The organism is Rhizobium sp. UBA1881 (genome assembly GCF_002338015.1).
Taxonomy (GTDB): Bacteria; Pseudomonadota; Alphaproteobacteria; order Rhizobiales; family Rhizobiaceae; genus Rhizobium.
On sequence record NZ_DDHH01000190.1, the window covers coordinates 53,307 to 108,209 of the forward strand.

The 54,903-nt window shown below is 61.4% G+C and carries 52 protein-coding genes and 3 tRNA genes (1 of these 55 cut by a window edge); 37 read left to right on the forward strand and 18 right to left on the reverse strand.

What is annotated here, in order from left to right:
- From B3605_RS23105 to B3605_RS23115, 3 genes are all read right to left on the reverse strand, one after another.
- Nucleotides 1-34: the 5' end (the start) of an aldo/keto reductase gene (locus B3605_RS23105; RefSeq protein ID WP_296436355.1), read on the reverse strand. 953 nt of this gene lie to the left of the window's left edge; 34 of the gene's 987 nt are visible here — the first part of the coding sequence; its start codon is at nucleotides 32-34; the stop codon falls past the left edge of the window.
- 129 nt (nucleotides 35-163) lie between these two features.
- Entirely contained in the window at nucleotides 164-769 is a 606-nt protein-coding gene (locus tag B3605_RS23110) for a class I SAM-dependent methyltransferase (RefSeq protein WP_018900215.1), read from the reverse strand.
- 130 nt (nucleotides 770-899) lie between these two features.
- Nucleotides 900-975: transfer RNA gene (locus B3605_RS23115), tRNA-Val, on the reverse strand.
- A gap of 414 nt (nucleotides 976-1,389) precedes the next feature.
- Between B3605_RS23115 and B3605_RS23120 the strand changes: the two genes are divergently transcribed.
- The 25 genes from B3605_RS23120 to B3605_RS23240 all read left to right on the forward strand — a co-directional run bounded on the left by B3605_RS23120 (nucleotide 1,390) and on the right by B3605_RS23240 (nucleotide 26,267).
- Nucleotides 1,390-1,466 (forward strand) — tRNA-Asp (locus tag B3605_RS23120).
- Between the two features lie 52 nt (nucleotides 1,467-1,518).
- Nucleotides 1,519-1,595 (forward strand) — tRNA-Asp (locus B3605_RS23125).
- Between the two features lie 1,092 nt (nucleotides 1,596-2,687).
- Complete coding sequence (locus B3605_RS23130; protein ID WP_026283310.1) at nucleotides 2,688-3,053, forward strand: NADH-quinone oxidoreductase subunit A; 366 nt, start codon at nucleotides 2,688-2,690, stop codon at nucleotides 3,051-3,053.
- Entirely contained in the window at nucleotides 3,044-3,628 is a 585-nt protein-coding gene (locus B3605_RS23135; protein ID WP_047509985.1) for a NuoB/complex I 20 kDa subunit family protein, read from the forward strand. The genes B3605_RS23130 and B3605_RS23135 overlap by 10 nt, the downstream gene beginning before the upstream one ends.
- 15 nt (nucleotides 3,629-3,643) lie before the next feature.
- The gene (locus tag B3605_RS23140; RefSeq protein WP_018900212.1) at nucleotides 3,644-4,246 is read left to right on the forward strand and encodes an NADH-quinone oxidoreductase subunit C; all 603 of its coding nucleotides are present in this window, start codon (nucleotides 3,644-3,646) and stop codon (nucleotides 4,244-4,246) included.
- Between the two features lie 72 nt (nucleotides 4,247-4,318).
- The gene (locus tag B3605_RS23145) at nucleotides 4,319-5,509 is read left to right on the forward strand and encodes an NADH-quinone oxidoreductase subunit D (RefSeq protein ID WP_018900211.1); all 1,191 of its coding nucleotides are present in this window, start codon (nucleotides 4,319-4,321) and stop codon (nucleotides 5,507-5,509) included.
- Nucleotides 5,509-5,784, forward strand: a complete 276-nt coding sequence (locus tag B3605_RS23150) for a hypothetical protein (protein WP_112941547.1) — start codon at nucleotides 5,509-5,511, stop codon at nucleotides 5,782-5,784. Before B3605_RS23145 ends, B3605_RS23150 begins: the two co-directional genes overlap by 1 nt.
- A gap of 16 nt (nucleotides 5,785-5,800) precedes the next feature.
- Nucleotides 5,801-6,928, forward strand: a complete 1,128-nt coding sequence (locus tag B3605_RS23155) for an NADH-quinone oxidoreductase subunit E (RefSeq protein ID WP_112941546.1) — start codon at nucleotides 5,801-5,803, stop codon at nucleotides 6,926-6,928.
- Between the two features lie 10 nt (nucleotides 6,929-6,938).
- Entirely contained in the window at nucleotides 6,939-8,243 is a 1,305-nt protein-coding gene (gene nuoF, locus B3605_RS23160) for an NADH-quinone oxidoreductase subunit NuoF (RefSeq protein WP_047509989.1), read from the forward strand.
- A gap of 4 nt (nucleotides 8,244-8,247) precedes the next feature.
- Entirely contained in the window at nucleotides 8,248-8,889 is a 642-nt protein-coding gene (locus B3605_RS23165) for a helix-hairpin-helix domain-containing protein (RefSeq protein WP_112941545.1), read from the forward strand.
- 226 nt (nucleotides 8,890-9,115) lie between these two features.
- Nucleotides 9,116-11,197 (forward strand): NADH-quinone oxidoreductase subunit NuoG, encoded by a 2,082-nt coding sequence (gene nuoG / locus B3605_RS23170; RefSeq protein ID WP_112973393.1) that lies wholly within the window; start codon nucleotides 9,116-9,118, stop codon nucleotides 11,195-11,197.
- Nucleotides 11,198-11,209: 12 nt separating this feature from the next.
- Nucleotides 11,210-12,253, forward strand: a complete 1,044-nt coding sequence (gene nuoH / locus B3605_RS23175) for an NADH-quinone oxidoreductase subunit NuoH (RefSeq protein ID WP_018900205.1) — start codon at nucleotides 11,210-11,212, stop codon at nucleotides 12,251-12,253.
- A gap of 265 nt (nucleotides 12,254-12,518) precedes the next feature.
- A complete protein-coding gene (gene nuoI, locus B3605_RS23180) occupies nucleotides 12,519-13,010 on the forward strand; it encodes an NADH-quinone oxidoreductase subunit NuoI (RefSeq protein WP_112973394.1) in 492 nt (163 codons plus the stop codon).
- A 136-nt stretch (nucleotides 13,011-13,146) separates the two neighbouring features.
- A complete protein-coding gene (locus B3605_RS23185) occupies nucleotides 13,147-13,761 on the forward strand; it encodes an NADH-quinone oxidoreductase subunit J (protein ID WP_018900203.1) in 615 nt (204 codons plus the stop codon).
- 29 nt (nucleotides 13,762-13,790) lie between these two features.
- On the forward strand, nucleotides 13,791-14,099 hold the full coding sequence (nuoK, locus tag B3605_RS23190) for an NADH-quinone oxidoreductase subunit NuoK (RefSeq protein ID WP_018900202.1): 309 nt from the start codon (nucleotides 13,791-13,793) through the stop codon (nucleotides 14,097-14,099).
- Between the two features lie 7 nt (nucleotides 14,100-14,106).
- A complete protein-coding gene (gene nuoL / locus B3605_RS23195; RefSeq protein ID WP_112941542.1) occupies nucleotides 14,107-16,101 on the forward strand; it encodes an NADH-quinone oxidoreductase subunit L in 1,995 nt (664 codons plus the stop codon).
- On the forward strand, nucleotides 16,101-17,612 hold the full coding sequence (locus B3605_RS23200) for an NADH-quinone oxidoreductase subunit M (RefSeq protein WP_112941541.1): 1,512 nt from the start codon (nucleotides 16,101-16,103) through the stop codon (nucleotides 17,610-17,612). Before nuoL ends, B3605_RS23200 begins: the two co-directional genes overlap by 1 nt.
- Before the next feature lie 18 nt (nucleotides 17,613-17,630).
- Nucleotides 17,631-19,076: an NADH-quinone oxidoreductase subunit NuoN gene (gene nuoN / locus B3605_RS23205; protein WP_018900199.1), complete on the forward strand. Its 1,446-nt coding sequence runs from the start codon at nucleotides 17,631-17,633 to the stop codon at nucleotides 19,074-19,076.
- On the forward strand, nucleotides 19,076-19,840 hold the full coding sequence (locus tag B3605_RS23210) for a biotin--[acetyl-CoA-carboxylase] ligase (RefSeq protein WP_112941540.1): 765 nt from the start codon (nucleotides 19,076-19,078) through the stop codon (nucleotides 19,838-19,840). The genes nuoN and B3605_RS23210 overlap by 1 nt, the downstream gene beginning before the upstream one ends.
- 17 nt (nucleotides 19,841-19,857) lie before the next feature.
- Complete coding sequence (locus tag B3605_RS23215) at nucleotides 19,858-21,528, forward strand: ribonuclease J (RefSeq protein WP_018900197.1); 1,671 nt, start codon at nucleotides 19,858-19,860, stop codon at nucleotides 21,526-21,528.
- Between the two features lie 4 nt (nucleotides 21,529-21,532).
- Nucleotides 21,533-21,937, forward strand: coding sequence for a methylmalonyl-CoA epimerase (gene mce / locus B3605_RS23220; protein WP_112941539.1), 405 nt, complete (start codon nucleotides 21,533-21,535; stop codon nucleotides 21,935-21,937).
- 124 nt (nucleotides 21,938-22,061) lie between these two features.
- Entirely contained in the window at nucleotides 22,062-22,343 is a 282-nt protein-coding gene (locus B3605_RS23225) for a DUF1467 family protein (RefSeq protein ID WP_047509998.1), read from the forward strand.
- A gap of 576 nt (nucleotides 22,344-22,919) precedes the next feature.
- Nucleotides 22,920-24,242 carry a proline--tRNA ligase gene (proS, locus tag B3605_RS23230; protein WP_018900194.1) on the forward strand — a complete coding sequence of 441 codons (1,323 nt, stop codon included), beginning with the start codon at nucleotides 22,920-22,922 and terminating at the stop codon, nucleotides 24,240-24,242.
- Between the two features lie 19 nt (nucleotides 24,243-24,261).
- Complete coding sequence (locus tag B3605_RS23235; protein WP_018900193.1) at nucleotides 24,262-25,569, forward strand: lipoprotein-releasing ABC transporter permease subunit; 1,308 nt, start codon at nucleotides 24,262-24,264, stop codon at nucleotides 25,567-25,569.
- Nucleotides 25,570-25,583: 14 nt separating this feature from the next.
- Entirely contained in the window at nucleotides 25,584-26,267 is a 684-nt protein-coding gene (locus B3605_RS23240) for an ABC transporter ATP-binding protein (protein ID WP_111561297.1), read from the forward strand.
- Nucleotides 26,268-26,293: 26 nt separating this feature from the next.
- On the opposite strand, the gene B3605_RS23245 is transcribed toward B3605_RS23240, so the two are convergent.
- Nucleotides 26,294-26,869 carry a hypothetical protein gene (locus tag B3605_RS23245; RefSeq protein WP_112941538.1) on the reverse strand — a complete coding sequence of 192 codons (576 nt, stop codon included), beginning with the start codon at nucleotides 26,867-26,869 and terminating at the stop codon, nucleotides 26,294-26,296.
- Nucleotides 26,870-27,171: 302 nt separating this feature from the next.
- Between B3605_RS23245 and dnaE the strand changes: the two genes are divergently transcribed.
- A complete protein-coding gene (dnaE, locus tag B3605_RS23250) occupies nucleotides 27,172-30,669 on the forward strand; it encodes a DNA polymerase III subunit alpha (protein ID WP_112941537.1) in 3,498 nt (1,165 codons plus the stop codon).
- On the opposite strand, the gene B3605_RS23255 is transcribed toward dnaE, so the two are convergent.
- The 4 genes from B3605_RS23255 to B3605_RS23270 form a co-directional block, all read right to left on the reverse strand.
- Complete coding sequence (locus tag B3605_RS23255; protein ID WP_112941536.1) at nucleotides 30,666-31,901, reverse strand: L,D-transpeptidase family protein; 1,236 nt, start codon at nucleotides 31,899-31,901, stop codon at nucleotides 30,666-30,668. The two genes, dnaE and B3605_RS23255, sit on opposite strands and share 4 nt — an antisense overlap.
- A 95-nt stretch (nucleotides 31,902-31,996) precedes the next feature.
- Nucleotides 31,997-33,286, reverse strand: a complete 1,290-nt coding sequence (locus tag B3605_RS23260) for a DNA polymerase IV (RefSeq protein WP_112941535.1) — start codon at nucleotides 33,284-33,286, stop codon at nucleotides 31,997-31,999.
- A 70-nt stretch (nucleotides 33,287-33,356) separates the two neighbouring features.
- A complete protein-coding gene (locus tag B3605_RS23265) occupies nucleotides 33,357-34,025 on the reverse strand; it encodes a hypothetical protein (protein ID WP_112941534.1) in 669 nt (222 codons plus the stop codon).
- Nucleotides 34,026-34,027: 2 nt separating this feature from the next.
- A complete protein-coding gene (locus tag B3605_RS23270) occupies nucleotides 34,028-34,336 on the reverse strand; it encodes a DUF3572 domain-containing protein (protein ID WP_112941533.1) in 309 nt (102 codons plus the stop codon).
- A gap of 135 nt (nucleotides 34,337-34,471) precedes the next feature.
- Between B3605_RS23270 and B3605_RS23275 the strand changes: the two genes are divergently transcribed.
- Both B3605_RS23275 and B3605_RS23280 read left to right on the forward strand, forming a co-directional pair.
- Complete coding sequence (locus tag B3605_RS23275) at nucleotides 34,472-34,843, forward strand: response regulator (protein ID WP_018900184.1); 372 nt, start codon at nucleotides 34,472-34,474, stop codon at nucleotides 34,841-34,843.
- Between the two features lie 18 nt (nucleotides 34,844-34,861).
- Entirely contained in the window at nucleotides 34,862-36,229 is a 1,368-nt protein-coding gene (locus B3605_RS23280; protein WP_112941532.1) for a PleD family two-component system response regulator, read from the forward strand.
- Nucleotides 36,230-36,966: 737 nt separating this feature from the next.
- Here the strand turns inward: B3605_RS23280 and rpmG are convergent.
- The 5 genes from rpmG to topA form a co-directional block, all read right to left on the reverse strand.
- Nucleotides 36,967-37,134 carry a 50S ribosomal protein L33 gene (gene rpmG, locus B3605_RS23285; protein WP_018900182.1) on the reverse strand — a complete coding sequence of 56 codons (168 nt, stop codon included), beginning with the start codon at nucleotides 37,132-37,134 and terminating at the stop codon, nucleotides 36,967-36,969.
- Between the two features lie 93 nt (nucleotides 37,135-37,227).
- Nucleotides 37,228-38,412, reverse strand: coding sequence for an MFS transporter (locus tag B3605_RS23290; protein WP_018900181.1), 1,185 nt, complete (start codon nucleotides 38,410-38,412; stop codon nucleotides 37,228-37,230).
- A gap of 279 nt (nucleotides 38,413-38,691) precedes the next feature.
- The gene (locus B3605_RS23295) at nucleotides 38,692-39,153 is read right to left on the reverse strand and encodes a DUF983 domain-containing protein (protein WP_112941531.1); all 462 of its coding nucleotides are present in this window, start codon (nucleotides 39,151-39,153) and stop codon (nucleotides 38,692-38,694) included.
- A gap of 32 nt (nucleotides 39,154-39,185) precedes the next feature.
- Complete coding sequence (gene rnr, locus B3605_RS23300; protein ID WP_183794662.1) at nucleotides 39,186-41,555, reverse strand: ribonuclease R; 2,370 nt, start codon at nucleotides 41,553-41,555, stop codon at nucleotides 39,186-39,188.
- Nucleotides 41,552-44,239: a type I DNA topoisomerase gene (topA, locus tag B3605_RS23305; protein ID WP_112941529.1), complete on the reverse strand. Its 2,688-nt coding sequence runs from the start codon at nucleotides 44,237-44,239 to the stop codon at nucleotides 41,552-41,554. Before topA ends, rnr begins: the two co-directional genes overlap by 4 nt.
- A gap of 257 nt (nucleotides 44,240-44,496) precedes the next feature.
- Between topA and B3605_RS23310 the strand changes: the two genes are divergently transcribed.
- Complete coding sequence (locus tag B3605_RS23310; protein WP_296436396.1) at nucleotides 44,497-44,676, forward strand: hypothetical protein; 180 nt, start codon at nucleotides 44,497-44,499, stop codon at nucleotides 44,674-44,676.
- 34 nt (nucleotides 44,677-44,710) lie between these two features.
- On the opposite strand, the gene dprA is transcribed toward B3605_RS23310, so the two are convergent.
- Genes dprA through B3605_RS23330 form a run of 4 tightly spaced genes read right to left on the reverse strand, consistent with a single transcriptional unit; the run spans nucleotide 44,711 to nucleotide 48,746 of the window.
- Nucleotides 44,711-45,859: a DNA-processing protein DprA gene (gene dprA, locus B3605_RS23315; RefSeq protein WP_112941528.1), complete on the reverse strand. Its 1,149-nt coding sequence runs from the start codon at nucleotides 45,857-45,859 to the stop codon at nucleotides 44,711-44,713.
- Between the two features lie 5 nt (nucleotides 45,860-45,864).
- The gene (gene plsY / locus B3605_RS23320) at nucleotides 45,865-46,485 is read right to left on the reverse strand and encodes a glycerol-3-phosphate 1-O-acyltransferase PlsY (RefSeq protein ID WP_112941527.1); all 621 of its coding nucleotides are present in this window, start codon (nucleotides 46,483-46,485) and stop codon (nucleotides 45,865-45,867) included.
- Between the two features lie 18 nt (nucleotides 46,486-46,503).
- Nucleotides 46,504-47,793 (reverse strand): dihydroorotase, encoded by a 1,290-nt coding sequence (locus B3605_RS23325; RefSeq protein ID WP_112941526.1) that lies wholly within the window; start codon nucleotides 47,791-47,793, stop codon nucleotides 46,504-46,506.
- A complete protein-coding gene (locus B3605_RS23330) occupies nucleotides 47,790-48,746 on the reverse strand; it encodes an aspartate carbamoyltransferase catalytic subunit (protein ID WP_018900172.1) in 957 nt (318 codons plus the stop codon). The genes B3605_RS23325 and B3605_RS23330 overlap by 4 nt, the downstream gene beginning before the upstream one ends.
- A 176-nt stretch (nucleotides 48,747-48,922) precedes the next feature.
- Here B3605_RS23330 and B3605_RS23335 point away from each other — a divergent pair, with 176 nt between their 5' ends.
- The 5 genes from B3605_RS23335 to B3605_RS23355 all read left to right on the forward strand — a co-directional run bounded on the left by B3605_RS23335 (nucleotide 48,923) and on the right by B3605_RS23355 (nucleotide 52,625).
- Nucleotides 48,923-50,572, forward strand: a complete 1,650-nt coding sequence (locus B3605_RS23335) for an acyl-CoA dehydrogenase family protein (protein ID WP_296436386.1) — start codon at nucleotides 48,923-48,925, stop codon at nucleotides 50,570-50,572.
- The gene (locus B3605_RS23340) at nucleotides 50,572-51,192 is read left to right on the forward strand and encodes a GNAT family N-acetyltransferase (RefSeq protein WP_112941524.1); all 621 of its coding nucleotides are present in this window, start codon (nucleotides 50,572-50,574) and stop codon (nucleotides 51,190-51,192) included. Before B3605_RS23335 ends, B3605_RS23340 begins: the two co-directional genes overlap by 1 nt.
- A gap of 143 nt (nucleotides 51,193-51,335) precedes the next feature.
- Nucleotides 51,336-51,998 carry a TetR/AcrR family transcriptional regulator gene (locus B3605_RS23345; protein WP_047510546.1) on the forward strand — a complete coding sequence of 221 codons (663 nt, stop codon included), beginning with the start codon at nucleotides 51,336-51,338 and terminating at the stop codon, nucleotides 51,996-51,998.
- 70 nt (nucleotides 51,999-52,068) lie between these two features.
- Nucleotides 52,069-52,296, forward strand: a complete 228-nt coding sequence (locus B3605_RS23350) for a hypothetical protein (RefSeq protein ID WP_162725030.1) — start codon at nucleotides 52,069-52,071, stop codon at nucleotides 52,294-52,296.
- On the forward strand, nucleotides 52,293-52,625 hold the full coding sequence (locus B3605_RS23355; protein WP_018900167.1) for a DUF6105 family protein: 333 nt from the start codon (nucleotides 52,293-52,295) through the stop codon (nucleotides 52,623-52,625). Before B3605_RS23350 ends, B3605_RS23355 begins: the two co-directional genes overlap by 4 nt.
- Here B3605_RS23355 and ruvX read toward each other — a convergent pair.
- Entirely contained in the window at nucleotides 52,562-53,056 is a 495-nt protein-coding gene (ruvX, locus tag B3605_RS23360; protein WP_112941523.1) for a Holliday junction resolvase RuvX, read from the reverse strand. The genes B3605_RS23355 and ruvX overlap by 64 nt on opposite strands.
- Nucleotides 53,057-53,175: 119 nt before the next feature.
- On the opposite strand from ruvX, the gene B3605_RS23365 reads away from it, so the two are divergent.
- The 3 genes from B3605_RS23365 to B3605_RS23375 all read left to right on the forward strand — a co-directional run.
- On the forward strand, nucleotides 53,176-53,880 hold the full coding sequence (locus tag B3605_RS23365) for a metal-dependent hydrolase (protein WP_112941522.1): 705 nt from the start codon (nucleotides 53,176-53,178) through the stop codon (nucleotides 53,878-53,880).
- A 121-nt stretch (nucleotides 53,881-54,001) separates the two neighbouring features.
- Complete coding sequence (gene gatC / locus B3605_RS23370; protein WP_018900164.1) at nucleotides 54,002-54,289, forward strand: Asp-tRNA(Asn)/Glu-tRNA(Gln) amidotransferase subunit GatC; 288 nt, start codon at nucleotides 54,002-54,004, stop codon at nucleotides 54,287-54,289.
- A gap of 54 nt (nucleotides 54,290-54,343) precedes the next feature.
- On the forward strand, nucleotides 54,344-54,903 hold a 560-nt coding region (locus B3605_RS23375), incomplete at its 3' end, for an amidase (protein ID WP_296436392.1).

A 54,903-nucleotide genomic window follows, 5' to 3' on the forward strand; every position in this document is an offset into this window, starting at 1 on the left:
TGTGCGGCAGGTGGCCGAAAGAATGCTGCTTCATTGGAATGATCCTCCTCGTTTCCTTCATGGCACTATCAGTCCACACAAAGGCCGACAAGCGCTTGAGACATAGGAGATAGGGCAGGGCGGCACGCCCGCCTCTGCCATTTTTCCGTAAAGCCTGCGCGACTCAGAGCCGCTTCAGGCAGAAGGAGAAGTGCGCATGCGATTCGACGGTCAGGAATTCGAACTGCCAGCCATAATCCTTGCAGAATTTGGTGACGGCCTCGACGACGCCATAGACGATCGGCTTCACCGTATTGCCGGTGCAGAAGTCGTGGCCGGCGATGCGGCCGGTCCGCTTGACCTTGCGGTCGCAGAGCAAAAGCTCCTGCCAGGTCAGTTCGAACGAGTGATCCGTGTCGATATAGGCCCAATCGAGGAAGTCGTCTTCGAACTCGGCGAGTTTCTCCAGCGAGGTGCCCTGCATCAGGTGCAGTTGCCCGCTTTCGATTTGCTTGCCGAACTGGGTATGGATCTGGTCGAGGCCGGAGCTGTAGCGGTCCATGCTCCAGGGATCGATGAGATAAAGCTGGGCCGGGCGATTCTTTTCGAGAATCTCCGCCGTGTATTCCCCGAACGCCGCGCCGATCTCGACGCCGACGCCGCCATTGGGAATACGATAGAGCAATTCGCCACGATCCGGCAGCAGGCGGGCGTTTTCCATGTGGTGGGCGCTGAGCTGCGTGCGTGGCATGGCTGCCCGCTGTGCCTGGCGATCTTCGCGTGTTTTCATGATTCTATCTCCGCCTGAAGCACATGAGGTGCCGTTCGATTTGGCCGGAACCTAATCGCCGGAAACGGGATTAGCAACCGCAGCAAAATCAAAGCTGTCGGCCGATCAATCACACAAAGGGGAGAGAAAATGGTGGGCGATGAGAGACTCGAACTCCCGACATCCTCGGTGTAAACGAGGCGCTCTACCAACTGAGCTAATCGCCCTCCGCGGTGCGGATCATGTCCGCCGCGTCGATGGCCGTGATCTATGCGGATCGCGGACAAACCGCAAGAGCGTTTGTGAAGATTTTTTGATTTTTTTCGATCGGCCTCCACCAATGCCCCGGTTTCCCGGTAATTCCGTCTGTGGAAAAGAAAAATCAACAAGAGGAGGCCAAGGGGAGGGCAGTGATAGGATCGTCCGCTGGCGGGTATCCGGAGCGCCAGCGCTTGGAAGGCTCTTCTATAGGGGGGATTTTCGATCTGATTTCATTCACCCACAAACAAATCGCAGGCTGTCATCGTTTTGTCTCCAAACCTGCTTGACACTCAAATGCGAACCCCGTAGTTAGCCGCTCATCGAAGCGGCAAGCTGCTTTGACACGGACGCGAAAAGCATCCGGACTGCTTGAAATGAATGCGGGTGTAGCTCAGTCGGTTAGAGTGCCGGCCTGTCACGCCGGAGGTCGCGGGTTCGAGCCCCGTCACTCGCGCCATTTCATGTAAGTGCTGAAAAGCATGGTCCGGAACGACGCAGTCTGAAAATGCGCGGGTGTAGCTCAGTCGGTTAGAGTGCCGGCCTGTCACGCCGGAGGTCGCGGGTTCGAGCCCCGTCACTCGCGCCATTCTCTTCCAGAATGTCTCAATAATATACATCACCTACAAGGTGCGCTTGCGCCTTTCTGTCCTTGAGGCGCGTTTCATGCGCATCGCTGTTTTAGTCCTGCGCGTTTCGCTATGCCTTCGGCATGGGTCGTCGTCGCCAAGAGGGCAGGCGGCGGCGCGTGGCCTGCCAGGAGCCGCGACAGTCGCGCTCAGACGCCTCTTCGGTGCCTCTCGATACTCAATCGACCTGCCGCGTCCTCGGTTGCCGATAAAGCCACCTGTCGCTGCCGTGCTTGAGCTGCTTTGTCCTTATAATGAAGTGTCGGAATGGGCCTCCCCAGCGAGGTTATTTCGCGCAACTTATGGATTTAAGTAGCGTTCGCGCATGTCCGGAATCGCGGGTCTTGAGAGTGCGTCTGATGAGGCCGCCGCGCACCCGCCTAATCGCCCCGCGCGGCCCGTTCCGGGACTCGGGCGCGCGCAATATCCATTGGCCGAAATGCCCTTTATTTAGCCGTTGAGCCTGCGACATAGCGACCCGATTGGCGCAGTTTTTCAGTCGAATCGGAGCGGATACTCCGCCTTGCCGACAATTCACCGACTTTAGATGAGGAAACGCGCACTTAACCGCCGCAAAATCACCGATCTTGCCCGTCCGCTTGGCGCTGCGGCCAAGTGCGTCGCACGCGGCATCCGACAGTTGCTCGAGAATCACGATTGTATATCAAATACATAGACATGAGCCGGTTCGCGGTCGTCTGCGCGGGCGAATGTGGCGCGAACAGCGGATATGCCTTACTTCTCAAGCGCTTCGGCAGCCTGAGTTCGCGGCTTGGTCCTGCCAAATCCTGCACTTTCCACTCATGAAAGCCTCTCAGTCATGCAATAAATGCTGGGCTGGCATGCAAGATCGCGGGCTGTGCGTTGATTTGTCGCAAAAACAATGTGCGTGGCTAATAATGTCGCACGTGTGCAATTGGAATTGACACGCTAAAACTCTTGCGCATTGGCTGTGGCTGCGCTAACCACGGCTTGTTGCAACGCACGTTCGCTTGCCGGGCAAATGCTCAGGCCGCGCCTCCCGGCGCAGGCGGCAAGCAGGGATGAACCTGATGACTGGACTTCTCAGTTCTTATATTCCGATCGCCATTTTCATTGCCATCGCCCTTGTAATCGGCTTGTCGCTGCTCATTGCGCCGTTCGCCGTTGCCTACAAGGCGCCTGATGCTGAAAAGCTTTCGGCTTTCGAATGCGGCTTCAACGCGTTCGACGACGCCCGCATGAAATTCGATATCCGCTTCTACCTGGTGTCGATTCTCTTCATCATCTTCGACCTCGAAGTCGCCTTTCTGTTCCCGTGGGCCGTTTCTTTCGGCGCGATCGGCTGGTTCGGCTTTTGGTCCATGATGGTCTTCCTTCTCGTGCTGACCATCGGCTTTATTTATGAGTGGAAAAAGGGAGCCCTGGAATGGGAGTAGCCCCAAGCGACAAGGCGCTCGTCGCGCCGCATCCCAAAGGCATCATCGACCCGGCAACGGGCAAGCCTGTTGGCAGCGACAGTGCGTTCTTCGGCGAGATCAATGACGAGTTGGCCGACAAGGGCTTCCTGGTCACCTCCACTCGCGATCTGATCACCTGGGCCCGCACCGGCTCGCTGATGTGGATGCAGTTCGGTCTTGCCTGCTGCGCCGTCGAAGGCCTGATGCAGGTTTCCGGCCCGCGTTACGACATGGAGCGCTTCGGTGTCGCTCCGCGCGCTTCGCCGCGCCAGTCTGATGTCATGATCGTCGCTGGTACGCTGACCAACAAGATGGCGCCGGCGCTCCGCAAGGTCTATGACCAGATGCCGGAGCCGCGTTACGTCATCTCGATGGGCTCCTGCGCAAACGGCGGTGGCTACTATCACTATTCCTACTCGGTCGTGCGTGGCTGCGATCGTGTCGTTCCTGTCGATATCTACGTGCCGGGCTGTCCCCCCACGGCAGAAGCGCTGCTCTACGGGGTCTTGCTTCTGCAGAAGAAGATACGGCGCACCGGAACGATTGAGCGCTAAGGGCGGAGGACTGTCATGAGTGAAGCCTTGAGCGAACTGTCGTCGTATCTCCGCGAGATGCGCGGCGATCTGATTGTCGATGCATCGATCAGCTATGGCGAATTGAACGTAACCACGACGCCGGAAACGATTGTCGCGCTGCTGACGTTCCTGCGCGACGATCCGCGTTGCGGCTTCGTCAGCATGATCGACATTTGCGGCGTCGACTGGCCGCAACGCGAAAAGCGTTTCGATGTCGTCTATCATCTCCTGTCGCCGAAGCAGAACCTGCGCATCCGCGTCAAGCTCGCTGTTGCCGATGGCGTTTCCGTTCCGTCGGCGACGTCTGTCTACATGGGCGCCGAGTGGTTCGAGCGCGAAGCCTGGGACATGTACGGCATTCCGTTCTCCGGCCATGCCGACCTGCGCCGTCTGCTGACGGACTACGGCTTCGAAGGCCACCCGCTGCGCAAGGACTTCCCGACGACAGGTTACGTCGAGGTACGTTATGACGATGCCGCCAAGCGCGTCGTCTACGAACCCGTCGAACTGAAGCAGGAATTCCGCAATTTCGATTTCACGTCCCCGTGGGAAGGCACCGATTACGTACTTCCGGGAGACGAGAAGGCTGCGAATTGAGATGAGGCTCGACTGTCTTGAAGCCTCTCCGTTCGTCGTCTCATGCCAATTGCCAGCGCGGAGCGCGTCGCTATGACTGAACATAACGTTCGCAACTTTACGATCAACTTCGGACCGGAGCACCCGTCCGCGCACGGCGTTCTGCGTCTGGTGCTTGAGCTCGATGGCGAAATCATCGAGCGCGTCGATCCGCATATCGGCCTCCTGCACCGCGGCACCGAAAAGCTGATCGAATCGAAGACCTATCTTCAGGCCGTTCCTTATTTCGATCGTCTCGACTACGTCGCGCCGATGAACCAGGAGCATGCTTTCGCGCTCGCTGTCGAAAAGATGCTGAAGCTGGAAATTCCGATTCGCGGTCAGCTCATTCGTGTTCTCTACTCCGAAATTGGCCGAATCTTGTCGCACATCATGAACGTGACGACGCAGGCCATGGACGTCGGCGCGATGACGCCGCCGGTCTGGGGCTTCGAAGAACGCGAAAAGCTGATGGTGTTTTACGAGCGCGCCTGTGGCGCCCGTATGCACTCGGCCTATTTCCGTCCGGGCGGTGTCCACCAGGATATCCCGCAGGAACTGGTCGAGGATATCGGCAAGTGGTGCGATCCCTTCCTCAAGGTTCTCGACGATATCGAAGGCCTCCTGACCGACAACCGCATCTTCAAGCAGCGTAACGTCGATATCGGCGTCGTATCGCTGGAAGACGCATGGTCCTGGGGCTTCTCGGGCGTGATGGTTCGCGGTTCGGGCGCTGCCTGGGACCTGCGCCGCTCGCAGCCCTACGAGTGCTACAACGATCTCGAATTCGACATCGCCATCGGCAAGAACGGCGACTGCTACGATCGCTATCTGATCCGCATGATCGAAATGCGCCAGTCCGTCCGCATCATGAAGCAGTGCGTCAACCGCCTGCTCGGCGATGCCAAGGTCGGCCCGGTCTCCTCGATCGACGGCAAGGTCGTTCCGCCGAAGCGTGGCGAGATGAAGCGTTCGATGGAAGCGCTGATCCACCACTTCAAGCTCTACACCGAAGGCTACCACGTTCCGGCCGGCGAAGTGTACGCGGCCGTCGAAGCGCCGAAGGGCGAGTTCGGCGTCTACGTTGTCGCCGACGGCAGCAACAAGCCCTACCGTTGCAAGATCCGCGCCCCGGGCTATGCCCACCTGCAGGCGATGGACTTCCTCTGCAAGGGCCACATGCTTGCTGACGTGACCGCCGTTCTCGGTTCGCTCGACATCGTCTTCGGCGAGGTCGACCGCTAATGAAACTGCCGTCGCTCGTTACCGTCGTTCTCCTCCTGGCTTCTGGCGCATACGCGCAGGAAGCCGGTGGACTTGGCCCCAAGTTGGGTCAGGACGACGTAGCGCCGCCGGCAAACAAGGCGTCCATGGGCGAGCTTTTGTCCAAGGGCTATCAAATCAAGGCTGCAGTCCCCAACGGTGGAAAGTTCTTCGTTGTGTTCCTGCAGAAAGACCAGTCGGCCTACGCTTGCGAGATGAAGTCTCTGACCTCGTCGCAGTGTGGCGCCCTAAACTGACAAGGCGTGAGGAAGAATGTCCGTTCGTCGATTAGCCGAAGATCAATTCCAGCCTGCCGCGTTCGCCTTCAATGACGAGAACGCGGCCTGGGCGGATAAGACGATCCAGAAATACCCTGCGGGCCGTCAGCAATCCGCGGTCATACCGCTGTTGATGCGAGCGCAGGAACAGGACGGCTGGGTCACGCGCGCGGCGATCGAAAAGGTCGCCAACATGCTCGACATGGCCTACATCCGCGTTCTCGAGGTCGCGACCTTCTACACGCAGTTCCAACTCGGCCCGGTCGGCACGCGCGCTCACATCCAGGTGTGCGGCACGACGCCTTGCATGCTGCGCGGTTCGGAAGGCCTGATGTCGATCTGCAAGAGCAAGATCCATCACCATCCGTTCGAGCGTAACGCCGAGGGCACGCTGTCCTGGGAAGAAGTCGAATGTCTCGGGGCTTGCGTCAACGCGCCCATGGTCATGATCGGCAAGGACACCTACGAAGACCTGACGCCGGAGCGCCTGGCCGAGATCATCGACACCTTCGATGCCGGCAATGGCGCAAGCGTAACACCCGGCCCGCAGATCGACCGTCACTTCTCCTCTCCGGAAGGCGGCCCGACGTCGCTGACCGACGAAGAGCCGAAGAAAAAGGCTCCGGCCAAGAAGGTTGCAACCGATGCCGCAACGGCCAAGGTTGATGCCGCGCCTGTCCCTCCATCCGAAGCTGCTCGTCCCAAGAGCACGGACGCCGAGACGAACGCCGCACTGAAGACGCCTGTCACCGCGCCAAAGGCTGCTGCAACAAACGCCAAGGCCGTTGAAGAACAGCCGGGCGTCGCGGCACCGGTTCCGGCAACGGCAAAGCCGTCGCTGACAGACAAGAACCGTCCCGCCGGTATCGAAAAGCCTGCGACCCCTGATGATCTGAAGCTGATCTCGGGCGTTGGCCCGAAGATCGAAGGCACGCTGCACGAGTTGGGCATCTTCACCTTCGCGCAGGTCGCGGGCTGGAAGAAGGCTGAGCGCGAGTGGGTCGATGGCTACCTGAATTTCAAGGGCCGCATCGATCGCGACGACTGGGTCAAGCAGGCCAAGGCGCTCGCCAAGGGCGGCGAAGCCGAATACATTAAAGTCTTCGGCAAGAAGCCGCGGTAAGAGGTGAAGCATGTTACAAGATAAAGATCGCATCTTTACCAATATCTACGGCCTTAAGGACAAGTCCCTGAAGGGCGCGATGAGCCGCGGCCACTGGGACGGCACCAAGCAGATCCTCGAAAAGGGTCGCGACTGGATCATCAACGAGATGAAGGCCTCCGGTCTTCGCGGTCGTGGCGGTGCAGGCTTCCCGACGGGCCTCAAGTGGTCCTTCATGCCGAAGGAAAACGACGGCCGTCCGCATTATCTGGTCGTCAACGCTGACGAATCCGAGCCCGGCACCTGCAAGGACCGTGACATCATGCGTCACGATCCCCATACGCTGATCGAAGGCTGTGTTATCGCTAGCTTCGCCATGGGCGCCAACACCGCCTACATCTACGTTCGCGGCGAATATATCCGCGAGCGCGAGGCGCTGCAGGCTGCGATCGACGAGTGCTACGATTTCGGTCTGCTCGGCAAGAACAACAAGCTGGGCTACCCGATGGACATCTTCGTCCACCACGGCGCCGGTGCCTACATCTGCGGTGAAGAAACCGCGCTGCTCGAAAGCCTGGAAGGCAAGAAGGGCCAGCCGCGCCTGAAGCCGCCATTCCCGGCCAACATGGGTCTTTACGGCTGCCCGACCACGGTCAACAACGTCGAGTCGATCGCCGTTGCTCCGACGATTCTCCGTCGCGGCGCCGGCTGGTTCTCGGCACTCGGCCGTCCGAACAACGTCGGCACCAAGCTGTTCATGCTCTCTGGTCACGTCAACAAGCCGTGCACCGTCGAAGAAGAAATGGGCATCACCTTCCGTGAGCTCGTTGACAAGCACGCCGGCGGTATCCGTGGCGGCTGGGACAACCTGCTCGCCGTCATTCCGGGCGGTGCATCGTGCCCGATCGTTCCCGCCAAGGACATGATCGACGTGCCGATGGACTTCGACGGCTTGCGCTCGGTCGGTTCGTCCTTCGGTACGGCCGCCTCGATCGTCATGGACAAGTCCACCGACGTCATCAAGGCGATCGCCCGTATCTCGGCCTTCTTCAAGCACGAGAGCTGCGGCCAGTGCACGCCGTGCCGCGAAGGCACTGGCTGGATGTGGCGCGTCATGGAGCGCATGGCCAAGGGCAACGCTCAGAAGCGCGAAATCGACATGCTCTTCGCCGTGACCAAGCAGATCGAAGGCCACACCATCTGTGCGCTCGGCGATGCTGCCGCATGGCCGGTGCAGGGTCTGATCCGCAACTTCCGTCATGAGATCGAAGCGCGCATCGATCAGTATACGGCAAACGCCATGGATCATGGCGCGGTTCTCGAGGCTGCTGAGTAAGACGATGGCAAACGCATCCGACAGCAAGAACAAGGAAGGGGTCGCCGATTTCTCGGCCGACTTCGGCCGTCTTGCCGCCGAGATGCTGGAAAATGCCCGCGCCTTGCCGATCGCGCCGATGATGGTCAATCCGGCAGCCGCCATGGCTGCCGCGACCGCAATCGGTTTCGGTTTCTCCACGCAGATGGTCGGCGCCTTCTTCGGCGCTCTCCAGGGTGCGATGGAAGCCTCGAACAAGCTGGCGGCTGTTCTCGACGAGACGCCGCCAGAAGAGCCAAAGCCCGAGATCGACGTGAAGCCGGAAAACATTCGCCCGGCCGCGCCGAAGAAGACGGCTGAACGCGTGAAGCTGGCCGTGGTTGCCGACAAGGCCGAGCCGGTGGCGAAGACGAAGACAGTTGCTGCCGCCAAGCCGGCAGCGCGTGGCAAGAAAGCCGATGATCTCAAGCAGATCTCCGGCGTCGGCCCGAAGCTCGAGCAGGTACTGAACGCCAAGGGTGTTCGCACGCTCGCCGAGATCGCTGGCTGGTCGGATGCCGATGTGGCCCGCTTTGACGCGGAGCTTGGCTTTGACGGCCGCATCGCCCGCGATGGCTGGGTGGCGCAGGCCAAGGCGCTGACGGCAAAGGGCCGGAAGCGGACGTAATGATGTCCGGTCGCGGATCGCGATCGGAGGAGAGACAAGACTGAGCGGCGCGGGGAGGGTCCCAATGCCGCGACGTCGCAGGCCGGTTCCCGGGCCTCGGGGGGCGGAGACGAAAATTTGGACGACACCAGTGTCAGCGGGATAAAAATCCGGCCTGGCAGTGGAAACGTTGCAGAATAGGTTTGTTTACCGGCTTCCGGTGAACGGGAAACAGGACTGAGTGACGATGGCAAAACTGAAGATTGACGGTAACGAGATCGAGGTCCCGGATCATTACACCCTCATTCAGGCGTGTGAGGAAGCCGGTGCTGAAGTTCCGCGCTTCTGCTTCCACGAACGCCTTTCGGTTGCCGGCAACTGCCGCATGTGCCTCGTCGAGGTCAAGGGTGGCCCGCCGAAGCCGCAGGCATCTTGCGCCATGGGCGTGCGCGATATCCGCGGCGGCCCGAATGGCGAACTGCCCGAGGTCTTCACCAACACGCCGATGGTCAAGAAGGCCCGCGAAGGCGTGATGGAATTCCTGCTGATCAACCATCCGCTGGATTGCCCGATCTGCGACCAGGGTGGCGAATGCGACCTGCAGGACCAGGCCATGGCCTTCGGTATCGCAGGCTCGCGCTATCAGGAAGACAAGCGCGCAGTCGAGGACAAGTACATTGGACCGCTCGTCAAGACGGTCATGAACCGCTGCATTCACTGCACGCGCTGCGTTCGCTTCACCACCGAGGTCGCCGGCATTGCCGAGCTTGGCCTGATCGGTCGTGGCGAAGACGCCGAGATCACCACCTATCTCGAGCAGGCGATGACCTCCGAGCTGCAGGGCAACGTCGTTGACCTCTGCCCGGTCGGCGCGCTGACCTCCAAGCCCTTCGCCTTCACGGCCCGTCCGTGGGAACTGAACAAGACCGAAACGATCGACGTCATGGACGCGCTTGGCTCGGCGATCCGCGTCGATACCCGTGGCCGCGAAGTCATGCGCGTCATGCCGCGCGTCAACGACCAGATCAACGAAGAGTGGATCTCCGACAAGAGCCGTTTCATCTGGGATGGCCTGAAGACGCAGCGCCTCGACAAGCCTTATGTTCGCAAGGACGGCCGCCTGCAGGTCGCAAGCTGGCCGGACGCGTTCGCCGCGATCAAGTCGGCCGTTGCCTCGACCGCTGGCGACAAGATCGGCGCCATTGCCGGCGACCTCGCTTCGGTCGAAGAAATGTACGCTCTGTCCGAACTGGTAAAGTCGCTCGGTTCCGAGAACCTCGACTGTCGCCAGGATGGGACGGCACTTGATCCGTCGCTCGGCCGCGCAAGCTACCTCTTCAACCCGACGATCGAAGGCATCGAACAGGCCGACGCGCTGCTCATCATCGGCGCCAACCCGCGCTTCGAGGCAGCTGTTCTCAACGCCCGCATCCGCAAGCGCTGGCGCCGCGGCAACTTCCCGATCGGCGTGATCGGCGAAGCCGGCGAACTGCGCTACGACTACGAATATCTCGGCTCGGGTCCGGATACGCTGAAGGATCTGGTCGACGGCACGCACAGCTTCGCCAAGGTTCTGACCGACGCCAAGAAGCCGCTCATCATCATCGGCCAGGGCGCTCTCTCGCGCGCTGATGGCGCAGGCGTTCTCGCAAGTGCTGCCAAGCTCGCCGGCACTGTCGGTGCTGTGGTCGACGGCTGGAACGGTTTCGCCGTCCTGCACACGGCTGCTGCCCGCGTCGGCGGTCTCGATCTCGGCTTCGTGCCGGGCGCCAAGGGCGTCAATGCCGCCGAGATGCTGACCTCGATGGACGTTCTCTTCCTGCTTGGCGCCGACGAAATGAACTTCGAAGCCAAGAAGGCGAAGTTCACCGTCTATATCGGTTCGCATGGCGACCAGGGCGCACAGAACGCAGACGTCATCCTGCCGGCCGCAGCCTACACGGAAAAGTCCGGCACCTGGGTCAACACCGAGGGCCGCGTACAGATCGGCAACCGCGCAGGCTTCGCACCGGGCGATGCCCGCGAGGACTGGGCGATCATCCGCGCGCTCTCCGACGTTCTCGGCAAAAAGCTGCCGTTCGACTCGCTGAGCCAGCTGCGCGCCAAGCTTTACCAGTCGTTCCCGCACTTCGCGGCCGCCGACGAGATTGCCGAAAGCGACAGCGCCAAGATTGCTGCCGTCGCCAAGAAAGCCGGCAAGATGAACAAGGCCGGCTTCGCATCGCCGGTGAAAGACTTCTATTTGACGAACCCAATCGCGCGCGCATCGGCTGTCATGGCTGAGTGCTCGGCATTGGCCCGCAACAACTTCAAAGTCGCGGCAGAGTAAGGGCAGGGGACTATGGAATCGTTTCTTTCAACATATGTCTGGCCAGGCCTCCTCATGGTCGGTCAGTCGCTTCTCGTCCTCGTCTGCTTGCTCGTCTTCATCGCCTACATCCTGTTGGCCGACCGCAAGATCTGGGCGGCCGTACAGCTGCGCCGTGGACCGAATGTGGTGGGTCCTTTCGGCCTTTTCCAGTCCTTCGCCGACCTTTTGAAGTTCGTCTTCAAGGAGCCGATCATTCCGGCTGGCGCCGACAAGGCGGTCTTCCTTCTGGCGCCGCTGGTCACCGTGCTTCTGGCGCTGTCGACCTGGGCCGTGGTTCCCTTCGCGGATGGCTGGGTTATCGCCAACATCAACGTCGGCATCCTCTATATCTTCGCGATCTCGTCGCTTGAAGTGTATGGCGTCATCATGGGTGGTTGGGCTTCGAACTCGAAGTACCCGTTCCTCGGCGCGCTGCGCTCCGCGGCACAGATGGTGTCCTACGAAGTCTCGATCGGCTTCGTCATCGTCACCGTTCTTCTCTGCGTAGGTTCGCTGAACCTGACGGATATCGTTCACGCGCAGCAGAGCGGCATTGGCACGCGTCTCGGCATGCCATCGTCCTTCCTGGACTGGCATTGGCTGGCCCTGTTCCCGATGTTCATCATCTTCTTCATCTCGGCACTGGCTGAAACCAACCGTCCGCCCTTCGACCTTCCGGAAGCCGAATCCGAACTCGTCGCCGGCTTCATGGTCGAGTATGGTTCCGCCCTCTACATGATGTTCATGCTCGGCGAATACGCGGCCATCGTCCTGATGTGCTCGCTGACGACGATCCTGTTCCTCGGAGGCTGGCTGCCACCGGTCGACGTCTGGTTCCTCAACTGGGTTCCCGGCATCATCTGGTTCATGCTGAAGTCGTGCCTGGTGTTCTTCATGTTCGCGATGGTCAAGGCATTCGTGCCGCGCTACCGCTACGACCAGCTGATGCGCCTCGGCTGGAAGGTCTTCCTTCCGCTGTCGCTCGCCATGGTCATCATTGTTGCATTCGTGCTGAAGCTGACGGCAGGGGCCTAATGCTTCAGATCGCGGCAACTGTCGGAGGCGGCCTCATTGGGATGGCTCTGGCGTTTGGCGCAAATATCTTTGCTTTGCCGAAGGCACTTCGGCAACAGCGCGAAAAATTGGGTGATGATTGGCAAATGCCGATAACCGGATGGAACTTGGAGGTGCTCGAAAAGCACACTCGGTTTATATACCGGTTTTGGATGCCAGTCGTTTTCACGGTAGTTCTTGCGGCCGCTGGTTACATCGTAACCAGCCAAGCGAATGGAGTTAGATAATGGCAGGCTTGTCAAACGCCGTCAGCTCGTTGTTCCTCAGGGAATTCATCAGCGCGTTCTGGCTGACGTTCCGTTACATTTTCAAGCAGAAGGCAACGGTGAACTATCCGTTCGAAAAGGGACCGGTCAGCCCGCGCTTCCGTGGCGAACATGCTCTGCGTCGTTATCCGAACGGCGAAGAGCGTTGCATCGCCTGCAAGCTGTGTGAGGCTATCTGTCCTGCTCAGGCGATCACCATCGAAGCAGGCCCGCGCCGCAACGATGGCACCCGCCGTACGGTCCGTTACGATATCGACATGGTGAAGTGCATCTATTGCGGCTTCTGCCAGGAGGCTTGCCCGGTCGATGCGATCGTCGAGGGCCCGAATTTCGAATTTGCGACGGAAACGCGCGAAGAGCTCTACTTCGACAAGCAGAAGCTCCTCGAGAACGGCGACCGCTGGGAGCGTGAAATCGCTCGCAACCTCGCTCTCGACGCTCCGTACCGTTGATTGAAATTGAAATGCCGGGCGGTGCTTGAAGCGTCGCCCAGTCAACATGCACCAGAGCTTCGCGGTAACCAATGCGAAGCTTCATCGGGCGGGGGGAGTACCCGGCAGCCCGTGGGAAGATGAAGAAGGCACGAACATGGGTCTGCAGGCTCTATTTTTCTATATTTTCGCCTTTATCGCGATAGCGTCGGCGTTCATGGTCATCTGGTCGAAGAACCCGGTTCACTCGGTTCTGTTCCTGATCCTGGTTTTCTTCAACGCGGCCGGTCTCTTCCTGCTGCTCGGGGCTGAATTCCTCGCGATGATCCTGCTCGTCGTTTATGTCGGCGCCGTGGCGGTTCTCTTCCTCTTCGTGGTCATGATGCTCGACATCGACTTCACGGAGCTGCGCGCGGGTGTCCTGGAGTACGCGCCGATCGGCGCGTTGATCGGGGTGATCCTCGCGGCCGAGCTGATCGTCGTGGTCGGCGGCAGCGTGATCTCGCCGGAGATCGCCAAGACGGTCGCCATGCCGATCCCCGCGATCACCGAACGCACCAACACCGCCGCCCTCGGCGACGTGCTCTACACGAATTACGTCTACTTCTTCGAAATCGCCGCTCTCGTCCTGCTGGTCGCGATGATCGGAGCAATCGTGCTCACGCTCAAGCATCGCACGACGGTCAAGCGTCAGAACATCGCAAACCAGGTTGCCCGCAACCCGAAGACCGCCGTCGAGGTGATCTCGGTGAAGCCGGGGCAGGGGCTTTGAGGCAGGCGCGAGCTTAAGGAAACAACACAATGGTCATCGGACTTTCCCATTACCTGACGGTCAGCGCCATCCTCTTCACGCTCGGCGTCTTCGGCATCTTCCTCAACCGGAAGAACATCATCGTCATCCTGATGTCGATCGAGCTCATTCTGCTCGCCGTCAACATCAACATGGTCGCTTTCTCGTCGTTCCTGAACGACATCGTCGGCCAGGTCTTTGCATTGTTCATTCTGACCGTCGCTGCTGCTGAAGCGGCCATCGGTCTCGCAATTCTCGTCGTCTTCTACCGCAACCGCGGCTCCATCGCCGTGGAAGACGTCAATATGATGAAGGGCTGATAAGGCTATGTTTTTATATAAGGCTATCGTCTTTCTTCCCCTGATCGGCGCGATCATCGCCGGCCTTTTCGGCCGCGCGATCGGCGCCAAGGCGTCGGAATTCGTCACCACGGGTCTGATGATCATCACGGCGGTTCTGTCGTGGTACGTCTTCATCACTGTCGGCATGGGCCATGTCGAAGGCGGCCCGATCAAGGTAGAAGTCCTGCGCTGGATCCAGTCCGGCGGGATCGACGTCTCCTGGTCGCTGCGCATCGACACGCTGACCTCGGTCATGCTGATCGTCGTCAACTCGGTTTCGACGCTCGTCCATCTCTATTCGATCGGGTACATGCACCATGACCCGCATCGCCCACGCTTCTTCGCCTATCTGTCGCTCTTCACCTTCGCGATGTTGATGCTGATCACGTCGGACAACCTTGCCCAGATGTTCTTCGGCTGGGAAGGCGTGGGTCTGGCGTCCTACCTGCTGATCGGCTTCTGGTTCAAGAAGCCGTCGGCGAATGCCGCCGCTATGAAGGCCTTCATCGTCAACCGCGTTGGCGACTTCGGCTTCATCCTCGGCATCTCAAGCGTTTTCGTTCTCTTCGGCGCCATCAACTTCGACACCATCTTCGCCAATGCCGCGAGCTTCGCGCATGAAGGCGGCGAGGGCGGCGAAGTGGTCTTGAACCTCTTCGGCATGCACCTCGACAAGGCACACGCGCTGACCGGCGCCTGCCTGCTGCTCTTCATGGGCGCGATGGGTAAGTCGGCGCAGTTCCTGCTGCACACCTGGCTGCCTGATGCCATGGAAGGCCCGACGCCTGTGTCGGCGCTCATCCATGCCGCGACCATGGTCACCGCCGGCGTCTTCCTCGTCGCCCGCATGTCGCCGCTGTTCGAACTGTCTCCGGATGCGTTGACCGTCGTCACCATCATCGGTGCGATCACCGCCTTCTTCGCGGCCACCGTCGGCCTCGTGCAGAACGACATCAAGCGCGTCATCGCCTACTCGACCTGCTCGCAGCTCGGCTACATGTTCGTCGCTCTCGGTGTCGGCGCCTATGGCGCGGCCATCTTCCACCTCTTCACGCACGCTTTCTTCAAGGCACTGCTCTTCCTTTGCGCCGGCTCGGTCATCCACGCCGTCGATGGTGAGCAGGACATGAGAAACATGGGTGGCCTGCGTCCGCACATCAAGGTCACGTTCTTGATGATGCTGATCGGCACGCTCGCCATCACCGGCGTCGGCATTCCGTTCACGCCGTTCGGCTTCGCCGGCTTCTTCTCGAAGGACGTGATCATCGAGGCGACCTACGCATCGCATTCGCCGGTCGCTGGCTTCGCCTTCGCCATGCTGGTTATCGCGGCTCTGTTCACGAGCTTCTATTCCTGGCGCCTGATGTTCCTCACCTTCTTCAACAAGCCGCGTGCTTCGCACGAGGTCATGCACCACGTGCACGAATCTCCCCAGGTCATGCTGATCCCGCTCTATCTGCTGGCGATCGGCGCGGTCTTCGCGGGCTGGTTCTTCGAAGGACACTTCTATGGTGAGGAATATGCCGAGTTCTGGAAGGGCGCGCTCTTCACCTCGGAGCACAACGAGCTGGTCCACGAGTTCCACCACGTTCCGGCCCTCGTTGCCCTCAGCCCCTTCATCGCCATGGTGATCGGTTTCGTGACCGCCTGGTACATGTACATCAAGTCGCCATCGACGCCGGCCGTGCTCGCACGCCAGCATCGGGTGCTCTACCAGTTCCTCTTGAACAAGTGGTACTTCGACGAGCTCTATGACTTCCTCTTCGTCCGTTCGGCAAAGGCCCTTGGCCGGTTCCTGTGGAAGAAGGGTGACGTCGGCGTCATCGACACTTACGGCCCGAACGGCATTGCCGCCCGTGTCGTCGATGTCACCAACCGCGTCGTGCGCCTGCAGAGCGGTTACCTCTATCACTACGCGTTCGCCATGCTGATCGGCGTTGCAGCGCTCGTTACCTGGATGATGCTCGGGAGTGCCCTCTGATGACCGATTGGCCTATTCTTTCCACGGTCACCTTCCTGCCGCTCGTCGGCGTGGTGCTCCTGCTTCTGATGAATGAGAACGGCCCGAACGGCCGCCGCAACGTTCTCAACATTGCCCTGTTGACGACGGTCGTGACCTTCATCCTGTCGCTCTTCATCTGGATCGGTTTCGACAATGCGAACCCGGGCTTCCAGATGATCGAAAAGCACGGCTGGCTCGGCACGGGCATCAGCTACCATCTCGGTGTCGACGGCATCTCCATGCTGTTCGTCATCCTCTCGACCTTCCTCATGCCCTTCTGCGTGCTCGCCAGCTGGTTCTCGGTGGAGAAGCGCCTGAAGGAATACATGATCGCCTTCCTGATGCTGGAAGTGATGATGGTTGGCGTCTTCGTGTCGCTCGATATCGTTCTCTTCTACGTATTCTTCGAAGCCGGCCTCATCCCGATGTTCCTGATCATCGGTGTCTGGGGTGGCAAGGATCGCGTCTACGCCAGCTACAAGTTCTTCCTCTACACGCTGCTCGGCTCCGTGCTGATGCTCCTTGCCATCATGGCCATGTACTGGCAGGCTGGCACGACCGATATCTCGGCGCTGCTCGCTTACAAGTTCCCGCCGCACATGCAGACCTGGCTATGGCTGGCCTTCTTCGCCTCGTTCGCGGTGAAGATGCCGATGTGGCCGGTCCACACCTGGCTTCCCGACGCGCACGTTCAGGCGCCGACGGCTGGTTCCGTCATCCTGGCAGGTGTCCTCCTGAAGCTCGGTGGCTACGGCCTCATCCGCTTCTCGCTCGGCATGTTCCCTGTTGCTTCCGATTTCTTCGCGCCCATGGTCTTCGCCATGTCCGTCATTGCCATCATCTACACCTCGCTGGTGGCGCTGATGCAGGAAGACATCAAGAAGCTGATCGCCTACTCCTCGGTTGCCCACATGGGCTACGTGACGATGGGTATCTTCGCGGCCAACGCGCAGGGTCTGCAGGGCTCGATCTTCCAGATGCTGTCGCACGGTATCGTCTCGGGCGCGCTCTTCCTCTGCGTCGGCGTGGTCTATGACCGCACCCACACCCGCGAGATCGCGGCCTATGGCGGCCTCGTCAACAACATGCCGAAATACGCTGTTGCGATGATGGTCTTCACCATGGCGAACGTCGGTCTTCCCGGCACCTCGGGCTTCATCGGCGAATTCCTGACGTTGATCGGTGTCTTCCGGGTCAACAGCTGGGTCGCGCTCTTCGCCGCTACCGGCGTCATCCTCTCGGCCGCTTACGCGCTCTGGCTCTATCGCCGGGTGATCTTCGGCACGCTGGACAAGGAAAAGCTTAAGGCTCTCCTCGACCTGTCGCCGCGCGAGCAGCTGATGCTCTACCCGCTGATTGCTCTGACGATCTTCTTCGGCGTCTATCCGGCTCCGGTCTTCGATGTGACCGCTGCCTCCGTCGACCATCTGATCAATAGCTATTCGGCCGCAGTCCAGGCAGCGCATGACGTCGCGCTGTCGATGAAATGATGACGGGACTTTTGTGATATGACCTCTGAAACACTACTCGCAAGCCTGCATCTTTCGATACCGGAACTGATCCTTGCGATCGGCTCTCTGGTCCTGCTGATGATCGGCGTATTCTCAGGCGAGCGCTCCGGCCGCATGGTCAGCGTTCTCGCGATCATCCTTTTGGCGGTCGCGGCCCTCTGGCTGGTCTTCGCTCCAAGCGAAGGCCTTGCCTACGGCGGCGTCTTCCTGGCTGATGGCTTCGGCCGCTTCATGAAGGTGACGGCGCTGGTCGGCTCCATCGTGGCGCTGTTCATGTCGCTCGGCCTTGCCAAGGAGAACCAGCTCGACAAGTTCGAGTTCCCGGTTCTGATCGTGCTCTGCACGCTCGGCATCCTGCTGATGATTTCGGCCAACGACCTTATCTCGCTCTACCTCGGCCTTGAGCTGCAGTCGCTGGCGATCTACGTCATCGCCGCGATCAACCGCGACAGCGTCAAGTCGACCGAAGCCGGCCTGAAGTATTTCGTGCTCGGCGCTCTCTCCTCAGGCATGTTGCTCTACGGCATGTCGCTGGTCTATGGCTTCACCGGCCACACCCACTTCGCCGATATCGCCCAGGCGCTGACGGTGGATGGTGCGCGCTCGCTTGGCCTGATCTTCGGTCTGGTCTTCATCCTCGCCGGCATCGCGTTCAAGATCTCGGCGGTTCCGTTCCATATGTGGACGCCGGACGTTTACGAAGGTGCGCCGACCCCGGTCACGGCCTTCCTGGCAAGCGCGCCTAAGATCGCCGCCATGGCCATGATGACGCGTATCGTCATCACCGCCTTCCAGCCCGTCATGGCGGACTGGCAGCAGGTCGTGGTCTTCATCTCGATCGCCTCGATGCTGCTCGGCTCGTTTGCCGCGATCGGCCAGAAGAACATCAAGCGACTGATGGCCTATTCGTCGATCGGTCACATGGGCTACGCGCTGGTCGGTCTTGCCGCCGGCTCGCAGACGGGCGTCTCGGGCGTGATGCTCTACATGCTCATCTACATGGTCATGACGCTGGGCTCCTTCGCGATCATCATGTCGATGCGCCGCAAGGATGGCACCGTTGTCGAAAACGTAGCCGATCTCGCGGGCCTTTCGACCACCAATCCGATGATGGCGACCGTGCTGACCATCCTGATGTTCTCGCTGGCTGGTATCCCGCCGCTGGCAGGCTTCTTCGGGAAATACTTCGTCTTCGTCGCCGCCATCGAAGCCAAGCTCTATGCGCTTGCCATCATCGGCGTCCTCGCATCGGTTGTCGGCGCCTACTACTACCTGCGCGTCATCAAGCTGATGTGGTTCGATGAAGCCACCGGCGAATTCGCCCGCGTCTCGGGCTCGCTGCGCCTGGTCTTCGGCGTCTCCGGCCTGTTCGTTCTCGCCTATGTCCTCATCGGCGGTCCGATCGGCGGTGCTGCTGAACTCGCAGCCGCGACGCTGTTCTGATGAGCTTCGACCCACGGCGCCTGAAGTCTCTCGATGACTTCAGGCACGAGGCTCTGTCGGAGACATTGTCCACCAATAGCGAATGCCTTGCCCGTGCCAGGGCAGGGGACGCCGGTCGCCTCTGGGTTACCGCGGAAAGACAGACCGGCGGCCGCGGCCGCCGTGGTCGTCCCTGGGTGTCTGAGCCCGGCAACCTCTACGCTTCTCTTCTCTTGATCGATCCGGCGCCAATGGAGCGCATCTCGTCCCTTCCGCTGGCGATTGCGGTGGCCGTGCACGAGGCGGTGCGGATGGTTCTGCCGCCGAGCGCAGAGCCGCTCGAGGTCAAGTGGCCGAACGACATCCTGATCGGGCGCAAAAAGACATGCGGCATCCTGATGGAAGGCGAGGCCTTGGCCGATGGGCGCTACGCCCTTGTCATCGGCATCGGCATCAACGTCGCCTTCATGCCCGACAATCCACTCTATCCCGTGACCTGCCTGCGCGAGCAGGGAAGTTCCGCCTCTCCACAGGAACTCTTCGCGCACCTGTTCGCATCCATGGCCGATGTGCTATCAGCGTGGGACCGCGGCCGCGGTATTCGCGATATCACTGCCCGCTGGCGCGATGTCGCTTGCGGTATTGGCGAAAAGATAACCGTGAATCTGCCGGACCGTTCGATTTCCGGCCACTTCAGCGGAATTGATGATAATGGCCTGTTGCTGCTCGATACGGGGGCAGGCAGGATGATGACGATCGCCGCCGGCGACGTCTTCTTTGGATGATTGGAAAAACAAGCAGTATGGCGAAGCAGGACGAACTGGTATTTCTGCCTTTGGGCGGCGTTGGCGAGATCGGTATGAATCTCGCCCTTTACGGCTATGGGCCGTCCGCGCATCGCCAGTGGATCATGGTCGACTGCGGTGTGACCTTCCCAGGTCCCGATCTGCCGGGTGTTGATCTGGTTCTGCCCGATATCCGCTTCCTCGCCAAGGAACGCAAGAACCTGAAGGCGATCTTCATCACCCACGCGCATGAGGATCACTATGGCGCGCTGGCCGATCTGTGGCCGGGCCTCAATGTTCCTGTCTACGCGTCAGGCTTCACGGCCGGGCTCCTGGAAGCCAAGCGCAACTACGAAAAGTCGACGATGGTCGAAATCCCGATCACGCCGTTCACCGCGGGCACCGTGGTCAATGTCGGCCCCTTCAGCGTTGAAGGCGTGGCCGTCAACCACTCGATCCCCGAGCCGATGTCGCTGATGATCCGCACGCCCTTGGGCAACGTCATCCACACAGGTGACTGGAAGATCGACCACGAACCGTCGCTCGGCCCGCTGACCGATGAAGCCCGTTTCCGCCAGCTCGGCGATGAAGGCGTGCTCGCCCTGATGTGCGATTCGACCAATGCGCTCCGCGACGGCGTATCGCCCTCCGAGAAGGACGTGTCCGAAAGCCTGCGCAAGATCATCGAGAACGCCGAAGGTCGCGTCGCGATCACCACCTTCTCCTCGAACGTCGGTCGTATTCGCACCGTGGCTGAAGCCGCCGAAGCCGCCGGACGCGAAGTCCTGCTGCTTGGCAGCTCGCTGAAGCGCGTCGTCAACGTCTCCCGCGATCTCGGCCTGCTCGACGGCATCAAGCCGTTCATCGCCGAAGAGGAATACGGATATATTCCGCGCGAAAACGTCGTCGTCATCCTGACCGGAAGCCAGGGCGAGCCGCGCGCAGCCCTTGCCAAGCTCTCGCGTGACGAGATGCGCAACGTGGCGCTGGCGGCAGGCGACACGGTCGTCTTTTCCTCGCGCGCCATCCCGGGCAACGAGAAGGCCATTCAGGACATCAAGAACGGCCTCGTCGAGCAGGGCGTTCACATCATCACCGATAGCGAAGCGCTCGTTCACGTCTCCGGCCACCCGCGCCGCAACGAGCTGCAGAAGATGTACGAACTGACGCGGCCGACCGTCGTCGTTCCCGTGCACGGCGAAGCCACGCATCTGACCGCCCACAAGGAGCTCGCGGAGCAATCCGGCATCTCCACCGTTCCGCGCGTGCGCAACGGCGATGTCCTCCGCCTGGCGCCAGGTACCGTGGAAGTGATCGACGAAGCGCCGCATGGCCGCATCTTCAAGGACGGCACGCTGATCGGCGATTTCGACGAAATGGGCATCGGCGACCGCAAGAAGCTCTCTTATGTCGGCCATGTCGCGCTGAACGTCGTGATCGACGCCCGCTTCGATATAATCGGCGAACCCGACATGGTGGCGATCGGCCTGCCTGTCTATGACGATGAGGGCGATGAGTTCGAGGATACGCTCTATGACGCCGCTCTGAGCGCATTCGAGAGCATTCCGCGCGCACGCCGCAAGGATCTGGACCTGTTGCAGGAATCGATGCGCCGCGCGGTTCGCTCGACGGCGAACCAGATCTGGGGCAAGAAGCCGCTGGTCACCGTGTTCGTCACCAAGGTCTGATCCGATGCTCGGCCGCGTCAACCATGTCGCCATAGCCGTTCCCGATCTCGCAGCCGCCACGGCCGCCTATCGAGACACGCTGGGCGCCACGGTATCGGCGGCCGAGGCATTGCCGGAGCACGGCGTCACCGTCGTCTTCGTCGAACTGCCGAATACCAAAGTCGAACTGCTCGAGCCGCTCGGCCCGCAATCCCCGATAACGGCCTTCCTGGAGAAGAACCCGTCTGGTGGCATGCATCACATCTGCTACGAGGTGAGCGATATCATCGCGGCCCGCGACCAGATGCTGGCCGCCGGGGCGAGGGTGCTTGGCAATGGCGAACCGAAGATCGGCGCCCACGGCAAGCCCGTGCTCTTCCTGCACCCCAAGGATTTCTTAGGCACCTTGATCGAGCTCGAGCAGGTCTAACCACTGCGGCAGAGTGACCCAAACGCCGCCAAGACCGCACAAGCCTCTCAACACCGCTTTGTATCGTCGCTGTTCCGCCTTATAAGGGCGGTGGCCCGATGCGGCCGCTTGGGTGGGAGATCTTATGCTGCAGACATTTCTACAGGGCTTTGCCGTCTACTTCATCGTCTGGTGGATGACGCTCTTTGCCGTCTTGCCGATCGGCTTGCGGACGCAGGCGGAGGACGACGATATCGTGCTCGGCACCGTGCACAGCGCACCAACGCGTTTTCGGCCGCTCTTCACCTTCTCGCTGACGACGCTGGTCTCCGCGGTCATCTACACCCTCTGGTATGTCTGCTCGACCTATTTCGGCTGGGGCTTCGACGCCCTTCCGCAGATCGGCCCGTCATTCTCGAACGTTTAAGGGCGTTTGCTCACCAATTGAGCAGATGCGAGAGAGTGAGCGTCATACGCGTGTCATCAAGTTCCGGCATGGAGGTGCCGTAACGGAATGGGCAGCTTACGTTGCGGAAGATGGGCGTTTCGAGCTAGGAGCGTGGTGTCGAAAAGCCAAAAAAAAACAAGGCTAAAAGCCTTGTTTTAAGTATCGCGTGATCCTTAACCGTTACCGGGGCTGCGACAAGCGCGCCTAAGATCTGATCCTCCCAAGACTTGACCGCGAAAATGGTAGGGATTTGAACTCCCTGCCTGTTTTGTGGGCTAAAGCTAGCTCAAAGATTGTGCTTTGTCATCAGATTTTTTTGCATTTTTGCTACACTCGAGTAAATTTTTTCTGTTAATAAGAGTTTCGCGCAAGTCATTATAATTTCGCCGCTTTCTTGGTTTCTTAGGTTTGCGGGCTCCAACTTGCTCTAAGAGAAGCCTGTGGAAATCCCTCGCGGGTTTCCTTCCTGCCGCGAAGCGGTTATGAACGCTGCCAACATTGTGATTGCCTTCGATTCCGCTATCTGGCGGCGTCTCAACAGCTCTGGAATTCGCCATGCGTTTGTCTCGCTACTTCATGCCCATCCTCAAGGAAAACCCCAAGGAGGCTGAAATCGTCTCCCACCGGTTGATGCTGCGCGCCGGCATGATCCGGCAGCAGTCGCAGGGGATCTACTCCTGGCTGCCGCTGGGCAAGCGCGTGCTCGACAAGGTCAACAACATCATCCGCGAGGAGCAGAACCGCTCCGGCGCCATCGAGCTGTCGATGCCGACCCTGCAGTCGGCCGAGCTCTGGCAGGAAAGCGGCCGCTACGACGCCTACGGCAAGGAGATGCTGCGCATCAAGGACCGCCAGGACCGTCCGATGCTGTACGGCCCGACCAACGAAGAGATGGTCACCGATATTTTCCGGTCTTCGGTCAAGTCTTACAAGGACTTGCCGCTGAACCTCTATCACATCCAGCTGAAGTTCCGCGACGAGATCCGTCCGCGCTTCGGCACCATGCGCTCGCGCGAATTCATGATGAAGGATGCCTATTCCTTCGACATGACCCGCGAAGGCGCCGAGCATTCCTACAAGAAGATGTTCGCGGCCTATCTGCGCACCTTCGATCGTCTCGGCCTGCGCGCCATCCCCATGCGCGCCGACACCGGCCCGATCGGCGGCGATCTCAGCCACGAGTTCATCATCCTTGCCGACACCGGTGAATCGGAAGTCTACAGCCACAAGGATTTCGTGAATTTCGATATCCCCTCGGTCGACACCAACTTCGACGATGTCGCCGGTCTGGATGCGATCTTCAAGAAGTGGACCTCGGTCTACGCCGCCACCTCAGAGATGCACGACGAAGCCGCTTTCGACGCCATCCCCGAGAGCGATCGCCTGTCCGCACGCGGAATTGAAGTCGGCCATATCTTCTACTTCGGCACGAAATATTCCGAGCCGATGGGCGCGAAGGTGCAGGGACCTGATGGTAAGGAACACGCCGTCCACATGGGTTCTTACGGTATCGGCCCGACACGCCTTGTTCCCGCCATCATCGAAGCATCGCATGATGAGAACGGAATCATCTGGCCGGCCTCGGTTGCGCCTTTCGATGTCGTCGTGATCAACATGAAGGCCGGCGACGCCGCTTGCGACGCAGCCTGCGAGAAGATCTACGCGGAGCTCTCCAAGGCCGGCGTCGATGTTCTTTATGACGATACCGACGATCGCGCCGGCACCAAGTTCGCAACCGCGGACCTGATCGGTGTGCCCGTACAGATCATCGCCGGCCCGCGCGCGGTCGCGAACGGCGAAGTGGAAGTCAAGGACCGCAAGACCGGTGCCCGCGAAACGATGACCATCGACGCGGCAATCAATAAGCTCTTGGGCTAAGAAGAAGGCGGGAGGCGAAATGGCAGACGCAGCGGTGAGCCAGCAGGGATCCAAATCCGGCTCGGCTGCGGCCAGCAGGCCATTTTCCGCTTTCGAGCGACTTGTGGCGTGGCGCTATCTGCGCGCACGCCGCAAGGAAGCCTTCATCTCGGTGATCGCGGGCTTCTCCTTCATCGGCATCATGCTCGGCGTCGCGACGCTGATCATCGTCATGGCGGTGATGAACGGTTTCCGAACCGAGCTGATCTCGCGCATCCTCGGCATCAACGGCCACATGATCGTGCAGCCGGTCGATGGTCCGTTCACGGATTATCCGGCGCTGACTGATCGCCTGGGCGCCGTCCCCGGCATCAAGGTGGCGCTGCCGCTTGTCGAAGGCCAGACGCTGGCCTCGGGTGCCGGCGGCGCTGGCACCGGCGCGCTGGTTCGCGGCATTCGCGCCGAAGACCTGAGCAAGGTGAAAACCGTCTCCGACAACATCAAGTCCGGCGACCTCGTTGGCTTTGCTGCCGGCCAGGGCGTTCTCATCGGCTCGCGCATGGCCGACCAACTGGGACTGCAGGCGGGTGACACAATTACGCTGATATCACCGGAAGGTGACGTGACGCCGATGGGCATCAATCCGCGCGTCAAATCCTACAAGGTCTCGGGCATCTTCGAGATCGGCATGTCGGAATATGATGCGACGATCATCTACATGCCGCTTGAGGAAGCGCAGCTCTATTTCAACGCCGAAGGACTGGTGCAATCGATCGAGCTCTATGTCGACAATCCCGACAATATCGATGAGCTCCGCCCCAAGGTGGAGCAGGCAGCCGGCCGCCAGATCGCGATCACCGACTGGCGCCAGCGCAACCAGACCTTCTTCTCGGCGCTGCAGGTCGAGCGCAACGTCATGTTCATGATCCTGACGCTGATCGTTCTCGTCGCCGCCCTGAACATCATCTCCGGTCTCATCATGCTGGTGAAGGACAAGGGCAGCGATATCGCGATCCTCAGAACCATGGGCGCGAGCTCCGGCGCCATCATGCGGATCTTCTTCATGACGGGTGCCGCGATCGGCCTGGTCGGCACTTTTGCCGGCGTGCTGCTCGGCGTTATCGTCTGCATCAACATCGAGAAGATCCGCGCGTTCTTCTCCTGGCTGTCGGGCACGGTGCTGTTTGACCCGCAGCTCTACTTCCTCAGCCAGCTGCCGGCCAAGATGGAGGTCGGCGAAACGGTCTCCGTCGTCGTCATGGCGCTGACGCTGTCTTTCTTCGCGACAATCTTCCCCGCATGGCGCGCTTCCAAGCTCGATCCCGTGCAGGCCCTGCGCTACGAATAAGGAATGCTGATTACATGAAGCGGAATACCGTTCTCAAGCTTTCCGGCGTCGAGCGTCACTATGGCCAGGGAGAGACCCAGCTTTCGATCCTGAAGAAGGCCGACCTGACCATCAACAGCGGCGAGATCGTCGCGCTTGTGGCTCCATCAGGCACTGGCAAGTCGACCCTGCTGCATCTGGCGGGCCTGCTCGAGCATCCCGATGGCGGCGAAGTCACCATCAGCGGCAATGCCTGCAATGGCCTCTCCGACGACAAGCGCACGGCGATCCGCCGCAGCGAGATCGGCTTCGTCTACCAGTTCCACCACCTGCTTCCCGAATTCTCGGCGCTTGAAAACATCATGATGCCGCAGATGATCGCCGGTCTGCCGCGCAACGAAGCCAAGGTGCGGGCAGGGCAGCTGCTCGACTACATGCGTATCGGCCACCGTGGCGCCCATCGTCCCGGCGAATTGTCTGGTGGTGAACAGCAGCGCGTGGCGATCGCCCGCGCCGTCGCCAACGCGCCTAGCCTTCTGCTCGCCGACGAACCAACAGGCAATCTCGACCCCGAGACCGCCAGCTACGTCTTCGAAGCCCTGGAGGCCTTGGTGCGCCAGTCCGGCCTCGCGGCCCTGATCGCCACCCACAACCACGAGCTCGCGGCCCGCATGGACCGCCGCGTCACCATCGCCGACGGCAAGGTCGTGGATTTCTGAGATTTCACTGTCGGGTCAGGACCAATCTAGCCGCCGCAGATCGACTGCCCGGTTTCGTCCTTCCAGTCGGCAATCGTGATCGTGCGTGCCTCGGCCTTCGCATCCTTGCCGTCTCGCTGCAGCTTGCCGGTGAGCGCATTGTAATCGCATGAACCGCCGCCATCCGGATTTAGCGTGTCGTAATGGCTGTAGGTGTAGCCGGCGACGACGAATTGGTTGTTGCGATAGGCGAGCGTCAGCGTCTGCTCCCAACGGTCTCGACCGATGGCGCTGTTCTGCGAATAGATGGCGATCGAGCTCTTGCCCGCCGCCTTGATCGACGGCTCCTGGCCGTAAATCCCCTCAGCCACCGTGGTTCCCCAGATCTTGCCGGGTGCGCTGGTCGTAAGCCGCAACAGGTCGTGGTCATCCCGCAGATAGATGTAGACGCCGAGTTGGTCGTCGGCGGCATCGTTGGGAGCCTCGGCGAGCAACGCCAGGTCCGGCTTGCCATCGCCGTTCCAGTCGCCGACCGCGACATCGACGATGCGCGCCGGATCAGGATCCGCGCCGAAGGCCGCGTTGGCTGAAAGCAGGACTGCCACAAAGATGAATCGACGCATGCTCGTCTCCTGTTTGCCGTTAACCAAACAGAAAACAATCCTGTTGACAACGGAACAAGAGCGGAACAAAATAAAAACATAAGAGCACAGGAGAGCCAAATGACTGACATGATCCGCGATATCGCAGCATTCACCTCCATCGCAATGTTCATTGCCAGCTTCTCTTTGATCTGCATGGCAATGTAAGAATAACGGGGACCGCATGGCTGTCATGCGGTCCGATGGTACCCGCCTCTCTGGACATCGACGTCCCCAAATCCGACAATGCATCCGATTCATACGGATGCGCGGAAAGGCATATCATGGCGGGCACTGAAAACGGCGCGAGCGACTTCATCGGCGGTACGCCGGGCTTCGTTCACCTGCGTGTGCACTCCGCCTTCTCGCTGCTTGAGGGGGCGTTGCCGCTCAAGAAAATTCTCTACAAGGCATCGGGCGATAGCCAGCCGGCGATCGCCATCACCGATACCAACAATCTATTCGTCGCACTGGAATTCGCGCAGAAATCGATGGACGAGGGCCTGCAGCCGATTATCGGCTGCCAGGTTTCCATCGATATGGAAGACGGGCTTGAGACCGAGCGCCGCGGCGGCCAGCAGCAGCTGGCGAAACTGCCGTCGATCGTGCTTCTGTCGGCCACCGATGCCGGCTATGAACGGCTGGTGGATCTCGTCAGCCGCGCCTATCTCGGCGGCGAGGGAGGCGGGCAGGCGGTCCACATCAAGGCGTCGTGGCTGGACGAACTCGGCACCGAGGGGCTGATCGCGCTGACCGGCGCATCGACCGGCCCGATCGACATGCCGCTGAAAGAGGGGCACATCGCGCCGGCGACCGCGCGCTTGCTGTCTCTGAAGGACAAGTTCGGCGATCGGCTCTACATGGAGCTTCAGCGCCAGGGCACCTATGACAAGCGCCACGAGCAGCGGGTGATCGGCCTTGCCTATGAGCACGAGATCCCGCTGGTCGCGACCAACGAGGCCTTCTTCCCGACCCGCGACGATTACGACGCGCACGATGCGCTGATGGCTGTGGCGCACAACGCCATTGTCTCCGACGACACGCGTTTTCGCCTGACGCCAGATCACTATCTGAAGAGTCGCGCCGAGATGGTGAAGCTTTTCGCCGATCTGCCTGAAGCGCTTGAAAATACGGTGGAGATCGCCCGCCGCTGCTCCTTCGTCTTGAAGACCCGCAAACCGATCTTGCCGCGCTTCACCGGCGCCACCGCGGATCCGGAAGAGGCGGAGCGCGCCGAATCGCTGGAGCTTCGCCGCCAGGCGGTCGAAGGTCTCGACATGCGCCTTCAGACGCTCGGCATGTCTGCGGGCTATGAGGAGAAGGATTACCGCGACCGCCTGGAATTCGAGCTCAGCGTTATCGAGCGCATGAAATTCCCCGGCTACTTCCTGATCGTTGCCGACTTCATCAAGTGGGCCAAGCTGCAGGATATTCCCGTCGGCCCCGGCCGCGGCTCCGGCGCGGGCTCGCTGGTTGCTTACGCGCTGACGATCACGGACGTCGATCCGCTGCGCTTCTCGCTGCTCTTCGAACGCTTCCTCAATCCGGAACGCGTCTCGATGCCCGACTTCGATATCGACTTCTGCCAGGATCGCCGCGAAGAGGTGATCCGCTATGTGCAGAAGAAGTATGGCCGCGAGCAGGTGGCGCAGATCATCACCTTCGGTTCGCTGCAGGCGCGCGCCGCCCTTCGCGACGTCGGCCGCGTGCTGGAAATGCCCTACGGGCAGGTCGACAAGATCTGCAAGCTGGTGCCCAACAACCCGGCCAACCCGACGCCGCTGTCGAAGGCGATCGAGGAAGAGCCGAAGCTGCAGGAAGAGGCTGACAAGGAGCCCGTCGTCGCCCGCCTCCTCGACATCGCGCAGAAGATCGAAGGTCTCTACCGCCACGCATCGACTCACGCCGCAGGTATCGTCATCGGCGACCGCCCGCTGTCGAAGCTGGTGCCGATGTATCGAGATCCGCGCTCCGACATGCCGGTCACCCAGTTCAACATGAAGTGGGTCGAGCAGGCCGGTCTGGTCAAGTTCGACTTCCTCGGCCTGAAGACACTGACGACGCTGAAGGTAGCTGTCGATTTCGTCGCCAAGCGCGGCATCAAGGTCGATCTCGCGGCGATCCCGCTGGATGACAAGCTGACCTACGAGATGCTCTCGCGCGGCGAAACGGTCGGCGTGTTCCAGGTGGAAAGTGCTGGCATGCGCAAGGCGCTGATCGGCATGCGTCCCGACTGTATCGAGGACATCATCGCGCTCGTGGCGCTGTATCGTCCGGGTCCGATGGAGAACATCCCGACCTACAATGCCCGCAAGCATGGCGAGGAAGAGCTCGAATCGATCCACCCGACCATCGATTACCTGCTGAAGGAGACGCAGGGCGTTATCGTCTACCAGGAGCAGGTCATGCAGATCGCCCAGGTGCTGTCGGGCTATTCGCTCGGCGAGGCCGATCTTCTGCGCCGCGCCATGGGTAAGAAGATCAAGGCGGAGATGGACCAGCAGCGCGAGCGCTTCGTCGTCGGCGCCGTCAAGAACGGCGTGTCGAAGCCGCAGGCCGATAACATCTTCGAGCTTCTGGCAAAGTTCGCCAACTACGGCTTCAATAAGTCGCACGCCGCAGCCTACGCCATCGTCTCCTACCAGACCGCCTACATGAAGGCGCATTATCCGGTCGAGTTCCTCGCCGCCTCGATGACGCTCGATATGTCGAACACCGAAAAGGTCAACGACTTCCGCCAGGATGCCAAGCGCCTCGGTATCGAGGTGATCGCGCCCTCCGTGCAGACCTCGTTCCGCCATTTCCAGACCGGCGACAACCGCATCTATTACGCGCTGGCGGCCCTGAAGGGTGTCGGCGAATCGGCCGTCGATCATATCGTCGAAGTGCGCGGCGACACGCCGTTCGCCAGCCTTGAGGACTTCTGCCTGCGCATCGATCCGAAGCAGGTGAATCGGCGCGTGCTGGAAAGCCTGATCTTCGCCGGCGCCTTCGATTGCTTCGAGCTCGATCGCGCCCAGCTTTCGGGCGGCATTGATCGCATCATGGGCTATGCCCAGCGCGCCCAGGAAAACAAGCTGAGCGGCCAGTCGGATATCTTCGGCGGGGTGCTGTCATCCGGCCCGGAAAAGATTTCGATGCCGCCTTTCTCCCCCTGGCTGCCCTCGGAGCGCCTGCTCAAGGAATTCCAGGTCCTCGGTTTCTACCTGACGGCCCATCCACTCGATAGCTACAGCAGCGTGCTGGAAAAGATGCGCGTCCAGACCTTCGGTGATTTCGCTGCCGCCGTGAAGCAGGGCGCCAGCAATGCGCGCCTTGCCGGCACCGTCATTTCCAAGCAGGAGCGCAAGACGCGCACCGGCAACAAGATGGGCATCATCGTCTTCTCGGATTCATCAGGCCAGTTCGAAGCGGTGCTCTTCTCGGAGATGCTGAACCAGTATCGCGACATGCTGGAATCGGGAAAATCCTTCGTCATCACCGCGACCGGCGAAGAACGGCCCGAGGGCATTGGCCTCCGCATCCAGACGATCCAGTCGCTGGAGGAAAAGTCGCTGCAGATGCAGAAGGCGCTGCGCGTCTATGTCCGTGATTCCGGCCCGCTGCGCGCCGTTGCCGCCCATCTGAACGCCAGAGGCGATGGCCTCGTCTCCTTCATCGTCATCAAGGAGGATGGCAAGCGCGAGATCGAGGTGGAACTGGCGCAGAAATACCGGATCACGCCCGAAATCGCCGCCGCCATGCGCTCGGCACCCGGCGTGATCGATGTGGAACTCGTCTAGCCGCGCGTCAGCGTGATGAAGTCGGTGCCCTGACCGGTCTCCGGGCCGACGCCGGTGTCGGAGATCGTCAGCGTCGATCCCGGCGTCAGCATCGCGTCGATCCGCTGTCTCGTATCATCGGGAATGGTGATCCGGCCGAGCGCGTTCAGGATCGGGGTGCCTGATATGATCGAACTTTCCATCGTGCTGATGCCCAGCCGCTTCATCGTCTGGCTGGTCAAGGTATTGGGCAGCGTCACGCCGAGCCACTCGGTGGTGCCGTCTTCGAAATTCACCTCGTGCGCGCTGAAGAAATGCGTCCCGAGCGCCAGTTCCGGTTGGGCGATCGTCACCGGCGCCTCGAATACCTGCTGGAATCCCTGCCGCACCATGATCACGCCATTCGGCGGCTCGCCCTTGCCGGCGGCGCTGTAGACCGCGCGACGCAGGTCGTCACTGATCAGTGACTTGGCGGCCTCGGGGCTCATCGGATGCTGCTTCTTGAATTCGCCGATCGCCTGAACCGTCGCCGGCCCGAGATAGCCGTCGGCGTTACCGACGGCAAATCCAAGCTCGGCGAGATAGGTCTGCAGGTCGATGATCGTCTCGCGTTGCGCCCGGCGGGTGATCAGGATCTTCACCGGCTGGTCGTTGACGGGCGCCACGATCGGCTGCACCTGCAGCCGCGGCATCGCAACCTCGTTCATCGCCACCTGCACCGGCAGTGAGCCGATCGCCGGCCGTAGCTCGACATCGGATAGCAGCGGTGCCGGAGGCGGCGCGTGCGGGCTGAACAACATCGGATGGTCGACCGGCTCCGGCGCAAGCTGCGCGTCGGTGATGATCACGGGCACGCCCATCTCGGTCATCTTGTAGAGCTGCTTTGCGAATGCATCAGGCATGCGCACGCAGCCGTGCGAGGCGGGATAGCGCGGCACGGAGTTCGACTGGTGGAGCGCGATGCCCGACCACGTCAGCCGCTGCATGAACGGCATCGGCGCGCCCGAATAGATGTTGGATTCGTGGTAGGTCTGCTTCTCGATAACCGAGAAGATGCCGCTTGGTGTGGTGTGGCCGGACTTGCCGCTCGATATCTTCGACGTCGCGATGACCTCGGTGCCGTCATAGACGGCCAGCGATTGCTTGCTCTTGGAAACGAAGATTTGCAGCGCCCGCGCGTCCGTGGCGAACGCGGGGTGCACGAGGGCGGTGGCCGACAGCAAGCCGAGCCCGAAGACGAGACGCGAGAACATTTGAACCCAACCGATACGCAATACTACGTGCCGGAGCGTAATGCTCGAAACTTAAGGAATATTTGAAATGGGCGATCCCGAGTAGGGCTCACATATTATTGATTGCGCTTGCTTCCAAACGTATAGCCGGTCTCGACCGTGCCCTTGCCGAACTTGTCGCGCAGCTTGTCCATTGCGGCTTCGGCCGCCGCTCGGCGTCCGGATTGAACGTCGATCAGGTCGGGCGGATCGGCGCGCGTGGGGTCGCAAAGGTCGGTCACGCCGATGCCGATCAGTCGGAACTTGGTTCCGTCGGTTTCTTTCTGCAGCAGTTCGATGCCGGTGCGGAAGATACGGTCGGCAAGCTGCGTCGGGTCCTCCAGCTTGCGGTTGCGCGTACGCGACTTGAAGTCCGCCGTCTTCATCTTCAAGACGACGGTGTGGCCGGCGATATCGCCCTTCTTCAGGCGCCAGGCGACTTTCTCGGAGAGATTGCGCAGCACCGGAACGAGATCCTCATATCGCGAAATGTCGTCGAAGAAGGTCGTTTCGGCCGAAACGCTTTTGGCGGGATCGTTGAGATGCACGTCGCGGTCATCGATCCCGCGCGACAGACGCGACAGCCGTTGCCCCATGGTGCCGTAGCGGCGCATCAGGTCGGTCTCGTCCATGGTCTGCAACTGGCCGATTGTGCGGATGCCGTCGGCCTCCAGCATCGCGGCGAATGCTTTGCCCACGCCCCAGATCGTCGTCACCGGACGCGGCGCCAGAAACGAAACCGCCTCTTCGCGGCCGATCACCGAAAATCCGCGCGGCTTCTGCAGGTCGGAGGCAACCTTGGCCAGGAACTTGCAGTAGGAGAGACCGATCGAGACGGTAATGCCGATCTCCTTCTCGACGCGGCGGGCGAACTTCGCCAGCGTGCGCGCCGGCGGGTCGTTGTGCAGCCGCTCCGTGCCGCCAAGTTCCAGAAATGCCTCGTCGATCGACAGCGGCTGCACCAAGGGCGTCAGCTCCTGCATCATCGCCCGCACCTCGCGGCCGACCTTGACATATTTCTCCATGTTGGGAGGGATCACCACCGCCTGCGGGCAGGCCTCAAGCGCCTTGAACATCGGCATGGCCGAGCGCACGCCGTAGATCCGCGCGACATAGCAGGCAGTCGACACCACGCCGCGTTTTCCGCCGCCGATGATGACGGGCTTATCGGCCAGCTCGGGATTGTCGCGCTTCTCCACCGAGGCATAGAAGGCATCGCAGTCGATATGCGCGAGCGTCAGGCCATAGAGCTCGTCGTGACGTACGAGGCGGGGGCTGCCGCAGGCAGCACAGCGTCGCCCCTCCGCCATCTGCTCGGCAAGGCAGTCGCGACAGAAGCCGGGTGTCTTGGCAGGATTGGCGGTCATCGACGGGAACAAAGGTTGAACATCGCGACATTACGCTCTAAGTTCGAGAGTCTCAAGAGGACGTCGGCGCTTATGCGCTGGTTTTGCTGAGCGTCGTCGTGGTCGAAAAATGCCGGCGCATCAGCTCGGCTGCATGCGACCAGTCGGACGCCTGCACGATTGTGCCGGTGGGCGGCGGCGCGAATGGCTTGAAATCGGCATTCGCCATCATGTTGAGCAGCAGACACTCCGGCACATGGTCGGCAACGGAAAGGAGGTTGCGTTGGATATCGTCGATAAAGGCGACGGGCAGCTCCCGGCGGTCGTGCAGCGCAGCCACGATCGGCCCTTTGGGCTGTTCCGAAGCGATCATGTCGAAGCACAGGTCGAACCGGTCGAGAAGCTTGCGGCGCACCTCGTGGTGGCGCGGCGGCATCGCTGTAAGAAACACGATGTCGGCATCGGCGGCCAGCGCATGCAGCGTCTCGACGGCGCGCTCCGCCGGCTCCTGCCACAGGTCCTGGGTTGCAAAGAATATCTCGTGAAAGCGGTCGAATTGGTCCCGGTCCATCTCCGCCCCATCGAGCAGCGACACGATATTGCCGTGCAGCCGAAACGAGCGCGGCAGGAGATCGTAATCGTGCGAGCGCAGGAAGCGGGTGAGGGGCGAGAGAAACTCCAGCACCACCTCGTCGATATCGCAGACGATCAGTGGGCGATCACCGAGGCGCACCTGAGAGGGATCGGTGACCACGCTCATGATCAATACTCGCCCGAGCCGAGGCCGGCAGGCGAGAAATGCTGCCAGGCAGCATTGAGCACCTCTGGCGGCGTGCCGCTCGCCTGGCAAAACGCCAGCGCTGTCGGCTCATGCTGCATCAGGAAGTCCATCATGCCCGAGAGGAAGCCTGGATCGTTCACCGCGTTGCGCACTTGCGCCGGCTCGACGCCGGTCAGCGCCAGGAATCGGCCAAACAGATCGGGTTCGTTTGCGAGCCAGGCGAGAACTGCGATGGCCGTCTCTTGCGGGTCGGCGGCGTGTTGCTTTGAAGTCTTGAAGTTGCTCTGCATTTCTTGCGGTAAATTACCTATTTTTCAACCAAATACCGATAGCGTGCCGCAATCGGTTTCATGGCGGCCGGTGCGCTCGCGGGTTCATTCTCGCCAGGCGAAACGGTTTTCATGACGGACTTAGGATCGCGTTCGATGCCCAAACAAGTGATGATTGTAGAGGATAACGAGCTCAACATGAAGCTCTTTCGCGACCTCATAGAGGCGTCCGGCTACAGAACCATCCAGACCCGCAACGGTATGGAAGCGCTGGATCTCGCCCGCAAGCATCGCCCCGATCTGATACTCATGGATATCCAGCTGCCAGAAGTTTCCGGGCTCGAGGTCACCAAGTGGCTGAAAGAGGACGACGAGCTCCACGTCATTCCCGTCATCGCCGTCACCGCGTTTGCGATGAAGGGCGACGAGGAGCGTATCCGCCAGGGCGGCTGCGAGGCTTATGTCTCCAAGCCGATCTCCGTTCCGAAGTTCATCGAGACGATCAAGACCTACCTGGGCGACGCCTGATAGATCGGAAAGAAGCTTATGACCGCGCGCATTCTCGTCGTTGATGATATCCCGGCAAACGTGAAGCTGCTCGAAGCGCGGCTGATCGCCGAGTATTTCGACGTGCTGACCGCGTCCGACGGTTATCAGGCTCTGGCGATCTGCGACCGCAACCAGGTCGATCTCATCCTGCTCGATATCATGATGCCGGGCATGGACGGCTTCGAAGTCTGCGAACGGCTGAAGTCCAACCCGAAGACATCCCATATTCCCGTCGTCATGGTCACCGCGCTCGATCAGCCGGCCGACCGCGTGCGCGGCCTGAAGGCCGGCGCCGACGACTTCCTGACCAAGCCGGTCAACGATCTGCAGCTGATCGCCCGCGTCAAGAGCCTGCTGCGCCTGAAGACGCTGAGCGACGAACTGCGCATCCGCGCCCAGACGGCGCACACGATGGGCATCGACGAATTGCTGCGCGCCGATCAGCGCGGCGACGAGGGCGGCCAGATCATGCTGGTCGATGGTCGCGCCAATTCGCAGGAGCGGATCATCAAGGCGCTGAAGCCGATCGGCAACGTATTTGCCATTTCGGATGCCCAGGCCGCCATCTTCGAAGCATCCGAAAATCCGTTCGACCTCGTGATCGTCAATTCCAATATCGACGACTACGACCCGCTCAGGCTTTGCTCGCAGCTCCGCTCGCTGGAGCGCACCCGTTTCCTGCCGATCCTGATCATCACCGAGCAGGGTGATGACGAGATGGTGGTTCGCGCGCTCGATCTCGGCGTCAACGACTACATCGTCCGCCCCGTCGATCCGAACGAGCTGGTGGCACGCAGCCTGACGCAGATCCGTCGCAAGAACTACAATGACCGCCTGCGCGCCAATGTGCAGCAGACGATCGAGCTTGCGGTCACCGATCCACTGACGGGCCTGAGCAATCGGCGCTATCTCGACAATCACATCAGCACGCTCTTCAATCGCTCGATGGCGCGCGGTCGCCCGCTGTCGGTGCTGATCGCCGATATCGACCGCTTCAAGCAGATCAACGACACCCACGGTCACGATGCCGGCGACGATATTCTGCGAGAGTTCGCCAACCGCGTCCGCTCCACGGTCCGGGGTGCCGATCTCGCCTGCCGCTATGGCGGCGAGGAGTTCGTCGTCGTCATGCCCGATACCTCGCCGGAGATCGCAGCCTCCGTTGCCGAACGCCTGCGCGGTGTCATCGAGAGCGTACCCTTCGTGGTGAAGGGCACGGGCCAGGAGCTGCAGGTGACGGCATCCTTCGGCATCGCCTCGCGCACGCCGCAGGTCATCACGCCCGGTCATCTGCTGAAGCAGGCCGACGTTGCGCTTTATGAAGCGAAGAACGGCGGTCGCAACCGAGTCGTCGCCGCGGCCTGATATTGGCATCGGCCGTTTAGCGCCCAAGACCCGCAGCGCATTGATCATCCACAGAAAGTTGAACGGGGCCAGTCCGGCCCCTGTGCGCGGATTAGCCGCAAGTAGTAGTGTCGGCTTTTGACCTCGGCGCTGCCCGCGACAGCCGATTTGAGCCAGCAGAGACGCTGTCGGCCTCAGAAGAAAATGTGAGGCGCCGTCACTTTGCTTAATCTGATTGGCGGATTTCGATGGTTTTCAGGCTGTTTCGTCGGTCTGCAAGCGTGGAGACTACTCGCTTATATTGTCCGTCTATTCTTGGTGCCGGATCTTATTCTAGCGCGAGGTTGCAGAAAATTACGCGAAACGGCGTCCCAAATCGGGACTTTTAACCATAAAATCAAGCTAATAAATCTCATCATTAAGAATTTGTTGATTTTCTTTCGTTTTCGCGCGAATGATCAATACATAGAAATAAAGCACTCCCTATGCGGGGTGCGCTGATACCCCATGATGCTCAGGTCCGCCGCATCTCCTGGGTCGTGGGGTCGGTCGGTCGGCAAGCAACATCTGCGGTTCCTCGTGCCGCGTTGCCTGTTGACCGACCCCCTTTCGCAAAACGCCGTCCTATCCGTTGAAACGGGCAGGGCGGCGTTTTCATTTGTGCTCTTTAGTCGAACTGGCTGCGACCGTATCGCAAGCAACAAAAAAGCGCGCAGCCTGGTGGCGCGCGCTTCTAAGCGGTCTACAGGATCAAGAAATTACTTGATCTTGGTTTCCTTGAACTCGACGTGCTTGCGAGCAATCGGGTCGTACTTGGTCTTCGTCATCTTGTCCGTCATCGTACGGCTGTTCTTCGTCGTGACGTAGAAAGAACCTGTGTCGGCTGTCGACAGCAGCTTGATCTTGATTGTTGTAGCCTTGGCCATGGTCGTCCTGCCTTTAATGAAATGAAAGCCGTTGGAATCCGTCTAGGCGCCTCGGCTAATTCTGGCGCGAAACTACGAATCTAGCTTGAAAAGTCAACCCCGCTTTCGAATGAAAAGCAGTCTGCCCGCCGAAAGCACTGCATAAACGCCGAAGAAGCCGGCAATCGCCCAGGCAAAGCCGTTGTTTCCGGCCACATCGATGGCCGCGCCGATGACTTGCGGGCCTGCAACGGTACCGACGGCATAACAGAAGACGAAGGCGGCATTGGCGGCGGCAAGGTCGGAACCGGTGAGGCGCGAGCCGAGATGGCTCAACCCGACCGTATAGAGGCCGGCCACGCAGCCACCCCAGAAGAGCAGGACGCCGGCCATCAGCACCCAGCTGTGCGAGAGCACGGGCAGCATCAGAGAGCCGATCAGGCCCATGAAGGCCATGCCGGCCAAGAGCGGGCGCTTGTCCTTCATCTTGTCGGAAAGCATCCCCACCGGGATCTGGAAGATCATGTTGCCGATCCCCATGACCGTCAGCAGAAGCGCCGCTTGAGTCTCGGTGAAGGCAGCGCGCACCGCGTAGATCGGAAACAGCGCCAGTCCGCCGGCTTCCACCGCGCCGAAAATGAAGACGGCGGCCGTAGCGCTCGGCACCAGGAAGACATAGCGCATGAAATGCAGCTCCGGCTTCTCTTCGAGCACCGGGCTTTCATGGCGTGCGACAAAGATCGGAATGGCCGCCATCAAAATGGCGCAGGCGCCGACGGCAAAGGGCAGGATGCCGTCGCTGCCGAGAACGGAGAAGAGCAGGGGGCCCGCCGCGAAGCCTAGCGAGAGCACGGTCGCATAGATGCCAAGCACGAAGCCGCGTTTCGATGGCGGCGAGGCGGCGTTGATCCAGAACTCGGAGAGAATGAACAGCGTGGTCGTGGCGCCATGGAAGGCGAAGCGCAGCGGGAACCACATCCAGAAGTCCTGCGCATAGTAAAAACTGACGGCGCTGATTGCCGACACCACCACTGCCCAAAGCATCGTCTGCGCCACGCCATAGGCATGGGCGAGCTTCGTCGTGATCGGCGCGGCCACCATAGCCGCGACACCAGCCATCGCCGTATTGAGACCGATCAGGGTCGAGGGGATGCCGCGCTTCTCAAGGATGATGCTCAGAAGCGGCAACCCCAGTCCGATCGCGATACCGACCGCTGAGATCGATGAAACGGCGGCTACCAGAGACGGCCAATGGATTTCTTCGACATCGCCCGGTGTGCCGTTTCGCGGCTGAGACATATATCCACCCCTACAGAACTGCTGCGCACAAACGCGACCCGAAAGCCACATCTGCCCCCATGGTCATGCCAGCCTCAGATGACGGCTCAGACCCAGATGACGTGTGTGCTTTACTAGATGAACAAGGTTGGCTGCAATGATCTGATTGCGGTGGACGAGATTCAGTCAAATAAGCCTACCATCGCACGCGTTGACATGGTGCCTCAAACAGAGTTCGCAGCACATCCGGCGCTGCTACACGCCAAATATGTCGTGATGGTGAAGGTTCAAGGAAAGTCTTCAGCCTTGATGCCGGCGGCCGGGGATTTCGTACTGATCCTGCTCATCGCTATGGCCGCCGAAACCATGCATCTTCAGCGCCCATTGCAGCCCGATGACCCCGCCCTTGATCGGCTGGATGATCAGCAGCGTGGCGAGCAGCGTCAGCGGCGTCCAGATGGCGAAAGTGAGCCAGAGCGGCATCGGCCAGATCAGATCGGTCATCATGTAGCCGGCGATGATCACGTGGCCGACGATGACGATGGTGATGTAGGGCGGCAGGTCGTCGGCGCGATGGTGGTGCATGGCTTCGCCACAGGCGGCACAATTGTCCACCGGCTTCAGGTAGGCGCGGAACAACTTGCCGCTGCCACAAGCCGGGCAACGGCCGAGAAGGCCACGCTTGATCGATTGGCCGAGCGGGCGCTTGGTTTCATCGACATCGCCGTATTGGATCGCCTGGCTGTTCGAGGTGGTCGTCATGACTGCACTTCCTTCCCGGCGTCCCAAAACGCCTATCGACGCCCTCTCGGGGGTCTTGTCCCGGCCTGCTTGCGCGCGCGGCTTGCGTCGCGGCGGCCGCCCTTGTGGAATGAACGCACGGCGGTGGGCATCTTGCGCCCCTCGCTCACCATCTCGAACCGAAGCGCGCCGGCCAGCGGAATGGCTTCCACCAGCTTCACCTTGACACTGTCTCCCAGGCGGTAGCCGAGGCCGGTCTTTTCACCTGACAGTGCCTGATGCGCCTCATCATAGATGAAGTAGTCCATTCCCAGTGTAGATATAGGAATGAAGCCGTCCGCTCCATAGTCCGGCAGGGCGACAAATAGTCCCGATTTCGTCACACCTCCCACGCGTCCATCGAATTCCTCGCCGATACGGCCGGCAAGGTGATGGGCGATGAGGCGGTCGACCGTTTCGCGTTCGGCGGCCATCGCCCGCCGCTCGAAGGTGGAGATCTCCGCTGCGATATCGTCGAGCGCCGCTTCTTCGTCGGGCGTGATCCCACCTTCGCCGAAGCCGAGCGAGCCGACGAGCGCGCGATGCACGATCAAGTCGGCATAGCGGCGGATCGGCGAGGTGAAGTGCGCGTACTTCATCAGGTTCAGGCCGAAGTGCCCGATATTCTCGGGGCTATAGATCGCCTGGCTCTGCGAGCGCAGCACCATCTCGTTGACCATCGTCTGGTGTGGCGTGTCCTCGGCCTTGGCGAGAATGCCGTTGAAGTTGTTGGCGCGCATGTTGCCGCCCTTGGCGAGCGTAATGCCGAGCGTTGCCAGAAACTCGCGCAGGATTTCCTGCTTGGAGAGCGACGGGCCGTCGTGCACGCGATAGATCAGCGGCTGCTTCTTCTTTTCCAGCGTCTCGGCGGCCGCGACGTTGGCCTGGATCATCATCTCTTCGATGAGCTTGTGCGCATCGAGACGCGGCGGCACGACAACGCGGTCGACGGTGCCGTCGGGCTTCAGCTGGATCTTGCGCTCAGGCATGTCGAGTTCCAGCGGCTGCCGGCGCTCGCGGCCACGCTTCATCACCTCATAGGCATGCCACAGCGGCTTCAGGATCGGCTCCAGCAGCGGCCCGGCCTTGTCGTCGGGATTGCCGTCGATCGCGGCCTGCGCCTGCTGGTAGGAGAGCTTGGCGGCACTCTTCATCATCACGCGATGGAAGGTGTGTCCCGCCTTGCGACCTTCCTTCGAGAAGGTCATGCGCACGGCCAGCGCCGGACGGTCCTGTCCCTCGCGCAGCGAGCAGAGATCGTTGGAGATCCGCTCTGGCAGCATGGGAACGACGCGGTCGGGGAAGTAGACCGAGTTGCCGCGCTTCAGCGCCTCGCGGTCGAGCGGCGAATTAGGGCGCACGTAGTAGGAGACATCGGCGATGGCCACAGTGACGATGACGCCGCCTTCGTTGTCGGGCGAGGGATCGTGCTCGGCATAGACGGCGTCGTCATGGTCCTTGGCATCAGCCGGGTCGATGGTGATGAGCGGCACGTCGCGCCAGTCCTCGCGGTGCGACATGGTCGCGGGCTTGGCGTCATCCGCCTCGGCAACCACGGCCGGCGGGAAGATATAGGGGATGCCATGGGCATGGATGGCGATCATCGAGATCGCTTTTTCCGAAGCGACCGAGCCCACGATCGAGAGCACCTTGGCGCGCGGCAGTCCGAAGCTGCGCAGGCGCGCGACTTCGACCTCGACCAGATCGCCGTCCTTGGCGTCGCCCTTGTCATCGGGGTCGATCAGCATTTCCTCGCCGCGCCGCTCGATCGGCAGCAAGCGTCCACCGCCGCCGGGCGCGTCCTTGAAGACGCCGAGCAGCGCGCCGCGGCGCTTGTCGAGGATCTTGATGATGCGCGCCGTATAGGCCGGACCGCCGCGATCGGTCGCGGCAAAAATCTTCGCGAGAATGCGGTCGCCCATGCCGGCGACGGGCGCCTTGCCCTTGCCGTTGCGGCCGGCGGGCGAGGAGGACTGCCGAATGGAGACGGCAGGCGCGACGCCCATCTCGTCCGACCATTCCGCCGGACGGCCGATCAGTCCGCCGTCCTTGTCGCGCGTGGTGATGTCGAGCACGGTGACCGGCGGCAGCGCGCCGGGGCGGATCAGCGACTTGCGCGTCTTCTGCAGCATGCCTTCCTGTTCGAGATCACGCAGCAGGTGCTTGAGCTCGACGCGGCTGTCACCCTTCAGCCCGAAGGCCTTGGCAAGCTCGCGCTTGGAGGCCTTCTGCGGGTGATCGGCGATGAAGCGCAGGATCACTTCGCGCGAGGGAAGCGCGCCGTGCTGGATGTTGAGTGGCTCGACGGCGGGCGCCCTGCTGGAGCGTCCCGTCTTGTCGGGACGCTTGCCCATGCCCTTTGGTTCCCGCGGGATTCTGGTCACTCTTCGCTCTTTTTCTTCTTTGCGGGTGCCGCAGCTTTTTTGGCGGGCGCCTTGGCTTTTGCCTTCGGCTTGGCGGCTGCCTTTGCCGGCTTCTCGTCATCGCTCGCCGCAGCCTTGGCCTTCGCTTTCGGCTTCGCCTTGCTCTTGGCCGCCGGCGCCTTGCCGGCCTTGGCGGTGATCAGCGCCACGGCTTCCTCGACGGTCAGCGCCTGCGGGTCGGTGCCCTTGGGCAGCGTCGCGTTGACCTTGCCCCAGTTGACGTAGGGGCCGTACTTGCCGTCGCGCACGGTGATTGCGCCGCCGCCATCGGGATGCTCGCCGAGCTCCTTCAGGGCGGCCGCTGCCGTGCGACCACGCCCGCCGGGACCCTTCGCGGCCTTTTCGGCGATCACGGTGACCGCGCGGTTGAGGCCGATGCTGAAGACGTCCTCGACGGTCTCGAGATTAGCGTAACCGCCATCATGCAGCAGGAACGGTCCATAACGGCCGATGCCGGCCGAGATCATCTTGCCCGATTCCGGATGCTTGCCGATATCGCGCGGCAGCGAAATCAGCGCCATCGCCTTTTCATAGTCGATATCCTCGGGCTTCCAGCCCTTCGGCAGAGAGGAGCGTTTGGCCTCCTTGCCGTCGCCGCGCTGGACGTAAGGCCCGAAGCGGCCTGAGCGCAGCGTCAGTTCCTCGCCTGTGACGGGATCGGTGCCGAGCGCCTTCGGCTCGTTCAGCGCAGCACCCTCTGCCTCCGCGCCGCCTTCGGAAGAAAGCTGGCGCGTGTAATTGCACTCGGGGTAATTCGAGCAGCCGACGAAGGCGCCGTACTTGCCGAGCTTCAGCGACAAGTTGCCCGTGCCGCAGACCTGGCAGATCCGGGGATCGCTGCCGTCCTCGCGCTTTGGAAACACCAGCGGCGCGAGCGATTCGTTCAGCGAATCGAGAACGTTGGTGACGCGCAGTTCCTTGGTGTCTTCGATCTGCGCGAAGAAATCCTTCCAGAAGTCGCGCAGAACCTGCTTCCAGTTCAGCTCGCCGGCGGAAATCCGGTCGAGCTTCTCTTCGAGATCAGCCGTGAAATCGTACTCGACATACTTGGTGAAGAAGCCTTCGAGGAACGCCGTCACCAGCCGTCCCTTGGAGTGCGGGATCAGCTTGCGCTTGTCGATGATCACATATTCGCGGTCGCGAAGGGTCGCGAGCGTCGCGGCATAAGTGGACGGGCGGCCGATGCCGAGCTCTTCCATCTTCTTGATCAGCGACGCTTCCGAGTAGCGCGGCGGCGGTTCGGTGAAGTGCTGGCTCGAATTGATCTTCTGCTTGGCGAGGTTTTCGCGCGCATTGATCTCCGGCAGGCGGCCATCCTCGTCGCCGTCGTCGCTCTGCTCGCCGTCTTCCTTCTGGTCCGTATAGGCGGCGATAAAGCCGTCGAAGCGGATGACGGAACCGACGGCGCGCAATCCGGCCTTCTCGCCGTTGTTGTCTGCGATGATCTCGGCGGTCGTGCGCTCGATCTCGGCCGACGCCATCTGGCTGGCGATACCGCGCTTCCAGATCAGGTCGTAGAGCTTGATCTGGTCGGCGTCGAGATACTGGCGAACCTTGTCCGGCGAGCGGTTGAAGTCCGTCGGGCGGATGGCTTCGTGGGCTTCCTGGGCGTTCTTCGCCTTGGTCGAATAGAGGCGGGCCTTCTCCGGCAGGTAGCGCTGGCCGAACTGGTCGACGATGGCGCCACGCGCCGCATCGATCGCTTCGGGCGCCATCTGCACGCCGTCGGTACGCATGTAGGTGATCAGACCGACCGTCTCGCCGCCGATGTCGAAGCCTTCGTAGAGCTTCTGCGCGACCTGCATGGTGCGCGATGCCGAAAAGCCGAGCTTCGAGGAAGCGGCCTGCTGCAGCGTGGAGGTTGTGAAGGGTGGTCCCGGGTTGCGCTTGACTGGCTTGGCCTCGACGGTGTCGACGACGTAGGACGCGCCTTCGAGCAGCGCCTTCAGCTTGCCGGCCTCGTCGCCATTGCCGATCGAACGTGCCTGCAACCGCTTGCCATTCGCCGCAACCAGCTTCGCCTCGAACTCGTCACCGCGCGGTGTCTTCAGCAGCGCCGAGATGTTCCAGTATTCCTCGGAGACGAAGCGCTCGATCTCGGATTCGCGGTCGCAGACGAGGCGCAGCGCCACCGACTGAACACGTCCCGCCGAGCGGGCGCCGGGCAGCTTGCGCCAGAGCACCGGCGAAAGATTGAAGCCGACCAGATAGTCGAGAGCGCGGCGCGCCAGATAGGCGTCGACCAGCGGCACATCGATATCGCGCGGCTCGGCCATCGCGTCGAGCACGGCCTTCTTGGTGATCGCGTTGAAGACGACGCGCTTGACGGTCTTGCCGCCGAGCACGCGCTTCTTGTTCAGCATATCGAGCACATGCCAGGAGATCGCTTCGCCTTCGCGATCAGGGTCGGTTGCGAGGAACAGGCCGTCGGAGGACTTCACCGCGTCGGCGATGTCCTTCATACGCTTGGCCGAGGCCCCATCGACCTCCCACAGCATTTCGAAATCCTGGTCGGGCAGCACGGAGCCGTCCTTGGCGGGGAGATCGCGGACGTGGCCAAAGGAGGCGAGCACCTTGTATCCGGGTCCCAGATACTTGTTGATCGTCTTGGCCTTCGAGGGCGATTCCACCACTACAACATTCATGATGATTCTCTAAAAATGGATGCCAGCCGGCCTATATCAGGGCAGAGGACCTGCCGTGTCACGGTCGCCGGTTCTCCGACATGGACAGGGAATTCGTTTCGGTCAAGTACTTTGAGTGCATTTTTACGCATTGCAACGCGTTGCAACCAAAAGACGATATGACGCATATTGCAATTTCTGATTATTGCGATATCGTTTTTCGCGTGTGGTTCAGGCTGCGACGATCAACCCTTCCCAATTGGGGCGCGAGTGCTTTCATGACGGTTAAGTACGCAAAGAAGGATACCGGCCGATCCGGCTCCCGCGAGAACATTGCCTTCATCCGCCAGATGCTCGCCGAGTTGCGTCAGGTGGCGGAAAAGGAAAAGGCCGACATGCTCTGCTATCTGATCGAGATGGCATATGTCGAAGCCGGCGATCTCCAGGCTCGTATGTAAGTGGCCCGGATGTAACTCGCCCATATGTAAGTCGTCACACCTCCATTGCAATGGACACCATCCCGCCTGGGTGTCGGTGCAGCCGCCCGGCAATGTCGAGCTCCAGCAGCACGAGATAGACGGCCGAGGCGCTGAGCTCCGTGTGCCGGATGATATCGTCGATCTCCACGGGCGTCGGCCCAAGAGCGTCGATGATGCGCGCCCTGTCGGTCTCATCAGGCGGCAGCAGCGACGATCCGCCGCCGCGTTCCGGCTCCTCGGCAAGCGGCGCGGTAAACAGGTCGAGCTGCGATATCGGCGCAAGCGCGCTGATGACATCGTCCGGCGCGGTAACGATCATCGCGCCATCCTTCAGCAACCCGTTGGTGCCGTGGCATCGTGGATCGAGCGGCGAGCCGGGAACCGCAAAGACCAGCCTGCCGAACTCTCCGGCGAGCCGCGCCGTGATCAGCGAGCCCGATCGCGTCGCTGCTTCCACCACGACCGTCCCAAGCGAGATGCCGGCGATCAGCCTGTTGCGTCTCGGAAAGTCACGTGCGCGAGGCTCCCAGCCGAACGGCATTTCACTAACGGCCAGGCCGTTGCCGTTCCAGATTTCCTCAAGCAGTCCGGCGTTTTCGGGAGGGTAGGGCTGATCGAGCCCGCCAGCCATGGCGGCGATCGTGCCGGTGTCGAGGCTGGCGCGATGGGCGGCCGTATCGATGCCACGCGCAAGGCCGGAGATAACAGCATAACCGACACGCCCGCATTCTCTCGCGATCATCGCCGCGAACTTCGCGCCTGATATCGAAGCATTGCGCGAACCGACGATGCCGACGGCCGGCTGCGCCGTTGCCGCGAGATTTCCTTTTACCGCGAGCAGTGGCGGCGCCCCGTCGATCTGTTTCAGCGCCTGCGGATATTCCGGCTCGCCGATGCCGACAAAGCGCGCGCCGAACCTGTGCGCCGCATCGAGTTCCTTCAGCGCTTCGCTCTCGGTGGCGATCCGGATCGCCCGCGTTGCGCCGCCGCGTGCCGAAAGGCCGGGCAGGGCGGCAAGCGCTGCTTCCGCAGAACCGAAATGATTGATGAGATCACGAAAGGTGGCCGGGCCGACATTGTCGGAGCGGATGAGACGCAACCAGGCAATCCTTTGCCTGTCCGTCAGCGCAATTCCTTTTGGCCTTGCGCTGCGTGCGTCCATCTATCCTATCCCTTTGCCCCGATCTTGCTTTCCGTGCCGCTCAATAGACGGCTGATGTTGGCCTTGTGCTTCCAGTAGGAGATCACCGTCATGATCGCCATGATCGCTGCAACCTTCTCTGCACCCAGTATCCACAATGCAACCGGAATGACAAGCATTGCAACCAGTGCGGAAAGAGAAGAATAACGGGTCAGGAAAGCAACGCCGAGCCAGACCGCCGCGAAGGCGAGAACCATCAGCGGTGCGACGCCAAGCAGCGTGCCGATATAGGTGGCGACGCCCTTGCCGCCCTTGAAGCCGATCCAGACGGGGAAGAGGTGGCCGATGAAGGCGAAGAAGCCGGCGATGACGGCGGCTTCCGAGCCGAAGAAGTAGGAGACGATCCACGCCGCCGCCGATGCCTTCAGCGCGTCCAGCAGCAGCGTCGCCGCCGCCAGCTTCTTGTTGCCGGTCCGAAGAACATTGGTCGCGCCGATATTGCCCGAGCCGATGCTGCGCACATCGCCGAGCCCGACTGCGCGCGTGAGGATCAGTCCGAACGGAATGGAGCCCAGCAGATAGCCGATGGCGGCCGCCGCCAGCGCGATTTGCCAGGTGATCTGCCACGTCATGAGATCAGCGCCCATGTTCCCCCACTTGTCTTCTTATAATGTATGCACGCACTGGCCGGCGACATAGGTCGCGACCGCACGTCCGCTGAAGCGCGCGTCCTCGAACGGCGTGTTCTTCGAGCGCGAGAGAAGCATGTCCTTGGCGACAATCCAAGGCTCTTCGAGATCGATCAGCACGATATCCGCCTTGGCGCCGGGCTTCAGCGTGCCAGCATCGAGGCCGAAGATCTGCGCCGGCCGCGTCGACATCGCATCGATCAGGCGCATCAGCGTCACATGCCCGCTGTGGTGCAGGCGAAGCGCTGCCGCGAGCATGGTCTCGAGCCCGACGGCACCGTCGGCAGCCTCGCCGAAGGGCAGGCGTTTGGTATCGACGTCCTGCGGGTCGTGCGAGGACACGATGATATCGATCGCTCCGCGCGCCAGCGCATCCACCATCGCCACGCGATCGTCTTCCGAACGCAGCGGCGGATAGAGCTTGAAGAAGGTACGGTACTCGCCGATGTCGTTTTCGTTGAGCGCCAGATTGTTGATCGAGATGCCGCAGGTGACCGTCGCGCCACGGCTCTTCGCCAGCTCGATCGCCTCGACGGATTCGGGCACCGAGATCATCGCCGCGTGGTACTTGCCGCGCGTCAGCTTGGCGATGCGCAGGTCACGCTCCAGCGGGATCAGTTCTGTCTCGCGCGGAATGCCGCTGAGACCGAGCCAGCTTGCGAACAGCCCCTCGTTCATGACGCCGCCGGCGGCCAGATGCTGGTCGCGTGTTTCGCAGGAGATCACCGCGCCGAATTCGCGCGCATAGGTCATCACCCGGCGCAGAACCTGCGCGTCGTGGATGCTGGAGCGGCCGTCGGTGAAGGCCACCGCGCCGGCTTCCATCAGCATGCCGATCTCGCTCATCTCCTCGCCGGCGAGACCCTTGGTGATCGCCGCTGCCGGATAGACATTGACCAGCGCTTTGTCGCGGGCGGTCTTCTTCACGAACTCCACCAGCGCGATGTCGTCGATCACGGGATCGGTATCGGGCATCATGATGATCGAGGTCACGCCGCCCGCGGCAGCGGCCCGGCTGGCCGACTCGATCGTTTCGCGATGCTCGGCTCCAGGCTCGCCGATATGGACGCGCGCATCCACGAGACCGGGTGCCGCGACAAGCCCCGTGCAGTCGCGCACCGTCGCGCCGGCGGGCACGGCCTCGTTCAGCGCATCCTTGCCGGATGCGACGATCACGCCGTCCTCGACGACGATCGCGCCGACTTCGTCCAGATTGCGGGAGGGGTCGATGATGCGAACGTTCTTGAAGACGATCGAGTTGCTCATGCGCCGGCTCCTTCGCTGCGGGGACCCTGGTTCTGCGAGATCAGCAGCGTTTCCATGACAGCCATGCGTACGGCGACACCCATTTCGACCTGTTCGGCGATCACGCTCTGCGGCCCGTCAGCGACCTCGGAGGCGATTTCCACCCCGCGGTTCATCGGTCCAGGGTGCATGACCAGCGCATCTTCCTTCGCCGCCTTCAGCGTTTCCGCGTCGAGACCGTAGAAGTGGAAGTATTCTCGCACCGACGGCACGAAGGCGCCGGACATGCGCTCGCGCTGCAAGCGGAGCATCATGACGACGTCGGCGTCCTTGAGGCCTTCCTTCATCGAATGGAAGACCTCGACGCCCATGTCGGCGATCCCGGCAGGAAGCAGCGTGGCCGGTGCCACGACGCGAACCCTGGCGCCCATGGCGTTGAGGAGCAGGATGTTGGAGCGCGCCACGCGCGAGTGCAGCACGTCGCCGCAGATGGCGACGATGATGCGAGACAGCTTGCCCTTGGCGCGGCGGATCGTCAGCGCGTCGAGCAGCGCCTGTGTCGGATGCTCGTGCTGGCCGTCGCCGGCATTGACCACCGAGCAGGAGACCTTCTGCGCGAGCAGTGCCGCGGCGCCCGCGCTGGAGTGCCGGATAACCAGCACGTCGGGGCGCATCGCGTTCAGCGTCATCGCCGTGTCGATCAGCGTTTCGCCCTTCTTCACCGAGGAATTGCCGACCGACATGTTCATCACGTCGGCGCCGAGGCGCTTGCCGGCAAGCTCGAAGGAGGCCTGCGTGCGGGTGGATGCTTCGAAAAACAGATTGATCTGCGTCAGTCCCCTGAGGGTCGACGTCTTTTTCTCTCGCTGTCGACTGATCTTGACGGCCTCGTCGGCCTTGTCGAGGAGAAAGGTGATATCCTGCTCTGTGAGCCCTTTGATACCGATGAGGTGGCGGTGGGGAAAGAAGACCATGAACCTGCCTCTATGCTGTCGTCAGCGGCTCTATAAAGAGTGCGTGCGGCGGCGGCAAGCATGCGCTGTGGGCAAACCGCGCTCTCCCCCTGCAATTTTGTCGCAATTGGGCTAAAGCACAAGGAGTGCCAAACTTCCGGTTTCCCTTTGCCCGCCTCATACTCTAGAAGCGATTCATGACATCCGCTGAAGAAAAACTCGCCGAACTCAACCAGCCGAGCCTTTGGTCCGGCATCAACGCCTACAGGTCCGATCCGCTGATCGTCGACCTCACTAGTGCGTTGCCGCGCGGCATTCGCGATGATCTCGACAATATGGGCCGCTACGTCACCTCGCCGGAAGCGCAGGAACTGGCGCGCATGGCAAACCAGGGCGTGCCGCAGCTGCGCACCCATGGCCCGCGCGGCGAACGGCTCGACGTCGTGGAATTTCACCCGGCCTGGCACGCGCTGATGCGCCGCTCCATGTCCGTTGGTCTTCATTCGTCCGTCTGGGACCCGCAGGCCGATGCCGAGGCGAAGGACCAGGCGCACAAGATCCGCGCAGCTCGCTTCTATCTCTCCTCGCAGCTCGAGACCGGCCATCTCTGCCCGATCACCATGACGAGCGCGTCCGTTGCCGCTCTCTCCGCGTCGCCCGCCGTCCAGAAGGACTGGGCGCCGAGAATCCTGTCGCGCAAATACGATTCGGCGAACAAGCCGGCCATGCAGAAGTCCGCCGTCACCATCGGCATGGGCATGACCGAAAAGCAGGGCGGTACTGATGTCCGCTCGAACACGACGTCTGCCGAAAAGGTCAGCGAGGGCATCTACCGCCTGTCGGGCCACAAGTGGTTCATGTCGGCGCCGATGAGCGACGCCTTCATCATGCTGGCGCAGACCAAGGAGGGCATGGGCTGCTTCCTGGTGCCGCGTCTGCTCGAGGACGGATCGGCCAACGGCCTGCAGTTCCAGCGCCTGAAGGACAAGGTCGGCAACCGCTCGAACGCCTCGTCCGAGGTCGAGTTCAGCGATACCTTCGGCTTCCTGCTCGGCGGTCCGGATGCCGGTGTTCGCACCATCCTCGACATGGTCACGCTGACGCGCCTCGATTGCGCGCTGGCATCCTCTGGCATCATGCGCGCCTCGCTGGCGGAAGCCGTGCATCACACCCGTGGCCGCAGCGTCTTCGGCAAGATGCTAGTCAGCCAGCCGATCATGACCCGCGTGCTTGCGGACATGGCGCTCGACGTCGCCGCCGCGACAGCACTCTCCTTCCGTCTCGCCGACGCCTTCGACCGCGCGCGCGGCAGCGCCGAGGAGGCCGCCTATGCCCGCGTCATGACCCCGGTTGCCAAATACTGGTGCTGCAAGATCGCGCCTGCGCTCATTTATGAAGCGATGGAGTGCATCGGCGGCAGCGGCTACATCGAGGAGCGCCCGATCGCCCGCCATTACCGCGAAGCGCCTGTCAATGCGATCTGGGAAGGCTCGGGCAACGTCATGGCGCTCGACGTGCTGCGTATCCTGAACCGTGGCAAGGATCTCTTCGAGACCGTCTTCGCAGGCCTTGCGAGGGATCTCGGCCCGGCCGGCAAGAAGACCATCGACGTGCTGCGCGCCGCCATGGCGCTTTGCGAACGCGACGAGGGCGCTGCCCGCCTGCTCGTCGAGCAGCTGGCGCTCGCGGCCGGTGCTGCCGAACTCTATCGCCTGGGGGCAGGGCGCATCGCCGATGCCTTCATCGAAACCCGTCTCGCCGGCGGCTGGCGCTCCACCTACGGCATGCTCGATAGCCGCTTCGACGCCAGCTACATCGTCGATCTCCTCTATCCGCCGGCATCCTGATGACGACAACGCTGCGCCAAGCCCGACTCGACGATCTCGATCAGATCTACAACATCTCGCTGGTCACGGGCGACGCCGGCCAGGACGCAACGTCACTGCATGGTGACGGTAAGCTCATCGGCCACATCTATTCCGCGCCTTACGTGACGCTCAGCCCTGAAACGGCCTTCGTGGTCGAGGATGAGGAAGGCGTGGCGGGCTACATCGTCGGCGTCTACGACACCCGTGCGTTCCAGGCCCAGCTTGAGCGCGACTGGTGGCCGGCGCTGCGCAGCGCCTACCCGGGCCCGCAAAGCGATCCCGAACTCTGGAACGCCGACGAGAAACGCATCGCCGCCATCCACCATCCTTCGTCGACGCCATCGGCGATCATCGACGCGTTCCCGGCGCATATCCATATGAACCTGCTGTCGCGTCTGCGCGGGCAGGGGATGGGAACGAAGCTGCTCGACCTGTGGCTCTCGCAGGCGAGAGACGCCGGCGTGAAATCCGTGCATCTCGGCGCCAGCGCAACGAATGCCGCCGGTATCGGCTTCTGGGGCTCCCGCGGCTTTACGCGCCTCGGTCCGTCGCTCGTCGAACCGTCCGAGCGCACCGTCTGGTTCGGTCAGACGCTCTGATCAATGTCGCCGATCGGCGACATTGCGCTGCCGGGCCTCGCATGGCCTGAAAACAATCCACAATCTTTCAAGGGGTTCGCCGTTGCCGGTTCGGAGCGGTGTTGTTACTCACCGATGAGTGACACCTGAAATCCGAGTCCCTGATGCTGAATGACCCCATGCCTTTGACCCCCATCGCCAGCGCACCGCAGGCCGAACCGGAAAAGCGTGTGCGTGACCGTGGCGCGACAGAAAAGGCGATCCTCAACGCCGCCAAGGCGCTGCTTGCGGAAGAGGGGTTCCAGAACTTCGGCATCAACGCCGTGGCCCGCAAGGCCGGCTGCGACAAGCAGCTGATCTATCGCTACTACGGCGGCCTCAACGGGCTGGTCGACGCGATCGGCGCCGATCTCGGCACTTGGGTGAAGGACCGCATTCCTGAAGATACCGGCGGCATGTTCCTGCTGACCTATGGCGACCTGATGGAACGCCTGTCGCTGCTCTTCCTGCAGGCGCTGCGCGACGACCCGCTGATGCGCCGCATCGTCGCCTGGGAGGTCTCTGAAAACACCGAGCAGGTCCGCCGCCTCTCGGAAGCGCGCTCCAAGGCGCTGGCCACTTGGCTGGAGCGCATGCGCGGCTCGCTGACGCCACCCAAGGGCGTCGACGCCGTCGCCGTCAACGCGATTCTCATCGCCGCCATCCAGCATATCGTCCTTTCGGCATCAGCCGGCGGGCAGTGCGCCGGTCTGGCGCTGAAGGCATCGAAGGACTGGGAGAAGGCAGAAGCGGCACTGAAACGCATCGTTCGCGGCGTTTACGGCTGAATGGGCCTAAACTTTCCCACAGCCTCCCGCTTCGCCGTTAACCTTAACAAATGGTTTACGTTGCGCCGCAGTGTTTAAGAAGTCAGGTTACCAGGCAGTTTCAAAGTTTGAGTTGTCTGGAACCATGCGAACCAAAATCGCGAGAATCATGTTCCTCGTTGCCGCGATGATGTTCTTTGCCGTGCTCGCGCTCGATATCGCGGTGCCGGCCCTGGTGCTGGGTTTGATGGCATTATCGACATGGCTGGTCTCGCTTGATCTGCCATTCGCAAAGCGACAAAGAGGGGCGACCGCATGAAGTGGTTCCTGATCTTCTGGGCCGGTCCGATCGTGTTTCTGGCGGGCTGGTACTGGCTATCCTACTACGACATGAGCTTCGGCATCTTCATGCTCACGCGCCAGGCCCATGACCTGACCTTCCAGGTCTATGCCAATATTCTCGGCATTCCGGCCGAAACCATCCCGCCGCTGGTCGCCCGCGCCGTCGTTGTCGATAGCCTCGTGGTGTTCGCCATCATGGCCTTCCGCAGGCGCAAGAAGATTGCCGCCTGGTGGCGGGGACGTCAGGCGTCCGGTTCTTCGAGCGCTGCCCTTCCAAGCAAGGACAGCCTGTCCAGAGCGCCCTGAAGAATGAAGCTCGCGGCCGCCGAATCGATACGTTCGGCACGCTTGGCGCGTGACACATCCATCTCCAGCAGCGCCCGCTCGGCGGCAACCGTCGACAGCCGCTCATCCCAGTAGACGAAGGGCAGGGCCGTCTTCTGCTCCATGTTGCGCACGAAGGCGCGCGTGGCCTGGACGCGCGGTCCCGCCGATCCGTCCATATTCATCGGCAGGCCGATGACGAAGGCCGCGACTTTTTCCTTCTGGGCGAAGCTCAGAAGCACCTCGGCGTCGATGGTGAATTTCTCACGCTTGATGACTGGACGGGGTGTCGAGAATCGCCGGCCGAGATCCGACATCGAAAGCCCGATCGTCTTGGTGCCGAGGTCGAGACCGGCAATTGCCTGTCCCGGCTGAAGTGCGGCCGCCAGTTCCTCGATCGTCAGCACCGTCATCGTCGTTTCATCCCGTCAAAAGAAATTGAAGCCTCGACCGCTTTTCTTTGCGGCGGTATCGGTTATCTCCATACCCATCGACACAGGCTTTTGCATCACTTAATAAAAGGACAGATTTCATGAAGATCACTTGGCTAGGCCATTCAGCCTTTCGCATCGAGACCGCGAAGGCAACCATCCTTCTCGACCCGTTCCTGACGCATAACGGCTCCTTCGCCGGCCAGGACATCAAGGACGTGACCGCTGGCGTCACCCACATCCTGTTGACCCACGGCCACGGCGACCACGTCGGCGACACCGTCGCCATCGCCAAGGAAACCGGCGCTGTCGTCCTCGCCAACGCCGATCTCGCCTCCTGGCTCGGCACCAAGGGGATTTCGAAGATCGAGATGGGCAACACCGGCGGCACGGTTCCGCTCGGCGGCTTCTCCGCCACCTTCACCAACGCGCTGCACTCCTCCGCCCAGATCACCGAGGACGGTGTTTCCCACGCGCTCGGCAGCGCCAATGGCCTGATGCTGCACTTCGACGACGAAGCCTCGATCTTCGCCATGGGCGACACCGACATCTTCTCCGACATGGCGCTGATCAACGAGCTGCACCAGCCCGATATCGGCCTCGTCCCGGTCGGCGACCGCTTCACCATGGGCGGTGCCGTTGCCGCACTCGCCTGCCAGCGCTACTTCAACTTCAAGACCGCCATCCCCTGCCACTACGGCACTTTCCCGATCATCGACCAGACGCCTGAAAAGTTCGTCGCCGGCATGGATGGCGCAAAGACCGAGGTGAAGGCGATCAAGCCGAGCGAGAGCGTCGTTCTCTGACGCAATCGCACTTCGCCCTCAGTTGAAAGGGCGGAAATCTGAATGAACGAAAGGCCATGCCCGTTGCACACAGCGGGCATGGCCTTTATAGCGTGTGGGAAAATCCCATCCGGAGAATATGATGTCCGTCGACCTAGCCACCGTTAAGCGCGTTGCGCGCCTTGCCCGTATTGCCGTCTCCGAAGATGAGGCAAACCGCATGGTCGGCGAGTTGAATGGGATCCTGGGCTTCGTCGAGCAGCTCTCCGAAGTCAATGTCGAAGGCGTCGAGGCGATGACCTCGGTCACGCCGATGCTGATGAAGAAGCGCACCGACGACGTCACCGACGGCAACAAGGCCGCCGATATCGTTTCCAACGCGCCCGTTACCGATCAGAATTTCTTCCTGGTGCCCAAAGTCGTCGAATAAGGCCTTGCGCCGCTTTCCGACCTCGTTGCCATTCAAGATTTGAAGCGAACCATCATGAGCGAACTCACCAGCCTGACCATCGCCGAAGCCCGCACCAAGCTGCGCGCCAAGGAAATCAAAGCAACCGAACTCACCGAAGCCTATATCTCGGCGATCGAGGCGGCCAACGACAAGCTCAACGCCTATATCAAGGTGACGCCTGAAAAGGCCCTGCAGATGGCCGAAGCCTCCGACGCCCGTCTTGCCAGCGGCAAGGGTGGCGAGCTCGAAGGCATTCCGCTCGGCATCAAGGATCTCTTCGCCACCGAAGGCATCCACACCCAGGCCTGCAGCCACATCCTCGACGGCTTCAAGCCGCATTACGAATCGACCGTCACGCAGAACCTGTGGGACGACGGCGCCGTCATGCTCGGCAAGCTGAACATGGACGAGTTCGCCATGGGCTCCTCCAACGAGACCTCGCATTACGGCGCGGTCATCAACCCCTGGCGCGCCGCAGGCTCGAACCAGCAGCTGGTTCCCGGTGGTTCCTCGGGCGGCTCGGCCGCAGCCGTTGCAGCCCATCTTTGCGCCGGCGCCACCGCAACCGACACCGGCGGCTCGATCCGCCAGCC

Excerpts from the sequence above, each read along its gene's own strand:
- B3605_RS23310 (WP_296436396.1), top strand. The coding sequence starts at position 44,497 with ATGACGGTTAAGTACGCAAAGAAGGATACCGGCCGATCCGGCTCCCGC.
- B3605_RS23245 (WP_112941538.1), bottom strand. The coding sequence starts at position 26,869 with ATGCGTCGATTCATCTTTGTGGCAGTCCTGCTTTCAGCCAACGCGGCC.
- gatC (WP_018900164.1), top strand. The coding sequence starts at position 54,002 with ATGTCCGTCGACCTAGCCACCGTTAAGCGCGTTGCGCGCCTTGCCCGT.
- B3605_RS23275 (WP_018900184.1), top strand. The coding sequence starts at position 34,472 with ATGCCCAAACAAGTGATGATTGTAGAGGATAACGAGCTCAACATGAAG.
- dnaE (WP_112941537.1), top strand. The coding sequence starts at position 27,172 with ATGGCGGGCACTGAAAACGGCGCGAGCGACTTCATCGGCGGTACGCCG.
- B3605_RS23340 (WP_112941524.1), top strand. The coding sequence starts at position 50,572 with ATGACGACAACGCTGCGCCAAGCCCGACTCGACGATCTCGATCAGATC.
- B3605_RS23235 (WP_018900193.1), top strand. The coding sequence starts at position 24,262 with ATGGCAGACGCAGCGGTGAGCCAGCAGGGATCCAAATCCGGCTCGGCT.
- B3605_RS23345 (WP_047510546.1), top strand. The coding sequence starts at position 51,336 with ATGCTGAATGACCCCATGCCTTTGACCCCCATCGCCAGCGCACCGCAG.
- plsY (WP_112941527.1), bottom strand. The coding sequence starts at position 46,485 with ATGGGCGCTGATCTCATGACGTGGCAGATCACCTGGCAAATCGCGCTG.
- B3605_RS23215 (WP_018900197.1), top strand. The coding sequence starts at position 19,858 with ATGGCGAAGCAGGACGAACTGGTATTTCTGCCTTTGGGCGGCGTTGGC.
- B3605_RS23240 (WP_111561297.1), top strand. The coding sequence starts at position 25,584 with ATGAAGCGGAATACCGTTCTCAAGCTTTCCGGCGTCGAGCGTCACTAT.
- nuoH (WP_018900205.1), top strand. The coding sequence starts at position 11,210 with ATGGAATCGTTTCTTTCAACATATGTCTGGCCAGGCCTCCTCATGGTC.
- B3605_RS23210 (WP_112941540.1), top strand. The coding sequence starts at position 19,076 with ATGAGCTTCGACCCACGGCGCCTGAAGTCTCTCGATGACTTCAGGCAC.
- rpmG (WP_018900182.1), bottom strand. The coding sequence starts at position 37,134 with ATGGCCAAGGCTACAACAATCAAGATCAAGCTGCTGTCGACAGCCGAC.
- B3605_RS23165 (WP_112941545.1), top strand. The coding sequence starts at position 8,248 with ATGGCAAACGCATCCGACAGCAAGAACAAGGAAGGGGTCGCCGATTTC.
- nuoN (WP_018900199.1), top strand. The coding sequence starts at position 17,631 with ATGACCTCTGAAACACTACTCGCAAGCCTGCATCTTTCGATACCGGAA.
- B3605_RS23260 (WP_112941535.1), bottom strand. The coding sequence starts at position 33,286 with ATGACCGCCAATCCTGCCAAGACACCCGGCTTCTGTCGCGACTGCCTT.
- B3605_RS23295 (WP_112941531.1), bottom strand. The coding sequence starts at position 39,153 with ATGACGACCACCTCGAACAGCCAGGCGATCCAATACGGCGATGTCGAT.
- B3605_RS23150 (WP_112941547.1), top strand. The coding sequence starts at position 5,509 with ATGAAACTGCCGTCGCTCGTTACCGTCGTTCTCCTCCTGGCTTCTGGC.
- B3605_RS23225 (WP_047509998.1), top strand. The coding sequence starts at position 22,062 with ATGCTGCAGACATTTCTACAGGGCTTTGCCGTCTACTTCATCGTCTGG.
- ruvX (WP_112941523.1), bottom strand. The coding sequence starts at position 53,056 with ATGACGGTGCTGACGATCGAGGAACTGGCGGCCGCACTTCAGCCGGGA.
- B3605_RS23325 (WP_112941526.1), bottom strand. The coding sequence starts at position 47,793 with ATGAGCAACTCGATCGTCTTCAAGAACGTTCGCATCATCGACCCCTCC.
- nuoG (WP_112973393.1), top strand. The coding sequence starts at position 9,116 with ATGGCAAAACTGAAGATTGACGGTAACGAGATCGAGGTCCCGGATCAT.
- B3605_RS23155 (WP_112941546.1), top strand. The coding sequence starts at position 5,801 with ATGTCCGTTCGTCGATTAGCCGAAGATCAATTCCAGCCTGCCGCGTTC.
- mce (WP_112941539.1), top strand. The coding sequence starts at position 21,533 with ATGCTCGGCCGCGTCAACCATGTCGCCATAGCCGTTCCCGATCTCGCA.
- B3605_RS23280 (WP_112941532.1), top strand. The coding sequence starts at position 34,862 with ATGACCGCGCGCATTCTCGTCGTTGATGATATCCCGGCAAACGTGAAG.
- nuoF (WP_047509989.1), top strand. The coding sequence starts at position 6,939 with ATGTTACAAGATAAAGATCGCATCTTTACCAATATCTACGGCCTTAAG.
- B3605_RS23335 (WP_296436386.1), top strand. The coding sequence starts at position 48,923 with ATGACATCCGCTGAAGAAAAACTCGCCGAACTCAACCAGCCGAGCCTT.
- B3605_RS23110 (WP_018900215.1), bottom strand. The coding sequence starts at position 769 with ATGAAAACACGCGAAGATCGCCAGGCACAGCGGGCAGCCATGCCACGC.
- B3605_RS23365 (WP_112941522.1), top strand. The coding sequence starts at position 53,176 with ATGAAGATCACTTGGCTAGGCCATTCAGCCTTTCGCATCGAGACCGCG.
- B3605_RS23145 (WP_018900211.1), top strand. The coding sequence starts at position 4,319 with ATGACTGAACATAACGTTCGCAACTTTACGATCAACTTCGGACCGGAG.
- B3605_RS23355 (WP_018900167.1), top strand. The coding sequence starts at position 52,293 with ATGAAGTGGTTCCTGATCTTCTGGGCCGGTCCGATCGTGTTTCTGGCG.
- B3605_RS23130 (WP_026283310.1), top strand. The coding sequence starts at position 2,688 with ATGACTGGACTTCTCAGTTCTTATATTCCGATCGCCATTTTCATTGCC.
- dprA (WP_112941528.1), bottom strand. The coding sequence starts at position 45,859 with ATGGACGCACGCAGCGCAAGGCCAAAAGGAATTGCGCTGACGGACAGG.
- topA (WP_112941529.1), bottom strand. The coding sequence starts at position 44,239 with ATGAATGTTGTAGTGGTGGAATCGCCCTCGAAGGCCAAGACGATCAAC.
- nuoK (WP_018900202.1), top strand. The coding sequence starts at position 13,791 with ATGGTCATCGGACTTTCCCATTACCTGACGGTCAGCGCCATCCTCTTC.
- B3605_RS23185 (WP_018900203.1), top strand. The coding sequence starts at position 13,147 with ATGGGTCTGCAGGCTCTATTTTTCTATATTTTCGCCTTTATCGCGATA.
- B3605_RS23330 (WP_018900172.1), bottom strand. The coding sequence starts at position 48,746 with ATGGTCTTCTTTCCCCACCGCCACCTCATCGGTATCAAAGGGCTCACA.
- proS (WP_018900194.1), top strand. The coding sequence starts at position 22,920 with ATGCGTTTGTCTCGCTACTTCATGCCCATCCTCAAGGAAAACCCCAAG.
- B3605_RS23135 (WP_047509985.1), top strand. The coding sequence starts at position 3,044 with ATGGGAGTAGCCCCAAGCGACAAGGCGCTCGTCGCGCCGCATCCCAAA.
- B3605_RS23200 (WP_112941541.1), top strand. The coding sequence starts at position 16,101 with ATGACCGATTGGCCTATTCTTTCCACGGTCACCTTCCTGCCGCTCGTC.
- B3605_RS23140 (WP_018900212.1), top strand. The coding sequence starts at position 3,644 with ATGAGTGAAGCCTTGAGCGAACTGTCGTCGTATCTCCGCGAGATGCGC.
- B3605_RS23270 (WP_112941533.1), bottom strand. The coding sequence starts at position 34,336 with ATGCAGAGCAACTTCAAGACTTCAAAGCAACACGCCGCCGACCCGCAA.
- B3605_RS23255 (WP_112941536.1), bottom strand. The coding sequence starts at position 31,901 with ATGTTCTCGCGTCTCGTCTTCGGGCTCGGCTTGCTGTCGGCCACCGCC.
- nuoI (WP_112973394.1), top strand. The coding sequence starts at position 12,519 with ATGGCAGGCTTGTCAAACGCCGTCAGCTCGTTGTTCCTCAGGGAATTC.
- B3605_RS23290 (WP_018900181.1), bottom strand. The coding sequence starts at position 38,412 with ATGTCTCAGCCGCGAAACGGCACACCGGGCGATGTCGAAGAAATCCAT.
- nuoL (WP_112941542.1), top strand. The coding sequence starts at position 14,107 with ATGTTTTTATATAAGGCTATCGTCTTTCTTCCCCTGATCGGCGCGATC.
- B3605_RS23265 (WP_112941534.1), bottom strand. The coding sequence starts at position 34,025 with ATGAGCGTGGTCACCGATCCCTCTCAGGTGCGCCTCGGTGATCGCCCA.